The organism is Phenylobacterium sp., assembly GCF_035475775.1.
Taxonomy (GTDB): Bacteria; Pseudomonadota; Alphaproteobacteria; order Caulobacterales; family Caulobacteraceae; genus Phenylobacterium.
Genome location: NZ_DATIMC010000140.1, coordinates 1 through 52,532, shown reverse-complemented (window position 1 = coordinate 52,532; position 52,532 = coordinate 1). Strand labels below are relative to the sequence as shown.

Below are 52,532 nucleotides of genomic sequence, written 5' to 3'. Positions count from 1 at the left end.
GCCAGGTGATAGAAGAAGCTCACCGTCAGCCCGAACATCACGACCAGGCCGATGGGGGAGCCCATGAGGCCCTTGAAGGCCGCATAGGGCTGCGGGCCCGCCGCCAGCGAGACCGCCCAGGCCGCGGCGATCAGCGCGCCGACGTAGAGCGCCACCCCGGTCACCCGGTGCGCGATCGAGGCGAACATGGTCACGTGCCAGCGCCAGACCGTCGTGAATGGCGACAGCGGCGGCTCGCGGGGCCCTGTGGCGGCGTCGCTCATCTCGCTCGGACTCCCTCGCGTATCTCTCGTGTCGGGGCTTTTAAGCGCCAGCCCCGGGGTGTCAACGAAGCTGCGGAGTCGAACCGGCCAGCCTTCGCCAACGCCGAAACCTGCCGCGGTTTCCCACTCTGCGGCAATGCGTCTTTCCTGTAGGCTTCCTTCGCCAAGGACGAAGGATGGCATGCGCTACGACCTGACCGACCTGAGGCTGTTCTGCGAGATCGTGGAGGCCGGTTCGATCACCGGCGGGGCCGAGCGCTCGGCCCTGGCGCTCGCCGCGGCCTCCACCCGCATCCGCCGCATGGAGGAGGCGCTCGGCGCGGCGCTCCTCACCCGCTCGCGCCAGGGGGTCGCGCCGACCGAGGCCGGCCGCACGCTTCTGAAGCATGCCCGGACCATCCTGGCCCAGAGCGCGCGGCTGAAGGAGGACCTCGGCGCGTTCGCCGGCGGCCTCTCCGGGGAGGTGCGGCTGCTGGCCAACACCAACGCCCTGACCGAATTCCTGCCCGAGGCGCTGTCCTCCTTCCTGGCCGGCCACCCGCAGGTCAGCGTCGACCTCGAGGAGCGGCTCTCCGACGAGATCGTCGGGCTGGTGGCCGAGGGCGCGGCCGACATCGGCATCGTCGCCGGCACGGTCGACGTGGGGGCGCTCGCCACCTACCCGTTCCGCTCCGACCGGTTCGTGGTGGTGACCGCCGCGGACCATCCGCTGGCGACGCGCGGCCGGGTCGGATTCGCCGAGGTGCTGGACGGCGAGTTCGTGGGCCTCGAGCGGTCGAGTTCGCTGCAGCGGTTCCTGGCCGCCCGCGCGGCGCGCGAGGGCCGGCCGCTGCGGCTGCGGGTGCAGCTCCGTTCGTTCGATGCGGTCTGCCGGCTCGTGGAATGCGGCGTGGGCGTCGGGGTGGTGCCCGAGACCACCGCCCGCCGCGCGGTGCGCACCATGAACCTGGGGGTCGTCGAGCTCGCCGACGACTGGGCCGTGCGCGAGCTGAAGATCGTGGTCCGCGCCGAGGCGGAGCTGCGCCCCTATGCGCGCCAGCTGGTGGACAGCCTGAGGGCCTAGGCGCCGCCTTCGCCATGGGGGGGCGCCGCCCGCCTCCGCACGGAAGTCGGCGGGGGGTCGGCGCAAGATTGGCCTTCGGTCGGGAAGAAATCGGAGCCGTCCGGGCGGCCCCTGTCGGACACTTGCGCCAGAGCCCGGGAACGGCCCGGGCATCGGTTTGGGAGGCTGTCATGGGTATTTCGATGAAGGGTTCGGTCGTGGGCCTGGCGGCGCTCGGCGCCCTGGCGCTCGCGGCGCCCGCATGGGCGGGCTGCGGGGATACGGCCAAGCTCGCGCCGGCGGTCTGGAGCGGTTCGGCGGACCCCGGGGCCGGGCTGATCCGCGCCAACGTGGGGGCGTCCTCGATCGTCGGGCTGTGGAGCGTGCAGTTCCTGGCCGGCGGCGCCATGATCGATTTCGGCTACGCCGCGTGGCACAGCGACGGCACCGAGATCATGAACAGCGGCGGCCGGGCGCCCTCGACCGAGAACTTCTGCCTCGGCGTCTGGGCCCAGACCGGGCCGTTCAGCTATCGGCTGAACCACTTCGCGCTCAGCTACGATCCGACGAGCGGAACCCTGAACGGCCGGGTCAACATCAAGGAGGACGTGGTCCTGGATGCGAAGGGCGCCTCGTTCGAGGGGCCGTTCACGATCGACGTCTACGATCCGACCGGCGCCACCCTGCTGCAGCACGTCGGGGGCCGCATCGTCGGCCGGCGCGTCACCGTCAACTGAGATCGGGGCACGGTCGGCGGCGGGCATGCGCGCCCGCCGCCGCCGGTCGATGCGCGTGCGGTTCAGGACGTTCACAGCGATGACGCTCGCGGGTCTTGCGGCGTCGTTCCAGGCCCCGGCCGCCGGCGCCCAGGCGCCGCCGCTCTGGGCGACGGCGCCGATCCCGTCCGGGCGTCCAGCCCCGGGCTCGGCCGCCGCCATGCCGGTCGAGCCGCATGCCGGGCTCGTCGCGGGGCCGGGCGAAGTCTTCGAGGTGGTGCCGCTCCGATACGCCGACGTCAGCGAGGTGGTGGGCCTGCTCACCGGCGACCGCCTGATCCGGCCGAACGACAACTTCACGCCGCAGGAGCCCGGCTTCGGCTCCTCGGGATTCCAGGGCTACTACGGCGGCGCCGGCGGCGTCGCGCCCCCGAACCTCTCGGCGGCGATGGAGCAGCAGGGCGCCTCGTCCGAGCCGCTTGGCCGCGCCGTCGACGCGAGCGTGGGCGTCGATCGGCGGCTCAATGCGGTCATCCTGAAAGGTCCGCCCGCCCTGGTCGCCGGGCTCAAGGCGCAGATCGCCAAGCTCGACGTGCCGGTGGTCAGCGTGGTTCTCGAGACCGAGTTCGTCGAGCTCACCGAATCCGGCGCCCGCAACCTCGGCCTCGACTTCAACAACGCCAACGGCCAGATCGCCACCGCCGCCTACGCCCTGTCGCGCGGCGACTTCCCGGGCCTGCCCAACACCTCGCGCAGCGGCGGCGGCATCGTCAACCTGCAGGCGGCCCTCTACGCCCAGATCGACAAGGGCGAGGGTCGCATCATCTCCAAGCCCCGGATCGCCGCGCAGAGCGGGTCGGCCGCCAAGATCGTCACCGGCGACGCCCTGCCGATTCTGACCTCCATCGCGCTCTCCGGCGTCAATGCGGTCCAGCAGCAGGTGCAGTACGTCAACGTCGGCGTCACCCTGCAGATCGCTCCCAGGGTCAGCGACGACGGCTTCGTCACCTCGCACGTGTTCGCCGTGGTCTCCAGCGTGACCGGCTTCTCGCAGGGCTATCCGACCATCAGCCAGCGCGAGGCCTCCACATCGGCGACGGTTCGGGACGGCGATTCCTTCGTGATCGGCGGTCTCACGCAGGAGAGCGATCTGGCGCACCGGATCAAGCTGCCCGGCCTGGGGGACGTCCCCGCGCTCGGCCGCCTGTTCGACACCGAGCACAAGATGCGCGCCAAGACCGAGCTCTACATCGTGGTGACGCCTCACGTGGTGCGCGGCGACGAGCCGACGCCCGCCCCCGCGACTCCTCCGAAGTAGCCGCCCTACTCCCGCTCCTCCAGCCACTCGGCCGAGCGCATCTCCTCCAGGCGCGAGGCGGTGCGCTCGAACTCGAAGGCGCCGCCGCCGGCCGGATAGAGCTGCGCAGGCTGGGCCTCGGCCAGCACGACCAGCCGGGCGTGCGCTTCGTAGAGCGCATCGATGAGGATCACCAGCCGGCGGGCCTCCTCCCGCCGGTTGGCGGTGAGCTTCGGCACGTCTTCCAGGAACACCGTGTGGAAGGTCTCGGCGATCGCCAGGTAGTCATTGGGGCCGAGCGCCACCGAGCACAGGCTGGCGAAGCTCGCCCGCAGCATCCCGCCGGCGGCGTGCGGCAGGGTGATCTTGCGGCCCAGCACCTCCACGGTCGCGCCGGTCTCCTCCGCGCGGCCCAGCATGTCGCGCCAGAGGGTGTCGAAGCTGCGCTCGTTGTCCGGGTCGAGCGGCGAAAACCAGGCGCCGGCGGCCCTGAGCCGGTCGAGGCGGTAGTCATGGCGTCCGCCCACCTCCACCACCTCCACGTTCGCCTTCAGGAGCTCGATGAAGGGCAGGAAGAGCTGACGGTTGAGGCCGTTCTTGTAGAGCTCGTCGGGAGGCCGGTTGGAGGTTGCGACCAGGGTCACGCCGCCCGCGAAGAGGGCCTCGAACAGCCGGCCGAGGATCATCGCATCGGCGATGTCGGTGACCTGGAACTCGTCGAAGCAGAGCAGCCTCGCCCCCGCCGCGACGACGCCGGCCACCGGCGGGATGGGATCGTCGCCCTTCGAGCGGCCGAAGCGCGCCCTGCGCTCCGCGGCCGAGCCCTTGCGCCAGGTCTCGATCAGCCGGTGGACCTCGCCCATGAACATATGGAAATGGGTTCGCCGCCTGGGCTCGGCGGTCGCGGTCTCGAAGAACAGGTCCATCAGCATGGACTTTCCCCGGCCCACCGGCCCGAACAGGTAGATGCCGCGCGGGGGCGTCTCGGGTCTCCTGAACAGCCGCTTCAGGGCGTTGGGCGGCGGAGCCGCCGCAAGCTCGCCCTCCAGCCGCACGAGCGCGCGCAGCGCCTCGCCCTGCGCGGGATCGGGCCGGATGTCGCCTGCGGCCAGGCGCTCGTCATAGGCGGCTTGAAGCGCGGACGGCATCGCGCTTCCGCCTAGCGGCGCCGTGGCCGTTCGGCAAGGAACGGGGCGACGCTCAGGGGGTTGAGGCCTCAGGCAAGAGGAGAGGTCCCATGGCCGAAGACGACCGCACCTTTCGCACCTCAACCCCCGCCGCCAACCGCGCCGAACGGCAAGGCTTGGGCGTCGGCCAGAAGGAGATGAACGCCCAACGGGCTCCGAATCGCGACCAGCACGCGACCGACCCGCAGCGCCTGGAGCCGTTCGATCAGAGCCTCGAGCCGACGCCAGGCGACGATCGTGGCGGAGAGGTCACCGACCACGGCGCGGCGGGCCCGAGCCAGGGCCCCGGCGACGGCGCCCAGTCCCGCGGAGTCCCGTCGCGCGAGCGGCGCGACTTTGCCGGCGAGCCCGGGGTCGATGACCGGAATGCGGCGGGCCTGGACGAGGCCGGCGACCTCGGCGCCAGCACGCCCGCGGGTGTCGACATCCACGATGTGGGTCAGGACGACAATCCCGAGCAGGACTGGGGCGAGGACGGCGACGAGGCCATGACTCGCTCCGCAAACCACAGCCGCCGCGGCGTCAAGACCGAGGCAGAGCGCGGCCAGGGCAAGCGCACGCGCCAGCTCAACAAGGACATCGTCAGCCGGCGGACCTAGCTGGCATCCCGGAACGCCGCGCGAGCGGCTCGACGGGTGAGCTACTGCATCGTCGGGATGACGAAGGCGCTGTCGTCCTGGGCGCCTTCGGGCCAGCGGGCGGTCACCGTCTTGGTCTTGGTGTAGAACCGGACCCCTTCCATGCCGTGCTGGTTGATGTCGCCGAACGCCGAGCGCTTCCAGCCGCCGAACGTGTGATAGGCGACCGGCACCGGGATCGGCACGTTGATGCCGACCATGCCGACGTTGACCCGGCTCGCGAACTCGCGCGCGGCGCGGCCGTTGCGGGTGAAGATGGCCACGCCGTTGCCGTACTGGTGCCCCGAGGGCAGTGCGATCGCCTCTTCCAGGGTCTCGGCGCGGACGATCTGCAGGACCGGCCCGAAGATCTCCTCCTGGTAGGTGCGCATCGAGGGCTTCACGCCGTCGAACAGCGACGGGCCGATGAAGAAGCCGTTCTCGTAGCCCTGCAGCTTGAAGCCGCGGCCATCGGCGACGAGCTCGGCGCCCTCGTCGACGCCGATCTGGATGTAGTCCTCGATCCGCGTCTTGTGCGCGGCGGTGACGACCGGGCCGTACTGGGCGGCCGGATCGGTGGAGAGCCCGACCTTCAGCGTCTCGATCTCGGCCAGCACCCGCTCGCGGATCTCCTCGGCCGCCTTGCGGCCGACAGGGACCACCACCGGCAGCGCCATGCAGCGCTCGCCCGCCGAGCCGTAGGCCGCGCCGACGATGTCCTTGGTGGCCTGCTCGAAGTCGGCGTCGGGCAGCAGGATGCCGTGGTTTTTCGCCCCGCCCATGGCCTGCACACGTTTCCCGGTCGCGGTCCCGTGCGCATAGACGTAGGCCGCGATGTCGGAAGAGCCGACGAAGCTCACGGCCTTGATGTCGGGGTGGTTCAGGATGGCGTCGACGGCGGTCTTGTCGCCCTGCACCACGTTCAGAACGCCCTTCGGCGCGCCCGCCTCCAGCATCAGCTCGGCCAGCCGCACCGGCACCGAGGGATCCTTCTCCGAAGGCTTCAGGATGAAGCTGTTGCCGACCGCGATGGCGATGCCGAACATCCACATCGGGATCATCGCCGGGAAGTTGAACGGCGTGATGCCGGCCACCACGCCCAGCGGCTGGCGCATGGAATAGACGTCGATGCCCGGCCCTGCGCCTTCGGTGTACTCGCCCTTCATGGCGTGCGGGACGCCGCAGGCGAACTCGATCACGTCGAGGCCGCGCTGCACGTCGCCGCGCGCGTCGGCGATGACCTTGCCGTGCTCGGAGGAGAGCAGCTCCGCGAGCTCCTCCAGCCGGGCCTCCACGAGGCGTTTGAACTCGAACATGACTCGCGCGCGGCGTTGCGGGTTCACCAGCGCCCAGGTCTGCTGGGCCCGAAGCGCCGAGGCGACCGCGCTGTCGACCTCGGACGGGCTCGCCAGGGCCACCTTCGCCTGCACCGCGCCGGTGTTGGGGTTGAACACCTCGCCATAGCGGCCGCTGGTCCCGGCGACAGAGGCGCCGTCGATGAAATGGGTGATGTCGCGCATGGGCCGCGTTTTAGGCCCGCCGCGCGGCGGCCGCTAGATGGGCCGCGCCGGATGCCCGCTTGCGCTCGCGCCAGGCGCAGATCATTTTGTCGGCATGGCCCTGATCGACAAGACGCACGAGCCGAAAGGCGCGCCCAAGAAAACCACTGCCGTGAAGCTCCAAAGGTCGAAGTCCAACGGTCGGTTCATCATGCTGAAGACCGTGTCTGGCGACAGCCCCAGCCTGAGCGACGACCTGCGGTACGTCTTCACGAGCAACGTGCGCTCGGTCCGCCGCAAGAAGTAGCGCCGGCGCTTTTGGGGGTCGCAAATCCGCGCCTGTGGGTGTTCGCCGGGCCCAATGGATCGGGCAAGAGCACCTTCTATCGAAACGCCGCGTTCCTGCAGGGCGCCGATCCTTTCTTCGTGGCGCTCCGGACGCCCGAGCTTCACCTCGCACGTCGGCTCCGTTCGTTCGCCAATCTCACGCACGTGTTTCCCAAAGCCTATTTCGCGCAGGTGTGGGACAATTCCGGAACCGAGCCCGAGCTGCTGTTCGAGAAACATGGCGGCACGACCGAGATGTTCGATGCGCAGGCCATTCCGGAGGTGACGGCGGCGGTCAAGGCGGCAAGCCCATGACGGCGCTCCCACACCCCCAGGCCCTGTCCCGCCCCGGCCGCCATGAGCACATCGTCGACACGCTGATCCTGGAGCGAGCGCCGAAGCTGTCGGCGACGCCGCTCTGGCCGCTCCTGCGGCCGCTGCTCTACCGGATCCTGGACTATGGCAAGGCCCGCCGCATGGCCGACGCGATCGCGCCCTTGGCTGGCCGCGCGGCCCTGGCGCACATCTCCCGGATGCTGAACCTGGATGTGACCACCACGGGCCTGGAGCGCGTCCCGCGCAGCGGCCGCCTGATCGTGGTCTGCAACCACCCGAGCGGCATCGCCGACGGCGTCGCGGTCTACGATGCGCTGAAGGCCATCCGCCCCGACCTCTGCTTCTACGCCAACTCCGACGCGCACCGCGTCGCGCCGCGGCTCACCGAGGTGCTGATCCCGGTGGAGTGGGTGGAGGCCAAGCGGACGCGCGAGCGCACGCGTCTGACCCTGCAGCTCACCAAGCAGGCGCTGGAAGCCGAGCGTTGCCTGATCATCTTCCCCTCCGGCCGGCTCGCCCGCCGCGGCGCCGATGGAAAGCTCTCCGACCCGCCCTGGGCCCCCACCGCCGTCTCGCTGGCCCGGCGGCACGAAACCCCGATCGTTCCGATCCACGTGGCGGGACCCTGGTCGGGCCTGTTCCATTTCTTCGATCGCTTCTCGCCGGAGCTGCGCGACGTCACCCTGTTCCACGAGCTGCTCAACAAGGAGGGCGGCGCGTTCCGGCTCACGGTTGGCCGCGCCATCCCGCCCGAGGCGCTCGCGGGCGAGGCCGCCGAGATCGTCGAACGGCTGAAGACCCACGTCGAGCACGCCCTGGCGAAGCATCCAGACGACCGCTTCGCATGAGGCTCGCCGACGAGGCCGCCACGGCGCGGCTCGGCGCGGCGCTCGCCGGCCTGCTCGAACCCGGGGAGGCGCTCTGCCTCTCGGGCCCGCTCGGCGCCGGCAAGTCGACCCTGGCGCGCGCGCTGATCCGGGCGCTCACCACCCCCGACGAGGACGCGCCCTCGCCCAGCTTCACCCTGGTGCAGTTCTATGAAGGCCCGCGACTGCGTGTCGCCCACTTCGACCTCTATCGGCTCTCGAACCCGGACGAGGCCTATGAGATCGGTCTGGACGAGGCGCTGGACGAGGGGGCCGCGATCATCGAGTGGCCGGAGCGGCTGGCCGGGCGGCTGCCGCCCGACCGACTCGATGTAGAGATCGCCTTCGACGGCGCGGGCCGCCGCGCGCGGCTGACGCCGCATGGCGCCTGGGAAGGACGCAAGCTTGAGTTTGGCTCCCGCTCTGGATCGTGAAACCGAGAAGGCCGGGTTCCTTCGCACCCATGGCTTCGGCGCCGCGGTTCGCCAGCCGCTGAGCGGCGACGCCTCGACCCGCGCCTACGAGCGGCTCCGCATGCCCTCCGGCGCCAGCCTGATCTTCATGGACCAGCCGCCGGCGCTGGAGAGCGCGCCCTGCCCGCCGGACGCCACGCCGGCCGAGCGCGCGCAGGCCGGCTACAACGCCCTCGCCCGGCTCGCCGCCGGCCGCGTGGACGCCTTCGTCGCCACCGCCGGCTGGCTGCGCGGGCAGGGCCTCTCCGCGCCCGCGGTTCTGGCCGCCGACGCCTCGCGCGGGCTCGCAGTGCTCGAGGACCTGGGCGACGACCTGTTCGCGCGGCTGATCGAGGCCGGCCAGCCGGAGGCGCCGCTCTATGAAGCCGCCGTCGCGGCGCTGGCGCGGATGCATGCGGCGGCCCCGCCGCCCGTGCTGGCCTACGACGGCGCGACCTGGCCCCTGCTCACCTATGACGAGACGGCTCTGGCCACCGCCGACCGGCTGTTCGTCGAGTGGCTGCCAAAGCTGAATCCCAGACTCGATTTCGGACCGGACGCGGTGGCCGAATGGGAGGCGATCTGGGGCCCGATCCGCGCCCGCGGGGCCGCCGGCGCGAGCGTCTTCTGCCACCGTGACTACCACGCCGAGAACCTGATCTGGCTGCCCGATCGGCAAGGCGCTTCCCGCGTCGGCCTGCTCGACTTCCAGGATGCGCTGCAGGCGCATCCGGTCTGGGATCTCTCGATGCTGCTGCACGACGCGCGCCGCGACGTCTCGGCCGAGCTGGAGGCGCATGCGCTCGACCGTTATTTCCGGCTGCGCCCGGAGGCCGACCGTGCGCAGATGTTGGCCGACTACCACGCGCTGGGGGCGCTCAACATCGTGCGCATCATCGGCATCTTCGCGCGTCTGGTGACCCGCGACGGCAAGCCCCGCTATGCCGCCCTCCTGCCGCGCCTTTGGGCTTACCTCGACCGCTGCCTGGCCGACCCCGAGCTCGCGGGGCTGAAGGCCTGGCTCGAGCGCCACGTCACTGCCGAGGCGCGCGCGTGACGCCCGGCCCAAAGACCGCGATGGTTCTGGCCGCGGGGCTCGGCACCCGCATGCGGCCGCTCACCGACCACAAGCCCAAGGCGCTGGTCGAGGTCGCCGGCAAGACGCTGATCGACCATGTGCTGGACCGGCTGCGCGACGCCGGCGTCCAGCGCGCCGTGGTCAACGTCCACCACTACGCCGAGCAGATGGAGGCGCATCTCGCCAGGCGGCGCGACCTGGAGGTGCGGATCTCCGACGAGCGCGAGCGGCTGCTGGATTCCGGCGGCGGCATCCAGCACGCCCGACCGCTGCTGGGCGAGGCGCCGATCTGGGTCGCCAATATCGACTCCCTGTGGCTGGAGGGCGCCACGCCGGCGCTGGAGAGCGTCAAGCGCGCCTGGACGCCGGAGGTCATGGACCTCCTGCTGATGGTGGTGCGCCGCGGGCACGGCATCGGCTTCGAGGGGCCGCAGGGCTTCTTTATGGACGAAGCCGGCCGGCTCACCCACTCCACCTCGCCCGACGTGGTCACGCCGTTCGCCAATGTCGGCGTCGGAATCCTGAAGCCCGAGGTCCTCGATTCCGAGCCCAGGCGCGGGCCGTTCCCGATCCAGCCGGTCTGGCGGCGGCTGCAGGACGAGGGGCGCCTGCATGGCGCGGCCATGGAGGCCTTCTGGATGCACGTCGGCGATCCCGCCGCGCGCGACGCCGCCGAGGCGAGGCTCAAGGAGCTCACGTGACCCGCCCGGGCTTCCTCGATGGGCCCGCACCGCGCTGGTTCACGATTCCCGCGCATCGGCCGTTCGTGAACGACCTCGCCCGCGGTCTCGTCGACGCGCTCGCGCCCGTCGGCCCCGAGGCGCTGTCGCAGGCGAGCGTCCTGGTGCCCACCCGACGCGGCGCCCGCGCCCTGGCCGCGGCCTTCGTGGCCGCCGCCGACAGCGGCGCAATCCTGCCGCCGCAGATGCGGCCGCTGGGCGACCTCGACGAGGGCGAGCCGCCGTTCGAGCCGGGGGACATCGCCCTCGACCTGCCCGCCGCCATCGACCCGCTGGCGCGCCGCTTCGAGCTGACGCGGCTGGTCACGGCCGAGGCCTGGCGGCTGGACCGCGAACTCACCGCGGCCGGCGCCCTGGAGCTCGCCGACGCCCTGGGCGGCCTCATCGATTCCGCTCAGATCGAGGAGATCGAGCTCGCCGGCCGCCTGGAGAGCCTGGTCGCCGCCGACCTCGCCGAGCACTGGCAGGTCTCCCGCCGGTTCCTGGACGCCGCCATCGCCGCCTGGCCCCGCCGGCTCGCGGAGCTGGGCGTCGTGGACGTCAGCGAGCGCCGCGTGGCGCTGCTGCGCCGGCTGGCCGAGCGCTGGGCCGAGGCGCCGCCCGAGGGCGTGCTGGTCGCCGCCGGCTCGACCGGCACCGCGCCGGCCACCCGCGCCCTGCTCGCCGCCATCGCCGCTGCGCCGCAGGGCTGCGTGGTCCTGCCCGGCCTCGACCAGGGCCTCGACGAGGCCGCCTGGGCCGAGGTGGGCGAGCAGCATCCGCAGGGCGCGCTCAAGCGCCTGCTGCAGGCGGCTGGGGTCGAGCGCCGGCGCGTCGCCGAGTGGCCGGCCTCGTTCGATCTCGACGCCGCGCGCGGAGCCCGCCAGCGGATCGTCAACGAGGCGCTGCGTCCCGCCGACCGCACCTCGGACTGGCTGCAGGTGATCGAGGCGCTGAAGGCGCGGACCGAGGGCGTCGCCGCCGGCCTCGGGGGGCTCAGCCTCATCGCGGCGCGCACCGAGGAAGAGGCCGCCACGGCCGCCGCCCTGCTGCTGCGCGAGGCGCTGGAGACGCCGGACAAGACCGCGGCCCTGGTCTGCCCCGACCAGGCGCTCGCGCGCCGGGTGAGCGCCAAGCTCTCCCGCTGGGGCGTGGTTCCCGACAGCTCGGCCGGCGAGAGCCTGGCCGGCTGCCGCACCGGCGTGCTGGCGAGCCTGCTCGCACGGTTGGCGGTCGATCCGCTCGATCCGGTCGCCCTGCTGGGCGTCCTGAAGCACCCCGACGCGCGCCTCGGGCTGCGGCCCGACCGCCTGGCCAGGGCCGCCGAGCAGCTCGAGCGGCGAGGCCTGCGCGGCGCGCGGCCACGGGATTGGGCGCAGCTCGCCGCGCGACTGGCCGCGAAGGGCGGGGCGGAGGCCGCGCTCGACCTCGCCCGGCGGCTGCAGGCCATCGTCGAGGCGCTCGCCGCAAGCGGCCCTGCCGATGCGCCCGCCGCCGCAGCCCGCCGCCTCGCCGCCGCCATGGAGGCGGTCGCCGCCGATGCGGCCGGCGACACGGGCGAGCTGTGGGCCGGTCCCGGCGGAGAGGCCATGGCGCGACTGCTGGCGGCGCTGATCGCCGATCAGGGCCTGCCGCCGGCGACGCCGCGCGGCTTCGCCGAGCTGTTCGCCGGGCTGATGGAGGGCGAGAGCGTCCGGTCCGGCGGGGCCACCCACCCGAGGCTCCGCATCCTGGGCGCGATCGAGGCGCGGCTGGTGCGGGCCGACCGGCTGATCGTGGCCGGCCTGGAGGAGGGCGTCTGGCCGCGGCCCGCGCCGCTCGATCCGTTCCTGTCGCGTCCCATGCGCCGCGAGCTCGGCCTGCCCTCGCCGGAGCGGCGGATCGGGCTCTCGGCCCATGACTTCGCCCAGGCGGCCTGCGCCCCCGAGGTGATCCTCGTCCACACCGAGCGGCGCGAGGGCGCGCCGTCGGTAAAGTCGCGCTGGCTGTGGCGGCTCGAGACCCTGGCCCGCGGCGCGGGCGTCGAGATCCCCGGCCGCCCCGATCTCCTGGCGCTGGCCCGCGCGCTGGACGCCGGCGGCCGGCCCGAGCCCGCGGGCCGGCCTTCGCCCCGGCCGCGGCTGGAGGATCGGCCCAAGGGCCTGTTCGTGACCCGCGTGGAGGCCCTGACCCGCGATCCCTACCAGGTCTGGGCGCGCGACATCCTGGGCCTGCGCGCGCTCGACCGGCCCGACCAGGCGCTCGACGCCCGCGCCCGCGGCACGGCGATCCACCGCGCCTTCGAGGCCTTCTCCACGCGCTGGCCCGCCGCGCTTCCGCCGGACGCCGCAGCCCAGTTTGAAGCCCTCTACCTCTCCGCGCTGCGCGAGGAAGGCCTGGCCGACGAGGCCCTGGCGCGCGAGGCGGCGCTGGCCCGCGAAGCCGCGCGCTGGGTCGCCGAGATGGAGGCTCGGCGGCGCGCCGACGGCCGGGCGATCCATGTGGAGCGGGAGGGCTGCACGACCCTGACCGTCGCGGGCCAGCCCTTCGTCCTCTCGGCCAAGGCCGACCGCATCGAGATCGGCCCCGACGGCCTCGGCCACATCCTCGACTACAAGACCGGCCATGCGCCCTCGAGGAAGATGGTCGAGTTCGGCTTCTCGCCGCAGCTGACGCTCACGGCGGCCATCCTGGCCCGCGGCGGCTTCCAGGGCCTGCCGGCCGCCGAGCCCGGCGAGCTCACCTATCTCGAGGTCACCGGGCGGCGACCCGCCGGCCGCGAGGAGGTCCGCGCCGCGCCCGGCGCCGATGGCAAGAAGGTGCTGGAGAGCCGCGCCGCGGTCGAGGAAGCGCTGGCCGGCCTGGAGCGGCTGGTCACCCACTACGCCTGCGAGGGCCACGGCTACACCTCGCGCACGGCCCCGCAGTTCGTGCGCACCTACATCTCCGACTACGACCACCTGGCCCGGGTCTTCGAGTGGTCCACCAGCGGCGAAGGCGGCGAGGAATGAGCCTCGCCGAAGCCGCCGCATCGCGCGCCGACCACCGCGACCCGCAGAGCCGGGCGGCCGACCCGTCGCTCTCGGTGTTCGTCACCGCCAACGCCGGGTCCGGAAAGACCAAGACCCTGATCGACCGGGTGACGCGGCTGCTGCTGGCCGGAGCCGAGCCCGCCGCCATCCTGTGCGTCACCTACACCAAGGCCGCCGCCGCCGAGATGCAGCGCCGGCTGTTCGAACAGCTGGGCGAGTGGTCGGTGATGGCCGGCGCGGAGCTGGCCGGGCGGCTCACGGACCTGCTCGGCGGCTTGGTCGATCCCGACGACGCCGTGCGGCTGTCGCAGGCCCGCGCGCTCTTCGCCCGCGCCCTGGAGACGCCGGGCGGGCTGAAGATCCAGACCATCCACGCCTTCTGCGAGAAGCTGCTCCGGCGCTTCCCGCTGGAGGCCGGGGTCTCGCCGGGCTTCCGGGTGATGGACGACGCGGCGAGCGCCGCCATGGCCGAGGCCGCCAAGCGTGGCGTCGCCCGCCTCGCCTTGTCGGGCCAAGCCGGGGTCGCGGAAGCCTATGGTCGGATGTCCGTGGCGCTCGACTTCCAGAGCTTCCAGGCGATGTTCGCCACGTTCGAGGCCAGGCGGGGGGCGCTCAGCCAGTTCTTCGCGCGCGAGGGTGGGCTGGACGGCGCCGTCTTCTGGGTCTGGAAAGCCTGCGGCCTCGCGCCGGGCTCCGCGCCGCAGGACCTGGCGGCGGGAGCGATGGCGGCGCTCGACCCGGAGCTCTGGCGCGAGGCGGCCGCGGTCCTCGCGCAGGGCGGCAAGCAGGACCAGGCCCGCGCCGCCACGATGGCCGAGGTCGCCGCCGCGCCGGCGGAGAGCTTCGAGGCGGCGCTTAGCCTGCTGTTCACCGGGCAGGGCGAGGGCGAGCCCGCCAAGTGGGTCGAGAGCACCGGCGGGCTGAAGCCGCGCGAAGACCTCCGGGGCCTGCTGATCGCCGAGCAGGCGAGGCTGGCGATCGCCCGCGAGGAGGTCCGCGCCGCCCGCGTGGCGGAGGAGACCTGCGATGCGCTGCGCCTGGCCGGCGCCTACCTGGAGGCCTACCGGATCGAAAAGGCCTACGCCGGCGCGCTCGACTTCACGGACCTGATCGACAGGGCCTGCCATCTTCTGCGCGACGGCGCAGCCGCCGCCTGGGTGCTGTACAAGCTGGACGGCGGCATCGACCACATCCTGCTCGACGAGGCGCAGGACACCGCGCCCGACCAGTGGAAGATCGTCGACGCCCTGACCGAGGAGTTCTTCTCCGGCGCCGACAGCGATCGGGACCGGGCGCTGGAGCGCAACCTGTTCGTGGTCGGCGACGTGAAGCAGTCGATCTATTCCTTCCAGGGCGCCCAGGCCGACCTGCTCACGCGGCAACTGGAAGCCCATCGCCGGCGCGCCGCCGGCGCCGGGCGCGAGCTGCACCGGGTCGATCTCCTCACCTCCTGGCGCTCGACGCCGGAGGTGCTGGCCTTCGTGGATGCGGTGTTCGCGCCGCCCGAGCTCGCCGAGGCCATCCAGGGCGTCGCCGACGAGGTGCGCCACGAGGTGGCGCCCTACCGGGCCGAGCATCCCGGCTGCGTCGACGTCTGGCCCCTGGAGTCCGAGCCCGACACGCCCGAGCGCCGCGCCTGGGACGCGCCGCTGGACGTGACGCCGGAAGACAGCGCCACCCGCAAGCTCGCCCGGAAGATCGCCGGCGAGGTGCGCAACCTGATCGTCCGCGGCGACGCCGTCTACGACAAGGACCTGCTCCGCCCGGACGGCAAGCGCGGCGACTGGCGGCCGGCGCGGGCCGGCGACGTGCTGATCCTGGTGCGCCGCCGCCGCGCGCTCTTCGAGGAGATCCTGCGGGCGCTGAAGCAGGACGGCGTGCCGGTGGCCGGCGCCGACCGGCTGGCGCTCTCCGAGCACATCGTCTTCGACGACCTCCTGGGCCTCGCCCGCTTCGCGCTCTTTCCGCGCGACGAGCTGACCCTGGCCGCCCTGCTGCGCAGCCCCTTCTGCGACGTTTCCGACGAGAGCCTCTACGAGCTCGGCCGCCGGCGCGAGGGCGAGAACCTGTGGGACCGGCTGCAGCGCCGGGCCCCCGAACGGCCCGAGTGGGGCGGGGCCGCCGCCTTCCTGGCCCGGGTGATCGAGGAGGGGCGCGGCGCCCGCCCGTTCGAGTTCTACGGCCGCTTGCTGGGCGTCGCCGATGCGCAGGGCCGCTCCATGCGCAGGCGCCTGCTGCGGCGGCTGGGCGCGGAGGCGCAGGACGCGCTGGACGAGTTCCTGGCCCAGGTCCTGGCGGCGGAATCCCGCGGCGTCCGCGACCTGGAGCGCCTCGCCTTCGACTTCGCGGGCCTGTCGATCACCGTGAAGCGGGAGATGGAGGCCGCCCGCGACGAGGTGCGCGTGATGACCGCCCATGGCGCCAAGGGGCTGGAGGCGCCGATCGTGTTCCTGCCGGAGACCACGCTCAGCCAGACCCAGCGCGGCTCGCCGCTCATGGAGACCGAGGATGGCGGCTTCCTCTGGTGCGGGGCCGCGGCCCGCGACTGCGAGCCGTCGGCGGCGGCCCGGGCGCGCCGCGCCAAGCGCGAGGAGGACGAGGCCTACCGCCTGCTCTACGTGGCCCTGACCCGCGCCCGCGACCGGCTGGTGCTGTGCGGCCGCCTGCCCCGCCGCGCCGATCCCGCCAAGCTCAAGGGCTGGTGGGGCGCGGTCGCCGGAGCCATGGCGCACGAGAAGATCGCGCCCGGCGTGCGCACCGTCCGCTGCGGCGAGATGGAGGTCCGGCGCTACGGCGCGGACCCCCGCGCGCTCGGCCGCGCGGCCGCCGTCCCCGGCGAGGCGGCCCCGCCGCCGGAGTGGGCGGTGCGGCCCGCCCCCGCCGAGCCGTTCGCGCGCTTCGCCTCGCCGTCGGACCTCGGCGAGGGCGCGCGCGTTTCCGCGCCCTCGCCGCTGGCGCGTGAAGGCGGCCTCGGCCGCTTCCGGCGGGGCGAGCTGATCCACAGGCTGCTGCAGCTGCTGCCCGAGCTTCCGCCGCCCGACCGCGCCCGGGCGGCCGCGGCCCTGTTGGCCCGCGAGCCGGACCTCTCCGCGCCCCAGCGCGCGGAGATGACCCGCGCCGCCCTCTCCGTGCTCGAGGACGCGCGCTTCGCCGAGGTGTTCGGCGAGGGCTCCCGCGCCGAGGTCGGGATCGCCGGCTCGGCCAAGGCGCTGCCGCAGGGCCTGGAGGTCTCGGGCCGCATCGACCGGCTGGTGGTGCTGCCGGGCCGCGTGCTGGTCGTCGACTTCAAGACCAATCGGCCCTCGCCCGTCCGCATCGAAGACGCCGATCCGGCCTATCTCAGGCAGATCGCCATCTACTGGGCGGTGCTCGCCGAGGTGTTCCCGGGGCGCCGGATCGAGGCCGCCATCGTGTGGACCGACGGGCCCAGGCTGATGGCCGTGCCAGAAAACTTGATAGCTGCGACGCTTGCCGGACTCAGCGGCGCCGGTTGATACCAGCATTGCCGCCGCCTACATCGGCGGATCGGAAGACGGCGGCCGGCGTTCGGCGTCGGCCGTGCGGTTTAGGAGTCACGGGTCATGAGCAGCGTCAAGGTCACCGACGAGTCGTTCGAGAGCGACGTCCTGCAGGCCGAGAAGCCTGTTCTGGTCGATTTCTGGGCCGAATGGTGCGGACCCTGCAAGCAGATCGCCCCGGCCCTGGAGCAGATCGCCGACGAGTTCGCGGGCAAGGTGACCGTGGCCAAGCTGAACATCGAGGAAAGCCCCACCACGCCCTCGCGCTACGGCGTGCGCGGCATTCCCACCATGATGCTGTTCAAGGGCGGCCAGATGGCCTCCATGAAGGTGGGCGCGATGCCCAAGCAGAAGATCCTCGAGTGGCTCAATGAGGCCGGCGTGGCGAGCTGAGCGCTCCCGCTCATCCCCGGCCTTGTGCCGGGGACCCAAGCTGAGATTGGTTCAACGGAAAGCCCGCTTGGGTTCCCGCTTTCGCGGGAACGAGCGGGTGTTCGGTGGCCTTTAAGTCGGCCAGGTTTCCGGGGTCATGGCCAGCACCTCGCCGGCGAAGTGCAGGCCGCCGCAGACCAGCAGGTGAGGCGGCCGGCCATCGGCCGCCAGGGCGCGGCGGATGCCTGCCTCGATGCTCTCCGCCGTCTCCGCCTCCAGCCCGGCGGCTCTCGCGGCTGCGGCGATGTCGGCCGCAGGCGCCGCATTCGGCGACTCGAAGGTCGTCGCGAACACCTTCGGGTGCATCTCCGCGAACGGGCGGAAGAAGCCCTGGGCGTCCTTCCGCGCGAACATCCCGACCACCAGGACCAGCGGCCGGGGATCGCGGTCGACCAGCCGGGAGGCGGCCTCCGCCAGGGCGCGGCCGGCGTGCGGATTGTGGCCGCCGTCGAGCCACAGGTCCGCGCCGCCCAGCCTGGCGAGCTCCGCCAGCGGGCCCTTGGTCAGACGCTGGAAGCGCGCCGGCCAGCAGGCCGAGGCCACGCCGGCGGCGATCGCCTCCTCGCCGAGCCCATGATCCAGGGTGAGCGCAGCGGCCACCGCCAGGCCCGCGTTCTCGAACTGGTGGCCGCCGAAGAGGGCCGGGGCCGGCAGGTCGAGCAGCCGGTCCGGCATCTGCACCATCAGCCGCCCGCGCTCCTCCCAGACGTCGAAGTCGCGGCCCATCAGGAACAGCGGCGCCATGCGGTCGTCGGCCTCCCGCTCGATCACCTCCAGCGCCTCGTCCATCTGGCGCGCGACCACGGCGGGGCGGCCCCGCTTGATGATCCCGGCCTTTTCCCAGGCGATCTTCCAGAGCTCCGGCCCCAGCATCTCCAGGTGGTCGTAGTCGACCGGGGTGATCACGCTGACCGCGGGCGCCTCGAAGACGTTGGTGGCGTCGAAGCGGCCGCCCAGGCCCACCTCGACGATGCACAGGTCCGCCGGGGCCTCGGCGAAAGCCAGCAGCGCGATCACCGTGGTGATCTCGAAGAAGCTGATCGGCTGGCCGGCGTTGGCCGCCTCCACCCGATCGATCAGGCCGGCCAGGGCCTCGTCGCTGATCAGCTCGCCCGCCAGGCGGATGCGCTCGGCGAAGCGCACCAGGTGCGGCGAGGTGAGAGCGTGCACGCGAAGCCCCGCCGCCTCGCCGATGGCGCGCAGATAGGCGACGGTCGAGCCCTTGCCGTTGGTCCCGGCCACGTGGATGACCGGCGGCAGCTTCCGCTCCGGATGGCCGAGCGCCGCCAGGAGCCGCTCCACGCGGCCGGTGGTGAGGTCGATCAGGCTCGGATGGCTGGCGCGCAGCCGCTGGATCACCGCGTCCGACGCGCGGATCGGATCGTACATCGGCGGCTCTATATCAGGCGGCGTGCTGGCGGGCGCGCCCCATCGCAAGGGTCTGCAGGATCGAGCCCAGCACCTCGGGCAGCTCGGCGCGCGTGGCGATCCTGTCGATCATCCCACGCTCGACCAGGAATTCCGCCCGCTGGAAGCCTGGCGGCAGGGTCTCGCGGATGGTCTGCTCGATCACCCGCCGGCCGGTGAAGCCCACCAGGGCGTTCGGCTCGGCCAGGTGGATGTCGCCCAGCATGGCGTAGGAGGCGAGCACGCCGGCCGTGGTCGGATCGGTCAGCACCACGATGTAGGGCAGGCCCGCGGCCTTCACCTCGTTGAGCGCCAGGGTGGTGCGCGCCATCTGCATGAGCGACAGCGTGCCTTCCTGCATGCGGGCGCCGCCGGTCGCGGTGAACACCACCAGCGGCGCCTGGCGCCGCACGGCCTCCTGGGCCGCCTTCACGAAGGCCTCGCCCACCGCGGGGCTCAGCGAGCCGCCCATGAAGCCGAAGTCCTGCACCGCGACCACGGCCGGCTGTCCGCGGATGGTCCCAAAGGCGACGGTCATGGCGTCCGGCTCGCCGGTCGCCTTGCGGGCCGCCCTCAGCTGGTCGATGTAGGCCTTGTCGCCGACGAAATGCAGCGGGTCGTCGCGCGAAGCCGGCGAGGGGATGCGTTCGAACCGGCCCTCGTCGAGAGTGTAGCGCAGGCGCTGGGCCGCTCCGATCCGCATGTGGTAGCCCGAGGGCGTCACCCACAGCGCGGCTTCGAGGTCGGGCCGGTAGATCATCTCCCCGGTGTCGGGACACTTGACCCAGAGATTCTCCGGCGTCTCGCGCTTGGCGAAGGCCTTGCGGATGCCCGGCGCGATCCTGGAGAGCCAGCCCGAACGCTCACGCGGGGCGGCGGCGGGACGTGCGGATTTGTCGTTTTTCTGGTCAGCCATCGCCATGGGTCTTAGCCATCGTCTGGCCGGTGCGTGCGGAGCGGACAGCGTTAGCCAATGATTCGGCCTTGAGAAGAACCCGCCCAGTCACGTCTTCGTTCATCTCCAGCGCTTCCGCCGCTTCGTCAACGAGCGCGGAGCCGACCACGACCGCATCGGCGACGCGCGCGATCGCCGCGGCGCGTTCCGGGGTCCTGATGCCGAAGCCCACCGCCACCGGCAGGCCCGACGCCCGGCGCACCCGCTCGACCATCGGCGCGACCGCCGCAGCGTCGGCTTCCTTCACCCCGGTCACCCCCGCCACCGAGACGTAGTAGACGAACCCGGAGGTGCCCTTCACCACCACCTTCAGCCGCGCCGCGTCGCTGGTCGGCGTCGCGAGCCGGATCAGCGACACGTCGGCCGCATCCAGCGCGGCGGCGAGCTCGGCCGCCTCCTCCGGCGGGCAGTCGACCACGATCACGCCGTCGACGCCGGATGCGGCCGCATCGCGCGCGAAGGCTGCGATCCCGCGATGCAGGATCAGGTTCATGTAGCCCATCAGGATCAGGGGCGTGCCCTCGTCGCCGGCGCGGAACGCCTGGGCCAGCCGCAGCACGCCGGTGAGCGTCATCCCGGCCGCCAGCGCCCGCTGCGCCGCCCGCTGGATCGGCGGCCCCTCGGCCATGGGATCGGAGAACGGGAAGCCCAGCTCGATCAGGTCGGCGCCTGCGCCCGGCAGGCCCTGCAGGATGGCGAGCGCCGTCGCGGCGTCCGGGTCGCCCGCCATCACGTAGGGCACGAACCCGGCCCGGCCTTCCCGCTTCAGCTCCGCAAAGCGCGACTCGATCCGCGATCTCAAATCCGCCGCCCCAGCGCTGCAGCCACCGTGGCCACGTCCTTGTCGCCGCGCCCGGAGAGGTTCAGCACCACGATGCCGTCGGGACCCACTTCGCGGCAGATCTCCGGCAGTCGGGCCAGCGCGTGCGCGCTCTCCAGCGCCGGGATGATGCCCTCGAGCTCGGCGCAGAGCCGGAAGGCCTCCAGCGTCTCCGCATCCGTGGCGGTGAGGTAGGTCGCGCGGCCGACGTCGTGCAGCCAGGCGTGTTCGGGCCCGATGCCGGGATAGTCGAGCCCGGCGGAGATCGAGTGCGCCTCGGTGATCTGGCCCTCGGCGTCCTGCAGCAGGTAGGTCCTGTTGCCGTGCAGCACGCCTGGCCGGCCGCCGTTGATCGCCGCGGCGTGGCGCGCGTCCAGCCCCTCGCCCGCCGCCTCGACGCCGAACAGCTTCACCGTCTCGTCGTTGAGGAACGGATGGAACAGGCCGATGGCGTTGGAGCCGCCGCCGACGCAGGCCGCCACCGCATCGGGCAGGCGGCCCTCGGCCTCCAGGATCTGCGCGCGCGCCTCGCGGCCGATCACGCACTGGAAGTCGCGGACCATCTCCGGATAGGGGTGCGGCCCCGCCGCCGAGCCGATCAGGTAGTAGGTGTCGTGGACGTTGGTCACCCAGTCGCGGAGCGCCTCGTTCATGGCGTCCTTCAGGGTCGCCGAGCCGGAGCTGACCGGCCGCACCTCGGCGCCCAGCAGGTTCATCCGGAAGACGTTGGGCTTCTGCCGCTCGACGTCCACCTCGCCCATGTAGACGATGCACGGCAGGCCGAAGCGGGCGCAGACCGTGGCGGTCGCCACGCCGTGCTGGCCGGCGCCGGTCTCGGCGATGATGCGGGTCTTGCCCATCCGCATGGCGAGCAGGATCTGGCCCATGCAGTTGTTGATCTTGTGCGCGCCGGTGTGGTTCAGCTCCTCGCGCTTGAAGTAGATCCGCGCGCCGCCGATCTGGGCGCTCAGCCGCTCGGCGAAGTAGAGCGGCGAAGGCCGGCCCACATAGTGCTTGAGATAGCCGCCCAGCTCGGCCTGGAACGCCGGGTCGGATTTGGCCGCGCGGTAGGCCGCGTCCAGCTCGTGCACCAGCGGCATCAGCGTCTCGGGCACGAAGCGGCCGCCGTAGTCGCCGAAGCGGCCCTCGGCGTCCGGATAGGCCGTGTAATCGTTGGGGCGGGCGGGGAGGTTCACGGGATCGCTTGCGGCGTCAAGCCTTGCGGGCGGCGTCCAGGAACGCCGTGATCAAGGCGGGGTCCTTTAGTCCGGGACCGCGCTCCACGCCAGAGGAAACGTCCACCATCGGCGCGCCCGTCCGCTGCACGGCTTCGGCGAGGTTCCAGGGATTGAGCCCCCCGGCCAGGAACCAGGCCCGGCGGAATCTCCGTCCCACGAGCAGGGTCCAGTCGAACGGCCGCCCGGCGCCGCCCGGCAGGCTCGCGTCCTTCGCAGGCTTGGTGTCGAACATCAGGTGCTGCGCGACGAGCTCGTAGTCGGCGGCGGCCTCGAGATCGGCGGCGTCGGAGACCGGCAGGACCTTTATGGCTGCAGTGTTCGAGCGCGCGGCGATCTCGCGGACCCGGGCGGGGCTCTCCGAGCCGTGCAGCTGGATCAGGTCCGGCCGCAGCCCCTCGGCGATGCGGTCCACCTCGGCGTCGCTGGGATCGACGGTCACGGCGACGACCTTTGCGCGGCCCCGCACCGGCTCCGCCATCCGCTGGGCGGCCTCGAGACCCACATGGCGCGGGCTCGTTGCGAAGAAGTTGAAGCCCAGATAGGTCGCCCCGCCGTCGAGCGCGGCGCGCACGGCTTCGGGCGTGGTCACCCCGCAGATCTTGGCCAGCACCGCCATGGCGCCGATTAGGGCGTTCCGCGCCGCCGCCGCAAGGGCGCAGCGCCGGAACAGCCACGGCCGGCCGCCGGTTCTCCCGTGCGAATCCCAGGAGATCCCTCCATGCCCCACTCCCAGACCGGAAACGGCCTCGGCCGCATCGCCGCCGGCGCGGCCATCGGCCTCGTCGCAGGCCTCGCCATTCCCCAGGCCAAGAAGCTCGCAATGCAGGGGCCGAGCCTCGCCGCCGGCGACTGGATGGACGCCCTGATCGCCGAGCACCGCATGGTGGAGAAGCTGTTCGACCAGCTGTTCAAGACCGACGAAGGCGACATGCTGAAGCGTGAGGCGCTGCTCACCAAGATCGCCTACGCGCTCAACAAGCACGCGATCGAGGAGGAGAACGTCATCTATCCGGCGCTCTCCGAGCACGACTATGCCGACCAGTCGAAGCACCTCGCCGAGGAGCACCTGGAGGCCAAGACCTGCGTCTACGACCTGCGGCGTATCTCCTCGAAGGACCCCCGCTGGATCGGTCGGGCGCGCGACTTCTGGACGAAGCTCGAGGCCCACGTCCGCGAGGAGGAGGATGAGATCTTCCCGCGCTTCCGGGGGTCACTGTCGGCCGACGAGAACGCCACGCTCACCGCGATGATGAACTGGGAAGGCCTGAAGGTCGCGTAGGTCCTCCCCTCCTGGGGAGGGGCAGACCGCCGAAGGGCGGTCGGGGTGGGGAAGCGTGGATCAGGCTGCGAAGTGGGAGATTGAACCCTGGATCCCCCACCCTGGCCGCTTCGCGGCCTGTCCCTCCCCATCAAGGGAGGGACCTATCAATGCCGCGTCGAGGCGCGGCTCTCGGTCTCGGCTTTCAGGAGATCGCGGATCTCCATGAGCAGCGCCTCCTGTGGGCTGGGCGCAGCTTTTTCGGACTCCGGCTTGGCCGCCTCGCGCCGGCGGATGGTGTTGACGAGCTTGACCAGCAGGAACACCACCCAGGCCACGATCACGAACTTGATCATGGTGTTGAGGAAGGCGCCGTAGTGCACCGCCACCTCCTCGTTCACCTTCGTCGCCGGGTTATCGGGCTTCAGCACCCACTTCAGCTGGGCGAAGTCGATGCCGGAGGTCAGAAGGCCGATGGGCGGCATCACCACCTCGTCCACCAGCGACTTGACGATGTCGCCGAAGGCGGCCCCGAGGATCACGCCCACCGCCAGGTCGATGACGTTGCCGCGGGCGATGAACTCGCGGAATTCGCCGAGAATCGGGACCCGTTTCTCCGCGGCCCTCAAGGGGTCGGGCAGCTTGACGGCCAAGCGTCTACTCGTCCGTGGCGTTGAGCCGCTCGCGCAGCTCCTTGCCGCTCTTGAAGAAGGGCACGTGCTTGGCGCGCACCGCCACCGGCTCGCCGGTGCGGGGATTGCGCCCGGCGCGGGCCTCGCGCGAGCGCACCGAGAGCGCCCCGAAGCCGCGCAGCTCGACCCGCCCGCCCTGCTCGAGCGCCTGGATCATGCGCTCCAGCACCACGCTCACCACGCGCTCGATGTCGCGCTGGGTGAGGTGGGGATTTTCCTCGGCGAGTTTGGCGATCAGTTCGGACTTGATCATGCGGGCCCCTCGAACGGCGCGACCATGGGCGAACCGGCCTTTGTATTCAAGGCAGAATCCGGAATGACGCGGGGTACGGCGCAGCTCGTGCGATTTCGACACGCCACAACCCACACAGGCAGATGGCCCGGGCGCCCGCAATTCTCCGGGCAGAGGTCTCCCCTCCCCAGGGCTGGGGAGGGGAGAGGTCCGTTACTCCTTCTGCGCCTTCTCGCGCAGGGCCGCGCCGAGGATATCGCCCAGCGAGGCGCCGGAGTCCGAGGAGCCGAACTGCTCGATGGCCACCTTCTCCTCGGCCATCTCGAGCGCCTTGACCGACAGCGACACGCGGCGGGCCGCCTTGTCGACATTGCTGATCATGGCGTCGACGCGGTCGCCGACCGCGAAACGCTCCGGCCGCTGGTCGGCGCGATCGCGGCTGAGGTCCGACTTGCGGATGAAGGCGGTCATCGGCGCCTCGTCCTCGCCGAACTTCACCTCGATCCCGCCCGAGGTGATCTCGGTGACCGTGCAGGTGACGGTCTGGCCCTTGCGGTAGCTGTCGCCCTGCATGGGATCGCCCGCCAGCTGCTTGATGCCGAGCGAGATGCGTTCCTTCTCGACATCGACATCCAGCACCTTGGCCTTGACCATCTCGCCCTTCTGGTAGCGCGCGATGGCCTCCTCGCCGGGCGCTGTCCAGTCGAGGTCGGAGAGGTGCACCATGCCGTCGATGTCGTTGTCGAGGCCGATGAACAGGCCGAACTCGGTGGCGTTCTTGACCTCGCCTTCGACGGTCGAGCCGATCGGATGGGCCTCCAGGAAGGAGTCCCACGGATTCTGCATGGCCTGCTTCAGGCCCAGCGAGATGCGCCGCTTGGACGCGTCGACGTCGAGCACCACGACTTCGACCTCCTGAGAGGTGGAGACGATCTTGCCCGGGTGCACGTTCTTCTTGGTCCAGCTCATCTCGGAAACGTGGACCAGGCCCTCCACCCCGGGCTCCAGCTCCACGAAGGCGCCGTAGTCGGTGATGTTGGTGATGCGGCCCTTGAACTTGGCGCCCACCGGATACTTGGCCTCGACGCCGTCCCACGGGTCGGACTGCAGCTGCTTCATGCCCAGCGAGATGCGCTGGGTCTCGGGGTTGATCTTGACGATCTGCACCTTGACCGTATCGCCCACGGCGAGGACCTGGCTGGGGTGCGAGACGCGCTTCCAGCTCATGTCGGTGACGTGCAGCAGGCCGTCGATGCCGCCGAGGTCCACGAACGCGCCGTAGTCGGTGATGTTCTTGACCACGCCCTCGCGCACTTCGCCTTCCTGCAGCTGGCTGACCAGCTCGGTGCGCTGTTCGGCGCGGGCCTCCTCCAGGATCGCCCGGCGGGAGACCACGATGTTGCCGCGCGGGCGGTCCATCTTGAGGATGGCGAACGGCTGCTCGCGGCCCATCAGCGGGCCCACGTCGCGCACCGGGCGGATGTCCACCTGGCTGCCGGGCAGGAAGGCCGAGGCGCCGCCGAGGTCGACGGTGAAGCCGCCCTTCACGCGCCCGACGATCACGCCCATCACCGGCTCGTTCTTTTCATAGACCGCCTCGAGGCGCGTCCAGGCTTCCTCGCGGCGGGCCTTCTCGCGGCTGATCACCGCCTCGCCCAACGCGTTCTCCACCCGCTCCAGGAACACTTCGACCGTGTCGCCCGGCTTCAGGACGGCCTTGCCGTCCTCCCCGCCGAACTCCTTCAGGGGCACGCGGCCCTCGGTCTTGAGGCCCACGTCGATGATGGCGAAGTCCTTCTCGATGGCCACGACCTTGCCATGGACCACCTGGCCTTCCATGAGATCGCGCCCGCCGAGGGATTCGTCGAGCAGCGCGGCGAAGTCGTCGCGCGAGGGATTGAGGCTCAGGTCGTCAGCCATGCTTCGTTCTTCTTTCAAATGGCGATCGGCCCCGCTGCAGCCGCAGTCGGAGTCCCGCCGGGTTCAAGGTGTGTGATCTGCCCGCAGCCGTCTTTCAAAGGTGAGGCGCGGTTGGATTTGCTCAGCTGGCTTCCCAGCGGGCGCGCGCCGCCTCGACGATGCGGCGGGCCGCATCGGCGGCCTGCTCTATAGTCATTTCGGAGGTGTCGAGCAAGGTCGCGTCCCGCGCCGGACGCATGGGCGCGGCGCGGCGGCCGCCGTCGCGGGCGTCTCGGCGGCGGATGTCGGCGAGCACCTCGGCCAGGCTGGCGGCCTCGCCCGTGGCCGCCAGCTGCTTCCAGCGCCGCTCGGCGCGGATCTCGGGGCGGGCGGTGACGTAGAGCTTGGCCGGGGCGTCGGGGCAGATCACCGTGCCGATGTCGCGGCCGTCCAGCACCGAGCCGCCCTCCTGCCCGGCGAAGGTCTGCTGGAAGGCGAGCAGCGCGTCGCGGACGCGGGGGTGCACCGCCACGCGGCTGGCGAGCTCGCCGGCCTCGCGGGTGCGCAGCGCCGGGTCGGAAAGCTGGTCGAAGGTGATCGTCGCCGCGGCCGCCGCGCACGCGTCGGGGTTGTCGAGCGACTCGCCGGCCCGCTTGGTGAGGACGCCCGCCGCCCGGTAGAGCAGGCCGGTATCGAGCACCGGCAGGCCATAGGCCGCGCCCAGCCGCTGGGCGATGGTCCCCTTGCCCGAGGCCGCCGGACCGTCCACCGCGATGACGAACGCACCGGTCACGCCCTCTCCCCCTTCGCTTCGCAGGGGGAGGGGAGATTGGCCCGGTAGCCTCTCATGGGTTGTGCGCGGCGGCGGGCTCGATCTCCCCGCCCAGCGCCCGCATCAGGTCGGCGAATCCGGGGAAGCTGGTGGCGATCATGCCGGCCTGGTCCACCGCCACCGGAGACTCGCTGGCCAGGCCCAGCACCAGATGGGACATGGCGATGCGGTGATCGCCGTGCGTCGCCACCAGACCGCCGCCCGCCACGCCATGGTTGCCGCGCAAGGAGCCCACGACGGTGAGCCCCTCCGCCTCCTCTTCGACCCCGACGCCGCAGGCCGAGAGCCCCTGCGCCATCAGCGCGATGCGGTCGCTCTCCTTGACCCTGAGCTCGGCCAGGCCGCGCATCACCGTCGCGCCCTGCGCGAACGCCGCCGCGACGCCGAGGATCGGGTATTCGTCGATCATCGAGGGCGCGCGCCCGGGCGGCACGACGACGCCGCGCAGCTGCGAATGGCGCGCGGTGACGTCGCCCACGGGCTCGCCGCCCTCGTCGCGCAGGTTCGCGACCGCGAGGTCGGCGCCCATCTCGCGCAGGGTGTCGAGCAGCCCCGTGCGCAAAGCGTTGAGCAGCACGCCTTCGACCGTCACCTCCGAGCCCGGCGTGATCAGCGCCGCCACCAGCGGAAAGGCTGCCGAGGAGGGATCGCCGGGAACCTTCACCCGGGTTCCCTTCAGCGCCTGGCCTGCGCCGAGCGAGATCCGCCGGCCGTCCGGCTGCTCCGCGACCTCGACCCGCGCCCCGAAGGCCCGCAGCATCCGCTCGGTGTGGTCGCGGGTCGGCTCCGGCTCGATGACCTCGGCCCCGCCCTGGGCCCGCAGGCCGGCCAAGAGCACCGCCGACTTCACCTGCGCGGAGGGCTCGGGCAGGCGGTAGCTGATGCGCGCCAGGCCGCCGCCCTGCAGCGTCAGCGGCAGCCGGTCGCCGCTGCGCGCCGCCCAGCGCGCGCCCATCTCGCCGAGCGGCTTCAGCACCCGGCGCATGGGCCGGCCGCGGAGGCTCTCGTCGCCGGTGAAGGTCGCGGTCAGGTCGAATCCTGCGGCGGCCCCGAGGATCAGCCGCGCGCCGGTCCCGGAGTTGCCGCAGTCGAGCACATCGGCGGGTTCGGCGAGGCCGCCGGCCCCGACCACGCGCCAGCGCCCTTCGCCGAGCCGCGTCACCTCGGCGCCGAAGGCCCGCATGGCGGCCGCCGTGCGCAGCACGTCGTCGCCTTCGAGGAGACCTTCGATCTCCGTCTCGCCGTGCGCCAGCGCGCCCAGGATCAAGGCCCGGTGCGAGATGGATTTGTCGCCCGGCGCCCGCACGCGGCCCCTCAGCGGACCTGCCCGCCGGGCGGTCAGTCGCCCCGCCGTCATCGGTGGAAAACGAGCCTCCTGGGGCCTTGGAAATTCATGAGGGGGAATGCTTTTGACAGTCGCCTCCCTCCATGGCAAGGGAGCCGGCTTTCCGCGACCCCCGAGACGTTCAGAGGCGTTCCAACATTGGCCAATCCCGAACTGGGCGCCAAACAGATCTGCCCGCACTGCCAGGCGAAGTTCTACGACCTCAACAAGCGGCCGGCGCATTGCCCGAAATGCGCCACGGAATTCGATCCGGACGAGGCGATCCGCAACCGCCGGGTGCGGGCCCGGGTGGTCACGCCGGAGGCCGAGGTCGAGGAAGAGCGCGAAGACCAGGTCGTGGAGCCCGCCGAGGCCGAGGAAGAAGAAGAGGATGTCGCCGCCCCCGAGCTGGACGAGGTGGTGAACGAACCGCCGCTGGTCAGCGATGACGAGGAGGAGGACGGCGTCGAGCCCGTGGTGAGCCCGGTCTCGGAGGACCTGGGCGAGTTCACCGAGGACGAGGACGTCGAGGACGACGCCGACGTGCCCTTCCTCGAGGAGGACGAGGACGAGTTCGACGACTCCGAGATCGAGGGCCTCCCCGGCCAGGACGACGAATAGGGCGCGCGCCGGCGCCCCCGCAACCGCGACAAAAATCGCCCGGTGGCGGTCTTGATCGCGCCCCCCGGTTTGAATAGGTTCCGCGCCTCCCGGCGGCCACGGCCGCAGGGCCCGAAGACCTCGGGGCTATAGCTCAGTTGGTAGAGCGCTTGAATGGCATTCAAGAGGTCAGCGGTTCGACTCCGCTTAGCTCCACCATGAGGGCCCGCCGGCAGATCCCCGGCGGGCCTTCGCCTTTCGGACCGTTGCCCGAGTCAGCCGGGCGGCGCTATCCAGACGGTTCGGAGAAGGGGCGCATCATGCGACGGACGAGGTCCTGGGCGGCGATCGCGATCGGAACGGCGGCGCTGATCGCGCTCGCCGGCTGCGGCAAGCCTAAGGTTCGCGCGCCCGCCTCCAGCGAAGGCCGGCCGCCCATCGCGACGGCCCAGGCGCCGAAGGCCGGCCAACCGGCCTGGAGCCCGCCCCCGGCCAAGACCTCCACCGCCGCGCTGCCGGCCGAGCCCGGCTGGGCCGGCGCCCTGCTCGGCAAGCAGCTGAAGACCGCCCTGCCTGCGACCGGCGGCGACTGCGTCGGCAACACCGATCTCGTGGACTTCCGCTACGTCGGCGCGACGCCTGGCGTGCTGATCGAGGGCTGGGGCTGGGACAAGGCCGCGAAGCAGGCGGTCGCCCGGGTGATCCTGGTGGACAAGGATGGCCAGATCGTCGGCGGCGGCGAGACGGGGACGCCGCGCCCCGACGTCAGCGCATCGCAGAAGGCTGTCACCTCGTCCACCACCGGCTGGAAGGCCGTGACGCCGGTCACCACCGGCGTGCTGCGGGCGTTCGGCATGACGGGCGATGGCCAGGCCACCTGTCCGCTGGGCCAGATCGACCTCGGCCATTGACGCGGCGCCGCAGCCCCTGCTCCGTCCTGGCGCGGCGGGGCGTTCCGCGGCTTAGTGGCCGCTGACGCATGACGCCCGCCCGACGCCCCCGAACCGCGCGCTCCGGTCCTCCGGTCGAACGCTCCCGCAAGGGCCGCACCCTGTCGCTGGTGGTGCCGATGCACGACGAGGCGCCGGCGCTGGAGCCGCTGTTCGACCGGTTGGAGCAGGCCCTGGGCGGGCTGGGGCTCGCGCTCGAGATCGTCTGCGTGGACGACGGCAGCCATGACGAGACCCTGGCGCGCCTCGCCGCCCGCGCCGCCAAGGACCGCCGGTTGCGGATCGTCGCGCTCTCCCGCAACTTCGGCAAGGAGGCGGCGCTCACCGCCGGGCTCGATGCGGCGAGCGGCGACCTCGTCGTCCCGCTGGACGCCGACCTGCAGGACCCGCCCGAGCTCATCGCGGAGTTCGTCGCGCTCTGGGAGCAGGGCTATGACGTGGTCTACGGCGTGCGCACCGACCGCACGAGCGACACGGTCGCCAAGCGCGCCTCGGCCGGGCTGTTCTACCGCGTCTTCAACTGGCTCTCCGACTATCCGATCCCCGCCTCGACCGGCGACTTCCGGCTGATGGACCGGGCGGTGGTGGAGGCTCTGAAGCGCCTGCCGGAGCGCAACCGGTTCATGAAGGGCCTGTTCGCCTGGGTGGGCTTCCGCCAGGTGGGCGTGCCCTACGTCCGGCCGGCGCGCATCGCCGGGACCACGGCCTGGGGCTACCGCAAGCTGTTCCGCTTCGCCCTCGACGGCCTGACCGCCTTCTCCACTCTGCCGCTCAGGGTCTGGACCGTGGTCGGCGCGCTCGCGGCCCTGCTGGCGGTCGCCGCCGCCATCTTCCTGATCCTGCGGGTGATGATCGTCGGGCGCGACGTGCCCGGCTACGCCTCGCTGATGGTCGTGGTGCTGTTCGGCTTCGCCCTGCAGATGATCGCGCTCGGCGTGCTCGGCGAGTACATCGGCCGCATGTACCAGGAGGTGAAGGGCCGCCCGACATACCTGGTGCGCGAACGGATCGGCTTCGGGGACTGATGGAACGGGCGATCTACGACCAGATGCGCGCCTTGCAGCAGGACCACTGGTGGTTCGCCGCGCGCCGCGAGATCCTCGCCGCCGAGATCGCGCGCCTGCCGTTGCCCCGCCCCGCCCGCATCCTTGAGGCGGGCTGCGGCCCCGGCGGCAACCTGGAGATGCTGAAGCGGTTCGGCGAGGTCCAGGCGATCGAGCCCGACGCCGATTCGCGGGCCTATGCGGCGCAGCGCTTCGGGGTCGAGGTGAGGCCGGGGCTCCTGCCGCAGTCGCTTCCGGATTTCGCGACCGCCTTCGACCTGGTCGCGGCGTTCGACATGATCGAGCACGTCGACGACGACCAGGGCGCCGTCGCCGCGCTGGCCGGCCTGCTGGCGCCCGGCGGCTTCATGATCGCCACCGTGCCGGCCTACGGCTGGATGTGGAGCGACCACGACGCCGCGCACCACCACAAGCGCCGCTATGGCCTAGCCGGGTTTCGCCGGCTGTTCCAGGCCGCCGGGCTGCAGGTGCGGCGCGCCAGCCACTTCAACAGCCTGCTGTTTCCGCCGATCGCGGCCGTGCGCCTGGCCAAGACCGCGGCCGGCTTGCGGGGGCGCGACGAAGCGGCGATGCCGCCGCCTGCCCTGAACGCGGTCCTCAAGGGCGTCTTCGGCCTGGAGCGGGGCTTGCTGAAGGCCATGGACCTGCCGTTCGGCGTCTCGATCCTGCTGGTCGCCCGCAGGCCCGCATGAGCGATCGCGCGACCCTGGTCCGGCAAGGCGGGACCTTCGCCGTCGTGGGGCTGGCCGCCACCGCCGTGCACGCGCTCGCCGCGCTCGCCGCGCATGAGCTGGCCGGCGCTGCGCCCATGACCGCCACGGTCACCGGCTATCTCTGCGCCGTGGGCGTCTCCTATCTCGGCAACGCCCGCTTCACCTTCGGCCGCCCCGCCCTGCACGGTCGCCAGTTCGCGCGCTTCCTGGCGATCTCGCTGGTGGGCTTCGCCGCCAACTCCGCGATCACCTGGCTGCTGGTCGAGCGGCTCGGCTGGCCCTTCAAGGCGGCGCTCGCGGTGATCGTGGTGGTGATCCCGGCGCTGTCCTTCGCCGGCGCCAAACTCTGGGCTTTCGCCGAGCGTCCGCGCGAGGGCGGCTCACGCGCCTGAGCGTCCTTCCCAGGCATGTTGCAACGCAAGGCTGCGCTCCCCACATATGATGCGTCCGGTCGGGCCGCGCCGCTCACGGGCGGCCAGGCCGGAGAGTCGCTTCGTCAAGGACTCTTCAGGAATGAATCGGTCGATCCTCTTCGACAGCCCGTTTCTCTTGGGCTTCGAGCACACCCGCGCCCTCGTCGAGCGCGCCGCCAAGGCGGCCGCCGAGAGCTATCCGCCCTACAATGTGGAGGACCGCGGCGAAGGCGCGATTCGCATCACCCTGGCGGTGGCCGGCTTCTCGCCGGAGCAGCTCGAGGTGACCGTCGAGGACCGGCAGTTGGTCGTCGCTGGCAAGCGCGACGGCGGGTCCAGGCCTGAGGACTCCTATCTCCACCGTGGCATCGCCGCCCGCGGGTTCGTCCGGACCTTCGTGCTGGCCGACGGCATGGTGGTGGAGGGCGCGACCCTGGAGCACGGGCTGCTTCACATCGACCTCGCCCGCCCGGAGCCGGAGACGCGGATCGTCAAGGTCCCGATCCGGAGCGCCAGGTGAGCGGGATGGCCCGTCAGAAGTCGGGGCCGCCGGATGGTCCGGGGTCCCAAGCGCCAGAGGGTCGGCTGAACCGGCGACCCTCGGACGCGTTCAGTTTTTCGGAGGTGGTCGTTATGACGCCAATGTTGTCCATGGAAGCTTTCGCCGCCTTGGGCGCGCCGCAGTTGGTCTACGTGCGCCCGGTCAAGGCGGCCGAGATCCTGGCGAGCGTGCCCCTGGCGCAGATCCAGGGCATCGAGCTCGATCCCGAACAGACCCTCTATGCGGTGCACCGCGCCGACGGCGAACGCCTCGCCGTCCTCACCGACAAGGAATCCGCGGTGGCCGCGGCCGTCGCCCACGAACTGGCGCCCGTCTCGGTCCACTGATCGGCGCCCCCGCGCCCGAATCGCAAACGCAAAGCGCCGCCGGGTTCGCCCCGGCGGCGCTTCGGCGTTCTGGGAGGGGATCGCGGGGCTCGCTAAGCCGCCGAGGGCCGCGCCGCATCGGCCTCCTGCACCAGCAGGGCATGGATGGCGTCGGCCGTGCGCGCCTGGCGCAGTTGCTGGCGCACCCGGGGCTGGCGCAGGAGCCGCGAGACGCGGGCCAGCGCCCGCAAATGCTCGGTGTTGGCGGCCTTGGGCGCGAACAGGGAGAACATCAGGTCGACCGGCTGGTCGTCGACGGCGTCGAAATCCACGGGATGCTCCAGCCGCACGAAGACGCCGCGCATGCGGTCGAGCCCTTCGAGCCGGGCGTGCGGTGCGGCCACCCCGTGGCCGACGCCGGTCGAGGCCGCGGCTTCGCGCTCGGCGAGCGCATCCAGGATGTCGCCCGCCTCCAACCCGAAACTGCGAGCGGCGATCTCGGCGATCACCGCCAGAGCCTGGCGCTTGTTGGCGGCGCTCACCCGCAGGGCGATCGCATTGCGATCGAGCAGGTCGCCGATATTGAGTTGTCTCAAAGCTAAGCTCACGTCTCCGCGTCCCGCGGCCAAGCGGGCCCGATACAACGGCTACCTCAAGCGCTCAATGCGGCGCAGTGGTTCCTCCGTCAGCCCCATCCCCCTCCGGCGCCTTCGTGCGCTCGGGGTCGATCCAACCCACGTTGCCGTCGGGGCGGCGATATACCACGGACAATCCGCCGTGCGCCGCGTTCCGGAACACGATTGTTTGAGATTCGGTCAGGTCGAGCTCCATGACCGCCATGGCGACCGTCATCGGACGAATCGGCGTCTCCATCTCGGCGATCACCACGGGCTCCGGATAGGGCTGGGCCGCCTCGCCCGAGTCGTCCTCATCCTCCGCCTCGGTGGGCTGCAGGATGAAATAGGCCGCCGTCTCGGCCTGCTTGGCCTGGGCTTGATAGTGATGATCCTTCAGCCGCTTGGAGTAGCGGCGGATCCGCTTCTCCATCTTCTGCATGGCGGCGTCGAAGGCCATGTGCGCATCGCCGCCGACGCCATGGGTGGTGAGCTGGGCGCCGCTGGCCAGCGTCACGGCGCAGTCCACCTTGAAGGCCGCACCCTCGCGGGTGACGACCACATCGGCGCCGCCGCCACGGTCGAAGTACTTCTCGATGCTGTTGGCGATCTCGTCGGAGACCCGCGCCCGCAGGGCCTCGCCGACGTCGACGTGCTTGCCGGTGACCTGGACTTGCATGTCCTGATGAACGCGCCCGGGCCGGGATGGTGTCAACGCCGAAGCCGCCCCGCTCACGCGCTGTTGCGGCGCTTGCTCAGACCGCGACCTTGAGCGTCCGCCGCCGCTCGACGGAGGAGGGAATCCGCAAGGCTTCGCGGTACTTGGCGACCGTGCGGCGGGCGATATCGACCCCGGCGCCCTTGAGGATCTCGACGATGCGGTCATCGGAGTGCACGTCGGCCTCCTCGCGCTCCGCCTCGATCAGTTGGCGGATCTTGTGGCGCACGCTCTCGGCCGAATGCGCCTCCCCGCCCTCGCTCGACTGGATGGCGGAGGTGAAGAAGAACTTCATCTCGAAGAGGCCGCGCGGCGTGGCCATGTACTTGTTGGTGGTGACCCGGCTGACCGTGGATTCGTGCATGCCGATCGCCTCCGCCACGGTCTTCAGGTTGAGCGGCCTCAGGTGCTCCACCCCGAACGCCAGGAAGGCGTCCTGCTGGCGGACGATCTCGGAGGCGACCTTCAGGATTGTCTTCGCCCTCTGGTCGAGGCTGCGGACCAGCCAGTTCGCCTGCGCGAGGCAGTCGGAGACGAAGGTCTTCTCCTGGTCGGAGCGGGCCGCCTTGCTGACATGGGCGTGGTAGCGCTGGTCGACCAGCAGCCGCGGCAGGGTGTCGGAGTTGAGCTCCACGTGCCACAGGCCGCCGGGGCCCTCTCTGACGAACACGTCCGGCGACACCGGCTGGGCGGGCTCGCCACCGAATGCGGCGCCGGGGCGCGGCGTGAGCGCCTTCAGCTCGGCGATCATCTCGCGCAGGTCGTCGTCGTCCACGCCGCAGGCCTTGCGCAGCCCCGGCATGTCGCGGCGCGCGAGCAGCGGCAGGTTGGCGACGAGCGCCGCCATGGCCGGATCGAAGCGGTCGCGCTCCTTCAGCTGCAGCATGAGGCACTCGTCCAGCGAGCGCGCGCAGACGCCGGTGGGCTCGAAGCCCTGCAGCACGGCGAGCACGCGGGCGACGAGCGCCTCGTCGCAGCCCAGCCGCGCCGCGGCCTCGGCAAGCTCCAGACGCAGGTAGCCGCCCTCGTCGACGCTGTCGATCAGCAGCCCGGCGACCACCGCCTCGACGCCCGCGAGACCGGCGCCGGCAAGCTGGTCGTGCAGATGCTCGGCGAGAGTCTTCTCGCGGGTGAAGGCCGCCTCCAGGCCCTCGAGGTCGCCGTCGAAACCGCCCTTGCCGGCCTTGGACCAATCGACGGCGCCGCCCGCGTCAGCAGCCCCGACCGTCTCCGGCGCATCGCCGGTCGCCCGCTCGCCGGGCGAGGCCTCGTCGTGCGTCATGTCGAGCTCGCGGGCGGCCTCGGCCGCCTGCGCCGCCTCGTCAGCCGCCGGCTCCGCGGCCGCTTCCGCAGCGATGTCGGCGTCCGGATCGTCGCGCTGCAGCAAGGGGTTGCGTTCCAGCTCGGCCTCGACGAAGGCCTCCAGCTCCAGGTTCGACAGCTGCAGCAGCTTGATCGCCTGCTGCAGCTGAGGCGTGATGACCAGCCCCTGCCCTTGCCGGATCTCGAGCCGCGCGCTGAGCGCCAAGACGAACCCCCTTCTGGCCTGTTTCTTGCTCTCCAGGCTAAGGGCGCGATCCCCACCGATTGGTTAACTCGCCAGCGGTTGACACCGGGCCGGATGCGCGCCCACATCTGTCAGCAGGTTGGCGGGAGGGCCGACATGCGCCGCGCGGACCGTCTGTTCCAGATCATCCAGATCCTCAGGCGTCATCGTAGCCCGGCCACGGCCGAAGCCATCGCCGCCGAGCTCGAGACGTCGAAGCGCACGGTCTATCGCGACATCGCCGACCTCATGGCCCAGCGGGTGCCGATCCGCGGCGAGGCCGGCGTGGGCTATGTGCTGGAGAAGGGCTTCGACCTGCCGCCGCTGATGCTCACCGAGTCCGAAGTGGAGGCTGCGGTGCTCGGCGCCCAATGGGTGGCGAGCCACGGCGACCCCGAGCTCGCCCGCGCCGCCCAGGATCTCGTGGCCAAGATCGGCGCGACCGTGCCGGAGCGCCTGCGCCCGCTGATCGTCGAGCCCGCGACCCGCGCGGCGCCGAACTACCGCGCCCTGCCCGACCGGCTGGACATGGCCGCCGTCCGCCGCGCGATCCACGCCGGCCGCAAGATTCGCCTGGTCTACCGCGACGAGCAGGACAGGCGCACCGAGCGGACGGTCTGGCCGTTCGCCGTCGGCTATCATGAGGCGGTGCGGCTGCTGATGACCTGGTGCGAGCTCAGGGCCGACTTCCGCAGCTTCCGCACCGATCGGGTGGACGAGGCCGCGTTCCTCGACGAGCGGTATCCCGAGCGGCCGGCCGCGCTCAGGGCCCGCTGGCGCAAGGCGGCCATGGCCGAGTACGAGCGCCGGCGCGCCGCTCCGGCGCGCGCCGCGGAGTAGCGCGCCGGCCTAGCCAACCCGGCCGGCGCGGAGCTAACCTCTCGCTCAAATAGAGTCCGAACTTGGAGCCCGTCCGCCGTGACCGTGCAGCTCGCCCAACCGACCAGCGACCTAAATCAGGCCCGGGCCGACCTCGACGAGCGTGGCTACTGCATCGTGCCCAACGTGTTGTCCCGAGCCGAAATCGAGACGCTGAAGGCGCGCCTCCAGGCGCAGGCGGCCGGCGAGCGCGCCCGCGGGGTGGCGTTCCACGACGGCGGTCCGTCGCGGCCCAACCAGCGGATCTGGATGCTGCTCAACAAGGGCCGGGTGTTTCGCGACCTGATGCTGCATCCGATCATCGGCGAGTTGATGGGCCATCTGCTCGGCCCGGATTTCCTGGTCTCCAGCTTCACCGCCAACATCGCCCATCCTGGCGGCGAGCCGATGGTGCTGCACACTGACCAGGGCTATGTCGGATTCTGGACGCCCAAGCCGGTGGTCGCGAACATCGCCTGGATGCTGGACGACTTCTCCGACGCCAACGGCGGCACCCGTCTGGTCCCGGGCAGCCACCTCGACGCAGCGGCGACCCCGCGCTCCTCGGCCTATGTCCCGGACGAACCCTCGAACATGCCGACCCTCGAAGACACCATCGCCGCCGACGGCCCGGCGGGCTCAATCCTGTGCTTCGACGGACGCATCTGGCACGGCACCGGCGCCAACCGCACCGACAAGCCGCGGCATGCGCTGCTCAGCTATCACTGCCGGCCGTTCATCCGGCCGCAGGAGAACCTCACCATGGGCCTCGATCCGGCAATATGCGACGCCGAGCGCCCGGCGTTGCTGAATCGCCTGGGCTTCGCCACCTGGGCCGGGCTGGGCCGCATCGAGTCCCCCCGACCGAGCACGCCGCTGTTCGTCACGCCCGGCCGCGTCGGCCCGCTCGGGCCCGACGGCGCGCCGCTCGATCCACTGGCCTGAGGCGCCCGGCCGTGGAGCTCCGCCGATTCGGCTCGACCGGTCTTTCCGTCGCCCCGCTGGGCCTGGGCAGCGTGAATTTCTCGTGGCTCACCGACGAGCCGACCTCGTTCCAGATTCTGGACAGCGCGTTCGAGCGCGGGGTGAACCTGCTCGACACCTCCGACAACTACAACGCCGGCCGCTCGGAGGCCCTGATCGGCCGCTGGTTCGCCCAGGGCGGCGGCAGGCGAGAGAAGACGGTGCTCGCCACCAAGGTCTATTCCGCGCCGATGGAGTGGGGCTCGCCGGATCCGGTCCGCCGCACAGGCTCCTGGGTCGGGCCCAACCAGAAGGGGCTCTCGGCCAAGCACATCCGCGAAGCCTGCGAAGGCAGCCTGAAGCGCCTGGGGACGGACTACGTAGACCTCTACCAGATGCACCACATCGACCGGGCCGCGCGCTGGGAGGAGATCTGGCAGGCCATGGAGGTGCTCGTGGCGCAGGGCAAGGTGCTCTACGTGGGCTCCTCCAACTTCGCCGGCTGGCACATCGCCCAGGCGCAGGAAGCCGCCAGGGCGCGCAACTTCCTGGGCCTGGTCTCGGAGCAGAGCGTCTACAACCTGACGAAGCGGACCGTAGAGCTGGAGGTGCTGCCGGCCGCCCGCGCCTACGGCATGGCCTTCCTGCCCTACAGTCCGCTGGCGGCCGGCGCGCTCGGCGGCAAGCCCGAGGGCAACGACCGCGGCCGGCGCGCCTACGCGCGCAAGGACGACAATGTCGAGGCTTACGAGGCGCTCTGCGACAGGATCGGCCAGTCCCCGGCTGACGTAGCGCTCGCCTGGCTGGCTTCGCGGCCTGGCGTCACCGCCCCCATCGTCGGGCCACGCACGCTGGCGCAGTTCGAGGCCAATCTGGCCGCCGTCGAGCTCAGGCTGGATGACGAGGTCGCGGGAGAGCTCGACAGGATCTTCCCCGGCCCCGGCGGCCCGGCTCCTGAAGCCTACGCCTGGTAATCGCCTCCCGGCCCGGCAGCGAGCCTGGCCAGCCGCCAACCTCCACGTTCACGATTCTGGGATTCGCCGCCCGCGGAGCGGCGACAGCGATGTTTTTCGGCTAGAATTCGGCCACGACTCATCAGGAGCCGTGAGCAGCATGGAAGGGAGCCTCGAATGAAGGCCTTGCCCATGATCGGCGGCGTTCTTGTCTGGTCCTTGTGGTCCTCGGCGGCGATGTCCGAGGCGCCCAAGCAACCGCCGATGAACAACTTCAACTTCGCCTTCTACACCTGCGCGCAGGGCGGGGCCTTCCAGGTCGACTACGACTCGGCCACGCCCAAGGAGGCGACGCTGACGACCAGCAACAACAACACGCGTTACGTCCTGACCCGGGGTTCGGGCGACGAAGGGGTGCAGTTCTCAAAGGGCGCCGTCACGCTTCGGACCAGCGGGCGGACCGCCCTGGTCGAAGGCACGAAGATCCCGTTCAAGGACTGCAAGCTCAAGTCGAAGTGAGCCGGGGCCCCACGCCTCAGGCGAAAGTGTCGCCGAGATAGACCCGGCGCACTTCCGGGTCGTCGACGATCTCGTCGGGGCGGCCTTCGAACAGCACCTCGCCCGCGTGGATGATCGAGGCGCGGTCGATGATGTCCAGCGTCTCGCGCACGTTGTGGTCGGTGATCAGGATGCCGATGCCGCGCTGTTTCAGGTAGGCGATCACCTCGCGGATGTCGGCGATGGCGAGGGGATCGATGCCGGCGAACGGCTCGTCCAGCAGCATGAAGGCAGGCTCCGAGGCCAGCGCCCGGGCGATCTCCACCCGGCGCCGTTCGCCGCCCGACAGCGAGATCGCCGGCGCGTTCCTGAGGTGCTCGATGTGCAATTCCTCCAGCAGCTCGGTGACGAGGGCGCGGGCCTGCTTGCGGTCGTTCACCCGCAGCTCGACCACGGCCATCACGTTCTCGCCCACCGACATGCCACGAAAGATCGAGGTCTCCTGCGGCAGATAGCCCACGCCCATGCGCGCCCGCTGGTACATCGGCAGTTGGGTGATGTTCGCCCCGTCGAGGTAGATCGCGCCGTAATCGGCCGGGATCAGGCCGGTGATCATGTAGAAGCAGGTGGTCTTGCCGGCCCCGTTGGGGCCCAGGAGACCGGCCACCTCGCCGCGTCGCAGTCGAAGCGACACGCCCTTCACGACCGGACGACCGCGGAAGGACTTGCCGACGTTGTCGACGACCAGACCCTCGCCGGCCTGGCCGGGAAAGCTCACGATCCGCTCCGGCTTCAAGACGTCACCGGCGCTGACCGGCGGCCGGCGGCTGCGTATTGTCGGTCTTGTCGTTCGGATAGAAGACGCCGCGCACGCGTCCGGGCTTGTTGCGGCCCGTGACGTCGCTCTCCATCTGTCCGTCGCCGGTCTTGACGTTGATCACCATCTTCTTGCCGCGCATCACGTCCCGGCCGCGGACCGCCACCACGTCGCCGGTCACCGTGATGGTGTCGCTCGACGCCTGATAGACGGCGTTGTCGCCCTTCACGCGCTGCTGCGGCGTCACATAATAGACCGAGCCCAGGGCTTCCATCCGATCGATGTCGCCGCAGCCGTTGTTCGAGCCGCCTGCCCTGGCGCTCTTGGTGGAATAGAGCTTCAGCACGTCGGTGCGCAGCCGGGCGTTGTCCTGCAAGGCCTCGACGTTGCCGCTCCAGGTGGAGACGCAGTCGCTGTTGCTCGCCTCGGCGTGGTCGGAAGTGATGTCGATCGGCGCCTTGGAGTTGGCGCTCAACTGCTGCGCGGCGGCTGGCGCGGCGACCAGGCCCAGGGCGATCGCCGCAAGGGTGGGGAGGCTCTTCATGGGGCGGGCTTCCAGGGTTTTCATTTCGGGATCAGGCGCGTGTGGACGCGGCCCTCGAAGACCATGCGGTCACCTTTGTCGTAAACGGCATAGGACTTCGCATCGATTTCTCCAAGAGGACCGGAGCCCTGAACCGGGCCTGAACCGACGAGCTCGCCGCTCTTGGTGTCGAACTGCGAGGTCGCCGTCTCGAAGGCTCCGCGATTGGACGCGAGCCGCACGCCCCCGCTCACTTCCAGTTTGCCGGTGTTCTCATGGAACACCCCCTTGCGAGCGATGATCCGCATGGGATCGGGGCCCTGCTCGTCGAGCACCAGGGCCGGATGGTCGAGGTAGACCTTCTGGTACTCCCGCGGGTCACGGGTGGCGCTGGCGGCGGTGAGCACGAAGGCGCGGCCCCGATCGTCGCGGCCGACGAAGCGCGGATTGATCAGCCGGATCGGCTGGTTGGTCTCGGTGGCCTCCGGGCCGGGCTTCATGGCGTTGTAGACGACCGAGGTCGCGAGCCCGACAAGGATCAGCAGGATCACCGCCGGCACGATCAGCCGCAGCGCGCGCACGACACGCGAGCGCCGGCGCCAGCGCTCGATGCCGCCACGAGCCGCCTCGGCCATAGTTTGGGGCGCCGCCATTCCCTGACCTCAGGCGTGCGCGAAGATGTCGACGTCCTCCCAGCCGGCCACATCCAGCAGCGAGCGGTTGGGCAGAAAGCCGAAGCAGGCCTGGGCGAGCGCGTCGCGGCCCTCGCGCGCGAGCATCTCGTCGAGCCGGGCCTTCAGCGCATGCAGGTGCAGGACGTCGGAGGCGGCGTAGGCCACCTGCTCGTCGGAGAGCTTCGCGGCGCCCCAGTCGGAGCTCTGCTGCTGCTTGGAGAGGTCGACGCCCAGCAGTTCCTTGACCACGTCCTTCAGCCCGTGCCGGTCGGTGTAGGTGCGCGCCAGCTTGGAGGCGATCTTGGTGCAGTAGACCGGACCCGTGACCACGCCCAGGTGCAGGTAGAACATGGCGATGTCGAAGCGGCCGTAGTGGAACAGCTTGAGCACCGCAGGATCGATCAGCAGCCGCTTCAGGTTGGGGCAGGCGTAGTCGGGGCGGCGCAGTTGCACGACGTGGGCGTCGCCGCGGCCGTCCGAGAGCTGCACCACGCACAGCGGGTCGCGGCCGAGCCGCAGGCCCATGGTCTCCGAATCGATCGCCACCTCGTAGCTGTCGGCGAAAAGGCCGTCCGGCAGGTCGCCGTCATGCAGGAAGGTGGTCACCTGAGATTCGCGCTCCGCGGCTCTACAGCCCTCAATATAGAGCCCGATGGCGCCGGCTGAACACCGGCGCGATGCTTGCGCCCACCGATGGTGCCCAGGAAAGGACTCGAACCTTCACGGCCGTTAAGCCACTGGCACCTGAAGCCAGCGCGTCTACCAATTCCGCCACCTGGGCCGACCTGTCCGATCGGGACGCGGACAGATAGGGCGCCGCCTGCGGCCGGTCAACGCCGGCCCGGAGCGCGTCTCTTGGCGCCGTTGCGGCGCTCGGCCGCATCGTCTATCGGCTGGCCCGCGCGACGCTGCGCCAGCCTGCGGACCCTCAATGCAGAACCTCGTCACCGTGTTCGGCGGCTCCGGCTTCATCGGCGCCCAGGCCGTTCGCCAGCTCGCCAAGGCCGGCTGGCGGATCCGGGTCGCGGTGCGCCAGCCGAACCTCGCCTACGCCATGCGCCTGCACGGCGACGTGGGCCAGATCGACGTGGTCCAGGCCAACATTCGCAACGCGCCCTCCGTGCGCCGGGCGCTGGAGGGCGCGACCGCCGCGCTCAACCTCGTGGGCCTGCTGTTCGAGAGCGGGCGCCAGGGCTTCCAGTCCGTCCACGTGATGGGCGCGCGCAATGTCGCGGAGGCGGCGCGCGCCGTGGGCGTCACGCGGCTCGTCCAGATGTCGGCGCTGGGCGCGGACCCGGCCTCGCCCGCCAGGTACGCCCGCACCAAGGCGGAGGGCGAGGCGGCGGTCCGGGAAGCCTGCCCCGAGGCGGTGCTCGTGCGTCCCTCCATCGTGTTCGGCCAGGACGACAGCTTCTTCAACCGTTTCGCGAGCATGGCGCTGGTCAGCCCGGCCCTGCCGCTGATCGGCGGCGGCCGCACCCGGATGCAGCCGGTGTTCGTGGGCGATGTGGCGCGCGCGCTGACCCAGGCGGTGACCCTCGAGGAGACCGCCGGCCAGACCTACGAGCTCGGCGGCCCGGCCGTGTTCACCTTCCGCCGGCTGATGGAGATCATGCTCGAGCAGATCGAGCGGCGACGCCTGCTCGTACCCGTCCCCTTCGCGGCCGCGAGCGTCCTTGGCGCGCTCGGCGACGCCGCCGCAGGCATCGTCGCGCCGCCGATCACCTCGGACCAGGTCAAGCTGCTGCGCGCCGACAACGTGGTCTCCGGCCAATATCCGGGACTTGCCGAGCTCGGGATCACCCCGACGACGCTGGAAGCCGTTCTGCCGAGCTATCTCTACCGATATCGCAAGGGCGGCCAGTACGCCGACCAGGAAGACCGTGCGCTCGCTGTCTGAAGAGGCCTCCAAGTTCGCCGAACGACCGTATATAGATTGGCGAGGGCATCGAGGGGTTTCAGCCATGTCGGAAGTGATCGCGTTCCCGCGGAAGACCCGCGAGCTTCACAACCACCACATGGATTCCACCGTCTGGAACGACTTCGCGTTCCGCGATGGCGACGTCATTATCGGCACCTACGGCAAGGCGGGCACGACCTGGACGCAGCAGATCGTCAGCCAGCTGATCTTCCAGGGCGCCGAGGGGGTCCCGGTCAGCCATCTCTCGCCCTGGTACGACCTGCGCATCATGCCGCCGGAGGCGCGGGCGGCGGTCGCCGCGCAGGCTCACCGCCGCGTGGTGAAGACGCACCTGCCCACTGACGCCCTGAGGATGTCGCCGAAGGCCAAGTACCTCTACGTCGGCCGGGACGGGCGCGACGTGATCTGGTCGATGTACAACCACCACGCCAATTTCAAGCCGCACATGTACGAGCTGTTCAACGGGCCGGGTCTGGTCGGCGAGCCGTTGCCGCCGCCCGATCCGGAAATCCGCCGCTACTTCCGCACCTGGCTCGAGAAGGACGGCTATCCCTTCTGGTCGTTCTGGGAGAACACCGCGACCTGGTGGGCGGTGCGCGACCTGCCGAACGTCAAGCTGGTGCACTTCAACACCCTGAAGGCCGACCTCGAGGGCGAAATGCGCGCCATCGCCGAGTTCCTGGAGATCGAGCTTCCCGAGGCGACGTGGCCCGCCGCCGTCCAGCACTGCACCTTCGACTACATGAAGGCGCATGCCGAGCTCTACGCGCCGTTGGGCGGCGATCCCTGGCAAGGGGGCGGCGAGACCTTCATCAACAAGGGCGTCAACGGCCGCTGGAAGGACGTGCTGAGCCCCGAGGACAGCCTCGCCTACGAGCGCATGGCCGTGGAGAAGCTCGGGCCGGAGTGCGCTCGCTGGCTGAAGAGCGGGGAGCTGCCATAGCCCGGGCGGGCTCAGGCGAACTGCAGCGCCAGCAGCCCGACGACTCCCACCGCGATGCGCCACCAGCCGAACACCGCGTAGCCGCGGCGGGTGACGATCGCCAGCATCGCGCGGATCACGCCGATCGCCACGATGAAGGCGACCACGAAGCCGATCGCGACCAGCTCGATATTGTGGCCGGTGAGCTGATGGCGGCTCTTCCAGCCGTCGAGCAGGAAACTGCCCAGCATCACCGGGATCGCGAGGAAGAAGGAGAACTCGGCCGCGGCCTTCTTCTCGACGCCCATCAGCATCGAGCCCACGATGGTCGCGCCGGATCGCGAGACGCCGGGAACCAGCGCCAGGCATTGGAACACGCCCACCGCCAGCGCCGTCCAGACCGGCAGGTTGAACGCGTCGTTGCGGCGCGGCGGCGGCGCCACCCGGTCGATGATCAGGAGCAGCACCCCGCCGATCAGCAGCGCGGTGCAGATCACCCGCGGGCTCTCGAATAGGATGGTCTTGATCGCATCGTGCAGCAGGAAGCCCGCCACCGCCGCCGGGATCGAGCCCACGACGATCGCGAGGGCGAACCGCTGGGCCTTGGGATCGCTGGGCAGCCGGATCAGCACGTTCCAGAAGCGGCCGAAGTAGAGCGCCACCACCGCCAGGATCGCGCCCAGCTGGATCAGCACGTTGAAGGTGTCCCAGAACGGATCCTTCAGCCCCATCAGGTCCTTCACCAGCAGCAGATGGCCGGTGGACGAGACGGGGATGAACTCCGTCAGCCCTTCGACGACGCCCAGGATGACGGCGTTGATCCAGTCGGGCACGGCGGCGCTCCCCCGGGGCGGCTTTCCTTGGCGGCATTAAGCTGAGCCGCAGGCCGGCTCAACCGCCGAATGGTCGCGGCGTGGCGCGGCTTCAGCCGAACTCCGGCTCCGGGCCGATGTAGCGGGCGCGCGGCCGGATCAGGGCCTCGGACTGCCCCTGCTCGATGGCGTGCGCGATCCAGCCGGCGCAGCGGGCCACCGCGAACAGGGCGAAGGGCGCGTCCTGCGGCAGCTTCAGCGCCTCGCAGACGGCGACCAGGGCGAAGTCGACGTTGGGCGCCAGCCCCGTCTCCTGACGCACGGCGGCCTGCAGGGCGTCCAGCCCGCGCGGCGGATCGAACTGCGACAGCAGCGCCGCCGCGCGAGGGTCGCCCTCCGGATAAAGCGGGTGGCCGAAGCCCGGCAGGGCGCGATCTTCGGAGAGGCGGTTGACGATCGCCGGTCCCGGCCCGAGCTGGGCCGCCTCCGCCGCGAAGGTCCTCACCGCCGCGATCGCCATGCCGTGCCGCGGGCCGGAGAGCGTCGCCAGTCCCGCGAGCGCGGCGGCCGCCAGCGACGCGCCGGTCGAGGCCGCGACGCGCGCGGCGAAGGCCGAGGCGTTCAGCTCATGGTCGGCCACCAGCGCCATGCAGCGGCGGATCAGGTCCGCGCCGGGGCCGCCGGGACCCTGTCCCCAGGCCAGCGCCAGCCGGTTGTGGATCGCCCCGCCGCCCACCTCGCCGGCCACCGCGTCCGTCAGCACGTCGAGCAGCGTCGCGGCCTCGACCGCCAGCGCCAGGGGATTGCGGCCGCGCGCCGGCGGATCGGCGCCGGCCCGCGCGGCGAGCGCCAGGAAGCCGCGCGTGCGCATGTCCGGCGCGTCCGGCGGGGCGGGCCGCTCGGTGCGCTTCAGGGCCGCCCCGTGGCCGCCGCGCAGCAGCCGCGCCACCGACTCCAGCGTCTCACTGTCGGCCAGCCGGATCGCGTCGCGCCCGCGGTAGAACAGCCGCCCGCCGGCCACCGTGGTGATCTCCGAAGCCAGCACCGGCTCGCCCCAGGCGATCGCGCCGGCCGCCACTTCGGAGACCTTGCGGCTGCGCGACTTGCGCTGGCTGAGCGCGGCGATATCGGCGGCGCGGTAGAGGCTGCGCCGCGGATCGCCGGGATCGGGGCGCACCTGCACGCGCCCGCGGCTGACGTAGGCGTAGAGCGTCTGGGCCCTGACTCCGAGCCGGGTCCGGGCGTCCTCCGCAGCGATCCAGTCCCGATCGGGCATATATTGATCACATTGATCAAGATTGACGAAATCAGCTTGCCGATAAATCTCTGCCGCGGCAAGCAAGAAGGAGCCCGCCATGACCCCGCATGTTTCCGACGGCCTGGAAGACGTCGTCGCGGCCGAGACCGTGCTGTCGGAGGTGGACGGCCAGGCCGGGCGGCTGATCATCCGCGGCCGGTCGCTCGACGAGCTGGCCGGCCGGATCCGCTACGAGGACGTCGCCCGCCTGCTGTGGGACGGCTTCTTCGAGGGACTGCCGAACGATCTCGGGCCGGCGCTGGGCGCGGCGCGCGCCGAGGTGTTCGCCGAGGTCGCCGCCCTCGACACCGGGCTCCTCGACCGCTCGCCGATCGAGGCGATGCGCGCGCTGGCCGCCAGGCTAGCCGATGGCGACGATCCGGCCGTTGCGCTCCGCCTGACCGCGGCCCCAGCCGTGTTCACCGCCGCCGTGGTCCGCGCCCAGGCCGGCGAGGCGCCGGTCCGTCCCGACCCGGGCTCGAGCCACGCCGCCGACATCCTGCGGATGATCAGGGGTCGGGCGGCGAGCGCCGCCGAGGTCGACGCTCTCGACACCTACCTCGTGACGGTCAGCGACCACGGCCTCAACGCCTCGACCTTCGCCGCCCGGGTCATCGCCTCGACGCGCGCCGGCCTGACGTCGGCCGTGCTGGGCGGGATCAGCGCCCTGAAGGGCCCGCTGCACGGCGGCGCGCCCGGCCCGATCATCGACATGCTGGACGCCATCGGCCGGCCGGAGAATGCGAGGGCCTGGATCGAGGCGGCGCTCGACCGCGGCGACCGGCTGATGGGCTTCGGGCACCGCGTCTATCGGGTCCGCGACCCGCGCGCGGATGCGCTCAAGAAGGCGGTCCGGCGGCTGGGCGAGGGCTCCAACGTGCTGCCTGGCCGGCTCGCCTTCGCCGAGGCCGTGGAGCAGGCGGCGCTCGCCATCCTGCGGGAACGCAAGCCGAACCGCCCGCTCGACACCAATGTCGAGTTCTACACCGCTCTGCTCCTGGAGGCGCTCGCCTTCCCGCCCTCGGCCTTTACCTGCGTGTTCGCCATGGGCCGGGTCTCGGGCTGGATCGCCCACGCCCGCGAGCAGCTGGCCGGCGGCCGCCTCATCCGCCCGCAGTCGCGCTACGTCGGCCCGATGCCACGGGAAGCGGCTTGACGGGTCTTGCGAGTCGTTAGCGCTGGCCTGAAGCGGCCGCCCCGCTAACCTCCCGCCGATGGACGTCCACGGCCTCGCCCCCGCCGAGACCGCCCGGCTGACCCGGCGCGTGACCTACTACTCGGTAGGCGTCGCCGCCGTGCTGGTTGCGGCCAAGCTCGTCGTCTGGCTCTTGTCGGGCTCGGTGGCTCTGCTCGCCTCGATGGCCGATTCCGCCCTCGACCTGCTCGCTTCGGCGGGGACTTTCGTCGCAGTCCGCTACGCCATCCATCCGCCAGACGCCGAGCACCGCTTCGGCCACGGCAAGGCGGAGGCCTTCGCGAGCCTCGTGCAGGCGGGCCTGGTGTTCGCCTCCGCCGCCCTGATCGGCCGCCAGGCGATCGCCGACCTGGTCCATCCGCACGCCGTGGAGGACAGCCTATGGGCCATCTTCGTGATGGTCCTTTCGACCGCGCTCACGGGCCTCCTGATCGCCGCCCAGACGCGGGTGCTCAGGCGGGCCGCTTCCGTCGCGGTCTCCGGCGATCGGGCCCACTACGCCGCCGACCTCGCCTCCAACCTCGTGGCGCTGGTGGGCATCGCCGCGGCCGCCTGGCTGGGCGTCGCCAGGCTCGATCCCATCGCCGCCCTGATCGTCGCTGCCATCCTGCTCTGGGGTGCGGTCAACGTATTCCGCCAATCGTCGGCCCAGCTGATGGACCGCGAGCTGCCGGAGTCCGAACGCGCCGAGATCGTGCGGCTGATGACCGAGGATCCCAGGCTCATCGACGTCCACCAGCTCAGGACCCGCGCCTCGGGCCCCTACGTCCACATGCAGATGCACGTGGACCTCGACCCGGAGCTCACGCTGGAAGCCGCGCACCAAGTGATCGTCGCCGCCGAGAAGCGGGTGCTGGCGGCCTTCCCCGCGGCCGATATCATCATCCACGCCGATCCGCTTGGCCGGGCCGAGCCGCACGGCGGCGCCTTCGCCGAGGCGCCGGCCGCGGAGGCGTGAGTGTAAACGGCTGCTTAAGGGGTGCAGCCCATGGACTCATCGGAGCCCGCCTTTTAGCCGTCGGACATGAGCGCCGAGCGCACCCTGCACCACTTCCCGCTCGATCCGGCGTCGCGCCAGGTGCGGCTGGCGCTGGGCGAGAAACGGCTGCCGTTCGGCGAAGTCCAGGTGCGCTACTGGGAGCGGCCGAAGGCGTTCGCCGAGCTCAATCCCTCCGGCATGACCCCGGTGCTGGTGGAAGGCGCAGGCGAAGCGCGGCTGGTGCTCTGCGAAAGCCGCGCCATCCTCGATTGGCTCGAGGAGGCCCATCCGGAGCCCGCCCTGCTGGGCCGCGAGGCCGCCGAGCGCGCCGAGGCCAGGCGGCTCATCCAGTGGTTCGACCGCAAGTTCGAGTACGAAGCCGGCGGTTTCCTGCTGCACGAGAAGATGGAGAAGCGCCTGCTGGGCCTGGGCGCGCCCGAGCTCGCCAACCTGCGCCGCGGCCGCGAGGGCCTGCGCAGCCACCTGGGCTATGCCGAAAGCCTGCTGCAGGGGCGCGAGTGGCTGGCCGGGCGACGGCTGTCGCTTGCCGATTTCGCCGCCGCCGCCCATCTGTCGGTCGTCGACTACTTCGGCGACGTGCCCTGGGCCGACTTTCCGGCGGCCAAGACCTGGTACATGAAGCTGAAGTCCCGGCCGGCCTTCCGGCCGCTCCTCAACGACCGCTGGCCGGGCCTCGCGCCGGCCGGGCATTATGACGACCTCGACTTCTGAGCCCGCCGAGCTGATCCGCGCCGAGGCCAAGGCCCTCGGGTTCGACCTCTGCCGCTTCACCGACATCGACGAGGCCTGGCCCGCCGCCGCCCGGCTGGAGCGCTTCGTCGCCGAGGGCCGCCACGGCGAGATGGAATGGCTGGCCGAGACCCTGCCGCGCCGCCGCCATCCGCGCGCCATGTGGCAGGACGCCCGCTCGGCGATTGTGCTCGGCCTGAACTACGGGCCCGACCGCGACCCGCTCGCCATCCTGGGCGAGCCCGCCAAGGGAGCGATCAGCGTCTATGCGCAGGGCGACGACTACCACGAGCTGATGAAGGCCCGGGTGAAGGCGCTCGCGCGCTGGCTGCAGGCGCGCTTCGGCGGCGAGCTGAAGGTGTTCGTCGACACCGCCCCGCTGCTGGAGAAGCCGCTCGCCGAACGCGCGGGCCTGGGCTGGCAGGGCAAGCACACCAACCTGGTCTCGCGCGAGTTCGGCTCCTGGCTCTTCCTGGGCTCGATCCTGACCAGCCTGGAGCTGCCGCCCGATCCGCCGGAGCCGGAGGCCTGCGGCTCGTGCCGCGCCTGCCTCGACGTCTGCCCGACCGCCGCCTTCCCCGCGCCCTTCCAGCTCGACGCCCGGCGCTGCATCTCCTACCTGACCATCGAGCTCAAGGGGCCGATCCCGCGCGAGTTCCGAGCCGCGCTCGGCAACCGCATCTTCGGCTGCGACGACTGCCTGGCGGTCTGCCCCTGGAACAAGTTCGCCCGCGCCGCCCGCGAGCAGAAGCTCCACGCGCGCGAAACCCTGCGCGCGCCCGCCCTGGCCGAGCTCTCGCGGCTGGACGAGGCGGCGTTCCGCGCGCTGTTCGCCAAGAGCCCGGTCAAGCGGACCGGCCGCGACCGCTTCGTCCGCAACGTGCTCTACGCCATCGGCAACGCCGGCGAGCCGGCGCTCGCCACCGAGGCCCTGCGCCTGCTGGACGATCCGTCGCCCGTGGTCCGCGGCGCCGCCGTCTGGGCGCTCTCGCGGCTGCTGGCTGCGGCGGAATTCGAGCGGTTGCGCACCGAACGGCTGCCGTTGGAGCGGGACGAGTCCGTTCGCGATGAATGGGTCACCCCCCCACCGCTCGTCCCCGCGGAGGCGGGGACCCAAGCCGAGGCCGCCGGTTGAAAGGCTGCATGGATTCCCGCCTTCGCGGAAATGAGCGGATCAGAATTGCGTCGGCGGGAGATCGCTGAGCCGCGGCAGCTTCTTGTCCTTGTCCGACATCACCGGCTCGCCCGCCAGAGGCCAGGGGATGGCGAGGTCGGGATCGTCCCAGGCCACGCCGCCTTCCAGCTCCGGCGCATAGTCGCCGTCGACCTTGTAGAACAGCTCGGTGTCGTCGCGCAGCGTGCAGTAGCCATGCGCGAAGCCGCGCGGCACGAACAGCTGCTCACCGCCCTCGGCGGTGAGCTCGGCGGCGACCCAGCGCCCGTAGCCGGGCGAGCCCGGCCTGACGTCCACCGCCACGTCGTAGATCGCGCCCCGCAGCACCCGCACCAGCTTGCCCTGGGCGTGCGGCGCCTTCTGGAAGTGCAGGCCGCGAACGGTGCCGGCGCGGGCGTTGAAGGCCTGGTTGTCCTGCACGAAGGGATGCTTCAGCCCGGCCTCGGCCATCAGCTTCGTGCTCCAGGTCTCGGCGAACCAGCCCCGCGCATCGCCATGGCGCACGGGCGTGATAAGCAGGACCTCGGAAAGCGCGAGCGGCGTGATCGTCGTCATGGGCGCCTGGAGACGGTGAGAGCATCCTTCGGATGGCCCGAGCGGCAGCGAAACACAAGCCTTCCGCGCCCGCCGTCAGCGTCCTCATCGTGACCTACGAGAGCGGGCCGACGCTCGCCCGCTGCCTGGCGGCCCTGAAGGCGCAGACCTTCGGCGACTTCGAGACGATCCTGGTCGACAACGCCTCGCCCGACGGGGCGGCCCAGGCGGCCGCGCGCGGCGAACCCGCCCTGCGGCTGATCGAGAACGCCGAGAACCTCGGCTTCGCGGCCGGCGTGAATGCCGGCGCGCGGGTCGCGCGCGGCCGCTGGCTCGCGCTCCTCAACCCCGACGCCTATCCGGAGCCGGACTGGCTGCAGCGGCTGATGGCCGCGGCGAGCCTCCACCCCGAGGTCCGCGCCTTCGCCTCGCGCCAGCTCTCGGCCGCCGATCCCACGCGCCTCGACGGCCTGGGCGACGTCATGGCCGGGGCGGGCTTTCCGTTCCGCGGCGGCTATCGCGGTCCCGATCCGGGGCCGCTGCCGACCGGGGAGGTGTTCAGCCCCTGCGGCGGCGCCATGCTGGTCGAGCGCGACCTGTTTCTCGAGCTCGGCGGCATGGACGAGCGGCTGTTCTGCTACTGCGAGGACGTCGACCTGGGCTATCGGCTGCGGCTCGCCGGCGGCCGCTCGCTGGTGGTCCCCGACGCCGTGGTGCGCCACCAGGGCTCGGCCTCCTCGGGCGGCCCGCGCTCCGACTTCGCGACGTTCTACGGCACGCGAAACCGGCTGTGGGTGTTCGTCAAGGACACCCCGCCGGCGCTCTTCTGGCTGACCCTGCCTCTGCACCTCGGCGCGACGGCCGTGCTGTTCACGCGCCACGCCATGCGCGGCGAGCTCGCCTCGCCCTGGCGCGGCTTCAAGGCGGCGGTGAAGGACATCCGGATCGCGATCGAGGCGCGCCACGAGGCCCAGGCCCGGCGCAAGGTAGGCTCGCTCGCCATCGCCCGCGCGATGACCTGGAATCCGGCGGACGTGTTCCGCCGCCGGGTGGTGATCCGCCCGCTGGCTACTCCCCCGCCGCGGCCCACTCCACCAGCCGGCGCATGAAGGCCACGCCCCGCTCCATCTGGGAGACCTCGATGTATTCGTCCGGCTGGTGCGCCTGCAGGATCGAGCCCGGGCCGCAGAGCACGGTCGAGAGCCCGGCCCGCTGGAACTGGCCCGCCTCCGCCGCGTAGGAGACCGCCCGCGGCGGCCCGTTGTCGCCGGCCAGCCGGCGCGCGAACGCCTCGGCCGCTCCGCCCGGCTCCGGGGAGAAGGGCGGCACGCTCGAGCGGCGCTCGACCCGGACGCCCGCCTCCGGCGCGCGCGCTTTCAGCGCCCCGTCCAGCGCCTCGGCCTCGCTCAGGAATTTCGCGAGGATCGCCTCCGGATCGAGGCCCGGCGGGCAGCGCAGGTCGAAGGTGAAGCCGCACTCGCGCGCCAGGATGTTGTGCGCCGTGCCCCCATGGATCACGCCGACGGTCAGGGTGGCGCCCTTGGGCGTGAATGGCGAGGCGGGATCGGCCTCCCGCTCCAGCGTGTCGGAGAGCGACACCAGGGAAGCCATCAGCCGGATCGCGGCCATGTTCGCCGAGACGCCCTGCTGGGTCTGGCTCGAGTGGGCCTCTCGGCCGTTCACCGTCACCTGATAGGTGGCGATGCCCTTGTGGCCGTTCACCGCCTCCATGTCGGTGGGCTCGCCGACGATCACCAGCGCCGGCGCCGGCAGCTCGCGGCGGATCGTCTCGATCATCGCCGGCGCGCCCAGGCAGCCGATCTCCTCGTCGTAGGAGAAGGCCAGGTGCACCGGCTTCTTCGGCCGCGCGGCGAGGATCGCCGGCGCCGCATCCAGCGCCAGGGCGATGAAGCCCTTCATGTCGCAGGTCCCGCGCCCGTAGAGCCGGCCGTCGCGGCGGACCATCTGGAACGGCTCGGACGACCAGGGCTGGCCGTCCACCGGCACCACGTCGGTATGGCCGGAGAGCACCACGCCCCCAGCCTCCATCGGCCCGAGCGTCGCGACCAGGTTGGACTTGGTCCCCTCCGCGTTGGGCACGCGCCGGTGCGGGACGGAGAGGCCGTCGAGATGGGCCTCCACCCATTCGACCAGCGCCAG

56 protein-coding genes and 2 tRNA genes are annotated in these 52,532 nt (G+C 71.5%); 33 read left to right on the top strand and 25 right to left on the bottom strand.

The genetic code is table 11. The annotated features are described in order from the left end of the window. Positions 1-263: succinate dehydrogenase, cytochrome b556 subunit (gene sdhC / locus VLI41_RS16410; RefSeq protein ID WP_325269164.1), on the bottom strand; the 263-nt coding region annotated here is incomplete at its 3' end. Between the two features lie 181 nt (positions 264-444). Between sdhC and VLI41_RS16405 the strand changes: the two genes are divergently transcribed. The 3 genes from VLI41_RS16405 (at position 445) to VLI41_RS16395 (ending at position 3,339) form a co-directional block, all read left to right on the top strand. Further along, on the top strand, positions 445-1,326 hold the full coding sequence (locus VLI41_RS16405) for a LysR substrate-binding domain-containing protein (protein WP_325269163.1): 882 nt from the start codon (positions 445-447) through the stop codon (positions 1,324-1,326). Positions 1,327-1,496: 170 nt separating this feature from the next. Continuing rightward, positions 1,497-2,042 carry a hypothetical protein gene (locus VLI41_RS16400; RefSeq protein WP_325269162.1) on the top strand — a complete coding sequence of 182 codons (546 nt, stop codon included), beginning with the start codon at positions 1,497-1,499 and terminating at the stop codon, positions 2,040-2,042. Between the two features lie 79 nt (positions 2,043-2,121). Beyond that, positions 2,122-3,339, top strand: a complete 1,218-nt coding sequence (locus VLI41_RS16395) for a type II secretion system protein GspD (protein ID WP_325269161.1) — start codon at positions 2,122-2,124, stop codon at positions 3,337-3,339. 5 nt (positions 3,340-3,344) lie between these two features. Here VLI41_RS16395 and zapE read toward each other — a convergent pair whose 3' ends face one another. Then, a complete protein-coding gene (gene zapE, locus VLI41_RS16390; RefSeq protein ID WP_325269160.1) occupies positions 3,345-4,466 on the bottom strand; it encodes a cell division protein ZapE in 1,122 nt (373 codons plus the stop codon). 89 nt (positions 4,467-4,555) lie between these two features. Between zapE and VLI41_RS16385 the strand changes: the two genes are divergently transcribed. Next, positions 4,556-5,104 (top strand): hypothetical protein, encoded by a 549-nt coding sequence (locus tag VLI41_RS16385; RefSeq protein ID WP_325269159.1) that lies wholly within the window; start codon positions 4,556-4,558, stop codon positions 5,102-5,104. A 41-nt stretch (positions 5,105-5,145) separates the two neighbouring features. Here VLI41_RS16385 and VLI41_RS16380 read toward each other — a convergent pair whose 3' ends face one another. Beyond that, on the bottom strand, positions 5,146-6,642 hold the full coding sequence (locus tag VLI41_RS16380; RefSeq protein WP_325269158.1) for a CoA-acylating methylmalonate-semialdehyde dehydrogenase: 1,497 nt from the start codon (positions 6,640-6,642) through the stop codon (positions 5,146-5,148). Positions 6,643-6,679: 37 nt separating this feature from the next. Here VLI41_RS16380 and VLI41_RS16375 point away from each other — a divergent pair, with 37 nt between their 5' ends. The 9 genes from VLI41_RS16375 to trxA all read left to right on the top strand — a co-directional run bounded on the left by VLI41_RS16375 (position 6,680) and on the right by trxA (position 17,321). Next, a complete protein-coding gene (locus VLI41_RS16375) occupies positions 6,680-6,928 on the top strand; it encodes a hypothetical protein (protein ID WP_325269157.1) in 249 nt (82 codons plus the stop codon). 38 nt (positions 6,929-6,966) lie between these two features. After that, positions 6,967-7,263: a hypothetical protein gene (locus VLI41_RS16370; protein ID WP_325269156.1), complete on the top strand. Its 297-nt coding sequence runs from the start codon at positions 6,967-6,969 to the stop codon at positions 7,261-7,263. After that, positions 7,260-8,132, top strand: coding sequence for a 1-acyl-sn-glycerol-3-phosphate acyltransferase (locus VLI41_RS16365; protein WP_325269155.1), 873 nt, complete (start codon positions 7,260-7,262; stop codon positions 8,130-8,132). The genes VLI41_RS16370 and VLI41_RS16365 overlap by 4 nt, the downstream gene beginning before the upstream one ends. Next, entirely contained in the window at positions 8,129-8,584 is a 456-nt protein-coding gene (gene tsaE / locus VLI41_RS16360) for a tRNA (adenosine(37)-N6)-threonylcarbamoyltransferase complex ATPase subunit type 1 TsaE (RefSeq protein WP_325269154.1), read from the top strand. The genes VLI41_RS16365 and tsaE overlap by 4 nt, the downstream gene beginning before the upstream one ends. Then, positions 8,556-9,659, top strand: a complete 1,104-nt coding sequence (gene amgK / locus VLI41_RS16355; protein WP_414692578.1) for an N-acetylmuramate/N-acetylglucosamine kinase AmgK — start codon at positions 8,556-8,558, stop codon at positions 9,657-9,659. Before tsaE ends, amgK begins: the two co-directional genes overlap by 29 nt. Positions 9,660-9,679: 20 nt before the next feature. Then, the gene (locus tag VLI41_RS16350) at positions 9,680-10,381 is read left to right on the top strand and encodes a nucleotidyltransferase family protein (protein ID WP_325269153.1); all 702 of its coding nucleotides are present in this window, start codon (positions 9,680-9,682) and stop codon (positions 10,379-10,381) included. Next, positions 10,378-13,389 carry a double-strand break repair protein AddB gene (addB, locus tag VLI41_RS16345; protein WP_325269152.1) on the top strand — a complete coding sequence of 1,004 codons (3,012 nt, stop codon included), beginning with the start codon at positions 10,378-10,380 and terminating at the stop codon, positions 13,387-13,389. Before VLI41_RS16350 ends, addB begins: the two co-directional genes overlap by 4 nt. Then, entirely contained in the window at positions 13,386-16,904 is a 3,519-nt protein-coding gene (gene addA / locus VLI41_RS16340) for a double-strand break repair helicase AddA (protein ID WP_325269151.1), read from the top strand. Before addB ends, addA begins: the two co-directional genes overlap by 4 nt. A gap of 87 nt (positions 16,905-16,991) precedes the next feature. Then, entirely contained in the window at positions 16,992-17,321 is a 330-nt protein-coding gene (gene trxA / locus VLI41_RS16335; protein WP_325269150.1) for a thioredoxin TrxA, read from the top strand. 111 nt (positions 17,322-17,432) lie between these two features. On the opposite strand, the gene VLI41_RS16330 is transcribed toward trxA, so the two are convergent. Genes VLI41_RS16330 through VLI41_RS16310 form a run of 5 tightly spaced genes read right to left on the bottom strand, consistent with a single transcriptional unit; the run spans position 17,433 to position 22,396 of the window. Beyond that, positions 17,433-18,749: a folylpolyglutamate synthase/dihydrofolate synthase family protein gene (locus VLI41_RS16330; protein ID WP_325269149.1), complete on the bottom strand. Its 1,317-nt coding sequence runs from the start codon at positions 18,747-18,749 to the stop codon at positions 17,433-17,435. A gap of 13 nt (positions 18,750-18,762) precedes the next feature. Then, positions 18,763-19,689 (bottom strand): acetyl-CoA carboxylase, carboxyltransferase subunit beta, encoded by a 927-nt coding sequence (gene accD / locus VLI41_RS16325; protein WP_325269148.1) that lies wholly within the window; start codon positions 19,687-19,689, stop codon positions 18,763-18,765. Further along, positions 19,676-20,524: a tryptophan synthase subunit alpha gene (gene trpA / locus VLI41_RS16320; protein WP_325269147.1), complete on the bottom strand. Its 849-nt coding sequence runs from the start codon at positions 20,522-20,524 to the stop codon at positions 19,676-19,678. Before trpA ends, accD begins: the two co-directional genes overlap by 14 nt. Continuing rightward, positions 20,521-21,738 carry a tryptophan synthase subunit beta gene (trpB, locus tag VLI41_RS16315; RefSeq protein ID WP_325269146.1) on the bottom strand — a complete coding sequence of 406 codons (1,218 nt, stop codon included), beginning with the start codon at positions 21,736-21,738 and terminating at the stop codon, positions 20,521-20,523. Before trpB ends, trpA begins: the two co-directional genes overlap by 4 nt. Positions 21,739-21,754: 16 nt before the next feature. Continuing rightward, complete coding sequence (locus VLI41_RS16310; RefSeq protein WP_325269145.1) at positions 21,755-22,396, bottom strand: phosphoribosylanthranilate isomerase; 642 nt, start codon at positions 22,394-22,396, stop codon at positions 21,755-21,757. A gap of 102 nt (positions 22,397-22,498) precedes the next feature. Between VLI41_RS16310 and VLI41_RS16305 the strand changes: the two genes are divergently transcribed. Continuing rightward, entirely contained in the window at positions 22,499-23,059 is a 561-nt protein-coding gene (locus tag VLI41_RS16305; protein WP_325269144.1) for a hemerythrin domain-containing protein, read from the top strand. A 146-nt stretch (positions 23,060-23,205) separates the two neighbouring features. Here VLI41_RS16305 and mscL read toward each other — a convergent pair whose 3' ends face one another. The 5 genes from mscL to aroA form a co-directional block, all read right to left on the bottom strand. Then, positions 23,206-23,640: a large-conductance mechanosensitive channel protein MscL gene (gene mscL, locus VLI41_RS16300; protein WP_414692579.1), complete on the bottom strand. Its 435-nt coding sequence runs from the start codon at positions 23,638-23,640 to the stop codon at positions 23,206-23,208. 55 nt (positions 23,641-23,695) lie between these two features. Continuing rightward, positions 23,696-23,983, bottom strand: a complete 288-nt coding sequence (locus VLI41_RS16295; RefSeq protein ID WP_297691829.1) for an integration host factor subunit beta — start codon at positions 23,981-23,983, stop codon at positions 23,696-23,698. Between the two features lie 192 nt (positions 23,984-24,175). Next, positions 24,176-25,882, bottom strand: coding sequence for a 30S ribosomal protein S1 (gene rpsA, locus VLI41_RS16290; RefSeq protein WP_325269143.1), 1,707 nt, complete (start codon positions 25,880-25,882; stop codon positions 24,176-24,178). 121 nt (positions 25,883-26,003) lie between these two features. Next, positions 26,004-26,654: a (d)CMP kinase gene (cmk, locus tag VLI41_RS16285; protein WP_325269142.1), complete on the bottom strand. Its 651-nt coding sequence runs from the start codon at positions 26,652-26,654 to the stop codon at positions 26,004-26,006. A 52-nt stretch (positions 26,655-26,706) separates the two neighbouring features. After that, positions 26,707-28,050, bottom strand: a complete 1,344-nt coding sequence (aroA, locus tag VLI41_RS16280) for a 3-phosphoshikimate 1-carboxyvinyltransferase (RefSeq protein ID WP_325269141.1) — start codon at positions 28,048-28,050, stop codon at positions 26,707-26,709. A 126-nt stretch (positions 28,051-28,176) separates the two neighbouring features. On the opposite strand from aroA, the gene VLI41_RS16275 reads away from it, so the two are divergent. From VLI41_RS16275 to VLI41_RS16240, 8 genes are all read left to right on the top strand, one after another. After that, the gene (locus VLI41_RS16275; protein ID WP_325269140.1) at positions 28,177-28,638 is read left to right on the top strand and encodes a TIGR02300 family protein; all 462 of its coding nucleotides are present in this window, start codon (positions 28,177-28,179) and stop codon (positions 28,636-28,638) included. 122 nt (positions 28,639-28,760) lie between these two features. Beyond that, positions 28,761-28,836 (top strand) — tRNA-Ala (locus VLI41_RS16270). A 101-nt stretch (positions 28,837-28,937) separates the two neighbouring features. After that, positions 28,938-29,528, top strand: coding sequence for a hypothetical protein (locus VLI41_RS16265; protein WP_325269139.1), 591 nt, complete (start codon positions 28,938-28,940; stop codon positions 29,526-29,528). 68 nt (positions 29,529-29,596) lie between these two features. After that, entirely contained in the window at positions 29,597-30,592 is a 996-nt protein-coding gene (locus VLI41_RS16260; RefSeq protein WP_325269138.1) for a glycosyltransferase family 2 protein, read from the top strand. Then, positions 30,592-31,323 (top strand): class I SAM-dependent methyltransferase, encoded by a 732-nt coding sequence (locus tag VLI41_RS16255; protein WP_325269137.1) that lies wholly within the window; start codon positions 30,592-30,594, stop codon positions 31,321-31,323. Before VLI41_RS16260 ends, VLI41_RS16255 begins: the two co-directional genes overlap by 1 nt. Next, the gene (locus VLI41_RS16250) at positions 31,320-31,736 is read left to right on the top strand and encodes a GtrA family protein (RefSeq protein WP_325269136.1); all 417 of its coding nucleotides are present in this window, start codon (positions 31,320-31,322) and stop codon (positions 31,734-31,736) included. The genes VLI41_RS16255 and VLI41_RS16250 overlap by 4 nt, the downstream gene beginning before the upstream one ends. A 121-nt stretch (positions 31,737-31,857) precedes the next feature. Further along, the gene (locus VLI41_RS16245; RefSeq protein WP_325269135.1) at positions 31,858-32,277 is read left to right on the top strand and encodes an Hsp20 family protein; all 420 of its coding nucleotides are present in this window, start codon (positions 31,858-31,860) and stop codon (positions 32,275-32,277) included. 113 nt (positions 32,278-32,390) lie between these two features. Next, positions 32,391-32,645, top strand: coding sequence for a DUF1150 family protein (locus VLI41_RS16240; protein ID WP_325269134.1), 255 nt, complete (start codon positions 32,391-32,393; stop codon positions 32,643-32,645). 92 nt (positions 32,646-32,737) lie between these two features. Here VLI41_RS16240 and VLI41_RS16235 read toward each other — a convergent pair whose 3' ends face one another. The 3 genes from VLI41_RS16235 to rpoN form a co-directional block, all read right to left on the bottom strand. After that, positions 32,738-33,220: a PTS sugar transporter subunit IIA gene (locus VLI41_RS16235; RefSeq protein ID WP_325269133.1), complete on the bottom strand. Its 483-nt coding sequence runs from the start codon at positions 33,218-33,220 to the stop codon at positions 32,738-32,740. Between the two features lie 64 nt (positions 33,221-33,284). Beyond that, the gene (gene hpf / locus VLI41_RS16230) at positions 33,285-33,917 is read right to left on the bottom strand and encodes a ribosome hibernation-promoting factor, HPF/YfiA family (protein ID WP_325269132.1); all 633 of its coding nucleotides are present in this window, start codon (positions 33,915-33,917) and stop codon (positions 33,285-33,287) included. A gap of 76 nt (positions 33,918-33,993) precedes the next feature. Beyond that, positions 33,994-35,484, bottom strand: a complete 1,491-nt coding sequence (rpoN, locus tag VLI41_RS16225) for an RNA polymerase factor sigma-54 (RefSeq protein ID WP_325269131.1) — start codon at positions 35,482-35,484, stop codon at positions 33,994-33,996. 135 nt (positions 35,485-35,619) lie between these two features. Here rpoN and VLI41_RS16220 point away from each other — a divergent pair, with 135 nt between their 5' ends. From VLI41_RS16220 to VLI41_RS16205, 4 genes are all read left to right on the top strand, one after another. After that, positions 35,620-36,342: a YafY family protein gene (locus VLI41_RS16220; RefSeq protein WP_325269130.1), complete on the top strand. Its 723-nt coding sequence runs from the start codon at positions 35,620-35,622 to the stop codon at positions 36,340-36,342. Between the two features lie 78 nt (positions 36,343-36,420). Beyond that, complete coding sequence (locus VLI41_RS16215; RefSeq protein ID WP_325269129.1) at positions 36,421-37,305, top strand: phytanoyl-CoA dioxygenase family protein; 885 nt, start codon at positions 36,421-36,423, stop codon at positions 37,303-37,305. Between the two features lie 11 nt (positions 37,306-37,316). Next, positions 37,317-38,297 (top strand): aldo/keto reductase, encoded by a 981-nt coding sequence (locus VLI41_RS16210; protein WP_325269128.1) that lies wholly within the window; start codon positions 37,317-37,319, stop codon positions 38,295-38,297. A 156-nt stretch (positions 38,298-38,453) separates the two neighbouring features. Beyond that, positions 38,454-38,795 carry a hypothetical protein gene (locus VLI41_RS16205; RefSeq protein WP_325269127.1) on the top strand — a complete coding sequence of 114 codons (342 nt, stop codon included), beginning with the start codon at positions 38,454-38,456 and terminating at the stop codon, positions 38,793-38,795. Between the two features lie 16 nt (positions 38,796-38,811). Here VLI41_RS16205 and lptB read toward each other — a convergent pair whose 3' ends face one another. The 5 genes from lptB to VLI41_RS16180 form a co-directional block, all read right to left on the bottom strand. Continuing rightward, positions 38,812-39,552, bottom strand: a complete 741-nt coding sequence (gene lptB / locus VLI41_RS16200; RefSeq protein WP_325269126.1) for an LPS export ABC transporter ATP-binding protein — start codon at positions 39,550-39,552, stop codon at positions 38,812-38,814. Positions 39,553-39,574: 22 nt separating this feature from the next. Further along, a complete protein-coding gene (locus VLI41_RS16195; RefSeq protein WP_325269125.1) occupies positions 39,575-40,135 on the bottom strand; it encodes an LptA/OstA family protein in 561 nt (186 codons plus the stop codon). A gap of 20 nt (positions 40,136-40,155) precedes the next feature. Then, positions 40,156-40,767, bottom strand: a complete 612-nt coding sequence (gene lptC, locus VLI41_RS16190; protein WP_325269124.1) for an LPS export ABC transporter periplasmic protein LptC — start codon at positions 40,765-40,767, stop codon at positions 40,156-40,158. 9 nt (positions 40,768-40,776) lie between these two features. Further along, positions 40,777-41,394: a ribonuclease D gene (locus tag VLI41_RS16185; protein WP_325269123.1), complete on the bottom strand. Its 618-nt coding sequence runs from the start codon at positions 41,392-41,394 to the stop codon at positions 40,777-40,779. Between the two features lie 88 nt (positions 41,395-41,482). Next, positions 41,483-41,569, bottom strand: a tRNA-Leu gene (locus VLI41_RS16180). A gap of 150 nt (positions 41,570-41,719) precedes the next feature. On the opposite strand from VLI41_RS16180, the gene VLI41_RS16175 reads away from it, so the two are divergent. Both VLI41_RS16175 and VLI41_RS16170 read left to right on the top strand, forming a co-directional pair. Continuing rightward, positions 41,720-42,688, top strand: coding sequence for a complex I NDUFA9 subunit family protein (locus VLI41_RS16175; RefSeq protein ID WP_325269122.1), 969 nt, complete (start codon positions 41,720-41,722; stop codon positions 42,686-42,688). Between the two features lie 64 nt (positions 42,689-42,752). Beyond that, positions 42,753-43,652, top strand: a complete 900-nt coding sequence (locus VLI41_RS16170; protein WP_325269121.1) for a sulfotransferase domain-containing protein — start codon at positions 42,753-42,755, stop codon at positions 43,650-43,652. Between the two features lie 11 nt (positions 43,653-43,663). On the opposite strand, the gene VLI41_RS16165 is transcribed toward VLI41_RS16170, so the two are convergent. Further along, positions 43,664-44,464 (bottom strand): undecaprenyl-diphosphate phosphatase, encoded by an 801-nt coding sequence (locus tag VLI41_RS16165; RefSeq protein WP_325269120.1) that lies wholly within the window; start codon positions 44,462-44,464, stop codon positions 43,664-43,666. A gap of 91 nt (positions 44,465-44,555) precedes the next feature. Then, positions 44,556-45,719 (bottom strand): citrate synthase, encoded by a 1,164-nt coding sequence (locus tag VLI41_RS16160; RefSeq protein ID WP_325269119.1) that lies wholly within the window; start codon positions 45,717-45,719, stop codon positions 44,556-44,558. A gap of 79 nt (positions 45,720-45,798) precedes the next feature. On the opposite strand from VLI41_RS16160, the gene VLI41_RS16155 reads away from it, so the two are divergent. The 4 genes from VLI41_RS16155 (at position 45,799) to queG (ending at position 49,799) form a co-directional block, all read left to right on the top strand. Continuing rightward, entirely contained in the window at positions 45,799-46,896 is a 1,098-nt protein-coding gene (locus tag VLI41_RS16155; protein ID WP_325269118.1) for a citrate synthase/methylcitrate synthase, read from the top strand. Between the two features lie 58 nt (positions 46,897-46,954). After that, complete coding sequence (locus tag VLI41_RS16150) at positions 46,955-47,893, top strand: cation diffusion facilitator family transporter (RefSeq protein WP_325269117.1); 939 nt, start codon at positions 46,955-46,957, stop codon at positions 47,891-47,893. 66 nt (positions 47,894-47,959) lie between these two features. After that, the gene (locus VLI41_RS16145; RefSeq protein WP_325269116.1) at positions 47,960-48,646 is read left to right on the top strand and encodes a glutathione S-transferase family protein; all 687 of its coding nucleotides are present in this window, start codon (positions 47,960-47,962) and stop codon (positions 48,644-48,646) included. Continuing rightward, positions 48,627-49,799 (top strand): tRNA epoxyqueuosine(34) reductase QueG, encoded by a 1,173-nt coding sequence (gene queG, locus VLI41_RS16140; RefSeq protein ID WP_325269115.1) that lies wholly within the window; start codon positions 48,627-48,629, stop codon positions 49,797-49,799. The genes VLI41_RS16145 and queG overlap by 20 nt, the downstream gene beginning before the upstream one ends. A 39-nt stretch (positions 49,800-49,838) precedes the next feature. Here queG and rfbC read toward each other — a convergent pair whose 3' ends face one another. Further along, the gene (gene rfbC, locus VLI41_RS16135; RefSeq protein ID WP_325269114.1) at positions 49,839-50,393 is read right to left on the bottom strand and encodes a dTDP-4-dehydrorhamnose 3,5-epimerase; all 555 of its coding nucleotides are present in this window, start codon (positions 50,391-50,393) and stop codon (positions 49,839-49,841) included. A 32-nt stretch (positions 50,394-50,425) separates the two neighbouring features. Here rfbC and VLI41_RS16130 point away from each other — a divergent pair, with 32 nt between their 5' ends. Then, the gene (locus tag VLI41_RS16130) at positions 50,426-51,481 is read left to right on the top strand and encodes a glycosyltransferase family 2 protein (RefSeq protein WP_325269113.1); all 1,056 of its coding nucleotides are present in this window, start codon (positions 50,426-50,428) and stop codon (positions 51,479-51,481) included. Here VLI41_RS16130 and argE read toward each other — a convergent pair. Beyond that, positions 51,441-52,532 (bottom strand): acetylornithine deacetylase (argE, locus tag VLI41_RS16125; protein WP_325269112.1); only part of this gene is annotated, 1,092 nt, incomplete at its 5' end. The genes VLI41_RS16130 and argE overlap by 41 nt on opposite strands.

What these genes read in the sequence shown, in the direction of transcription:
- VLI41_RS16195 (WP_325269125.1), bottom strand. Translation starts at nt 40,135, where the DNA reads ATGAAGAGCCTCCCCACCCTTGCGGCGATCGCCCTGGGCCTGGTCGCC.
- VLI41_RS16160 (WP_325269119.1), bottom strand. Translation starts at nt 45,719, where the DNA reads ATGCCCGATCGGGACTGGATCGCTGCGGAGGACGCCCGGACCCGGCTC.
- VLI41_RS16375 (WP_325269157.1), top strand. Translation starts at nt 6,680, where the DNA reads ATGGGCCGCGCCGGATGCCCGCTTGCGCTCGCGCCAGGCGCAGATCAT.
- VLI41_RS16385 (WP_325269159.1), top strand. Translation starts at nt 4,556, where the DNA reads ATGGCCGAAGACGACCGCACCTTTCGCACCTCAACCCCCGCCGCCAAC.
- accD (WP_325269148.1), bottom strand. Translation starts at nt 19,689, where the DNA reads ATGGCGATGGCTGACCAGAAAAACGACAAATCCGCACGTCCCGCCGCC.
- VLI41_RS16240 (WP_325269134.1), top strand. Translation starts at nt 32,391, where the DNA reads ATGACGCCAATGTTGTCCATGGAAGCTTTCGCCGCCTTGGGCGCGCCG.
- hpf (WP_325269132.1), bottom strand. Translation starts at nt 33,917, where the DNA reads ATGCAAGTCCAGGTCACCGGCAAGCACGTCGACGTCGGCGAGGCCCTG.
- VLI41_RS16395 (WP_325269161.1), top strand. Translation starts at nt 2,122, where the DNA reads ATGACGCTCGCGGGTCTTGCGGCGTCGTTCCAGGCCCCGGCCGCCGGC.
- VLI41_RS16260 (WP_325269138.1), top strand. Translation starts at nt 29,597, where the DNA reads ATGACGCCCGCCCGACGCCCCCGAACCGCGCGCTCCGGTCCTCCGGTC.
- VLI41_RS16175 (WP_325269122.1), top strand. Translation starts at nt 41,720, where the DNA reads ATGCAGAACCTCGTCACCGTGTTCGGCGGCTCCGGCTTCATCGGCGCC.
- aroA (WP_325269141.1), bottom strand. Translation starts at nt 28,050, where the DNA reads ATGACGGCGGGGCGACTGACCGCCCGGCGGGCAGGTCCGCTGAGGGGC.
- VLI41_RS16400 (WP_325269162.1), top strand. Translation starts at nt 1,497, where the DNA reads ATGGGTATTTCGATGAAGGGTTCGGTCGTGGGCCTGGCGGCGCTCGGC.
- rpsA (WP_325269143.1), bottom strand. Translation starts at nt 25,882, where the DNA reads ATGGCTGACGACCTGAGCCTCAATCCCTCGCGCGACGACTTCGCCGCG.
- VLI41_RS16170 (WP_325269121.1), top strand. Translation starts at nt 42,753, where the DNA reads ATGTCGGAAGTGATCGCGTTCCCGCGGAAGACCCGCGAGCTTCACAAC.
- VLI41_RS16295 (WP_297691829.1), bottom strand. Translation starts at nt 23,983, where the DNA reads ATGATCAAGTCCGAACTGATCGCCAAACTCGCCGAGGAAAATCCCCAC.
- queG (WP_325269115.1), top strand. Translation starts at nt 48,627, where the DNA reads ATGACGACCTCGACTTCTGAGCCCGCCGAGCTGATCCGCGCCGAGGCC.
- VLI41_RS16205 (WP_325269127.1), top strand. Translation starts at nt 38,454, where the DNA reads ATGAAGGCCTTGCCCATGATCGGCGGCGTTCTTGTCTGGTCCTTGTGG.
- trxA (WP_325269150.1), top strand. Translation starts at nt 16,992, where the DNA reads ATGAGCAGCGTCAAGGTCACCGACGAGTCGTTCGAGAGCGACGTCCTG.
- VLI41_RS16380 (WP_325269158.1), bottom strand. Translation starts at nt 6,642, where the DNA reads ATGCGCGACATCACCCATTTCATCGACGGCGCCTCTGTCGCCGGGACC.
- VLI41_RS16250 (WP_325269136.1), top strand. Translation starts at nt 31,320, where the DNA reads ATGAGCGATCGCGCGACCCTGGTCCGGCAAGGCGGGACCTTCGCCGTC.
- VLI41_RS16245 (WP_325269135.1), top strand. Translation starts at nt 31,858, where the DNA reads ATGAATCGGTCGATCCTCTTCGACAGCCCGTTTCTCTTGGGCTTCGAG.
- VLI41_RS16350 (WP_325269153.1), top strand. Translation starts at nt 9,680, where the DNA reads ATGGTTCTGGCCGCGGGGCTCGGCACCCGCATGCGGCCGCTCACCGAC.
- VLI41_RS16365 (WP_325269155.1), top strand. Translation starts at nt 7,260, where the DNA reads ATGACGGCGCTCCCACACCCCCAGGCCCTGTCCCGCCCCGGCCGCCAT.
- VLI41_RS16155 (WP_325269118.1), top strand. Translation starts at nt 45,799, where the DNA reads ATGACCCCGCATGTTTCCGACGGCCTGGAAGACGTCGTCGCGGCCGAG.
- VLI41_RS16265 (WP_325269139.1), top strand. Translation starts at nt 28,938, where the DNA reads ATGCGACGGACGAGGTCCTGGGCGGCGATCGCGATCGGAACGGCGGCG.
- tsaE (WP_325269154.1), top strand. Translation starts at nt 8,129, where the DNA reads ATGAGGCTCGCCGACGAGGCCGCCACGGCGCGGCTCGGCGCGGCGCTC.
- VLI41_RS16150 (WP_325269117.1), top strand. Translation starts at nt 46,955, where the DNA reads ATGGACGTCCACGGCCTCGCCCCCGCCGAGACCGCCCGGCTGACCCGG.
- VLI41_RS16405 (WP_325269163.1), top strand. Translation starts at nt 445, where the DNA reads ATGCGCTACGACCTGACCGACCTGAGGCTGTTCTGCGAGATCGTGGAG.
- zapE (WP_325269160.1), bottom strand. Translation starts at nt 4,466, where the DNA reads ATGCCGTCCGCGCTTCAAGCCGCCTATGACGAGCGCCTGGCCGCAGGC.
- rfbC (WP_325269114.1), bottom strand. Translation starts at nt 50,393, where the DNA reads ATGACGACGATCACGCCGCTCGCGCTTTCCGAGGTCCTGCTTATCACG.
- VLI41_RS16145 (WP_325269116.1), top strand. Translation starts at nt 47,960, where the DNA reads ATGAGCGCCGAGCGCACCCTGCACCACTTCCCGCTCGATCCGGCGTCG.
- lptC (WP_325269124.1), bottom strand. Translation starts at nt 40,767, where the DNA reads ATGGCGGCGCCCCAAACTATGGCCGAGGCGGCTCGTGGCGGCATCGAG.
- VLI41_RS16330 (WP_325269149.1), bottom strand. Translation starts at nt 18,749, where the DNA reads ATGTACGATCCGATCCGCGCGTCGGACGCGGTGATCCAGCGGCTGCGC.
- VLI41_RS16310 (WP_325269145.1), bottom strand. Translation starts at nt 22,396, where the DNA reads ATGGCGGTGCTGGCCAAGATCTGCGGGGTGACCACGCCCGAAGCCGTG.
- VLI41_RS16220 (WP_325269130.1), top strand. Translation starts at nt 35,620, where the DNA reads ATGCGCCGCGCGGACCGTCTGTTCCAGATCATCCAGATCCTCAGGCGT.
- VLI41_RS16255 (WP_325269137.1), top strand. Translation starts at nt 30,592, where the DNA reads ATGGAACGGGCGATCTACGACCAGATGCGCGCCTTGCAGCAGGACCAC.
- VLI41_RS16305 (WP_325269144.1), top strand. Translation starts at nt 22,499, where the DNA reads ATGCCCCACTCCCAGACCGGAAACGGCCTCGGCCGCATCGCCGCCGGC.
- addA (WP_325269151.1), top strand. Translation starts at nt 13,386, where the DNA reads ATGAGCCTCGCCGAAGCCGCCGCATCGCGCGCCGACCACCGCGACCCG.
- VLI41_RS16130 (WP_325269113.1), top strand. Translation starts at nt 50,426, where the DNA reads ATGGCCCGAGCGGCAGCGAAACACAAGCCTTCCGCGCCCGCCGTCAGC.